The sequence below is a fragment of the Amycolatopsis jejuensis genome (assembly GCF_000717335.1).
GTDB lineage: Bacteria > Actinomycetota > Actinomycetes > Mycobacteriales > Pseudonocardiaceae > Amycolatopsis > Amycolatopsis jejuensis.
In genome coordinates, this window is the sequence record NZ_JNYZ01000007.1 from 57,356 (window position 1) to 115,026 (window position 57,671).

The window sequence follows — 57,671 nt, forward strand, 5'->3', positions numbered from 1 at the left end:
GGGCTTCTCCGCGGGCGGATCGTTCGACCTGGTCGAGAAACTGGCCGACGACTTCGACGCCCGCACCCGCACCATGCGCGAAGCCCGCGACCTCGTGTACAACGTGATCGACTGCTCGAAACCGATCGTGTCGGCCATCCACGGCCCCGCCGTCGGCGCCGGTCTCGTCGCCGGGGTGCTCGCCGACGTCTCCGTGGTCACCGCGAACGCGAAAATCATCGACGGCCACACACGCCTCGGCGTCGCGGCAGGCGACCACGCCGCCGTCTGCTGGCCGTTGCTGTGCGGGATGGCCAAAGCCAAGTACTACCTGATGACCTGCCGCCCGCTGTCCGGCGCCGAAGCGGAGCGGATCGGCCTGGTGTCCCTGTGCGTCGACGACGAGGCCGAACTCCTGCCCACCGCCCGCGAAATCGCCCACGAACTGGCGAACGGCGCCCCGAACGCGATCCGCTGGACCAAGCAAAGCCTCAACCTCTGGTACCGCCAGCTGGCCGGCGCGATCTTCGACTCCTCGCTGGCGCTGGAATTCTACGGTTTCGCGGGCCCCGAAGTCCGCGAAGGCCTTGCCTCTCACCGAGAACGCCGCAAGCCCGACTTCACCCGGACGCCCGACGCATGACGGCGCTATTGGCCGGACTCCGGGTCGTCGAACTGTCCGCGTACATCGCCACCCCTCTCTGCGGGCTGACGCTCGCGCAGCTGGGCGCCGACGTCATCCGCGTCGAGCCCGTCGGCGGCGCCCCCGACCGCACCCGCTGGCCCTTGTCCGACAACGGAACCAGCCTCTACTGGTCCGGACTGAACAAGGGCAAACGCGCCATCGAGGCCGACCTGGAATCCGGGTCCGACCGCCACCGGATAGCCACCCTGATCACCGACGGCGCCCCTTGCGTGGTCGTCACGAACACCACCCGGCACCCCGACCTCAGCTACGAAACCCTGAGTGCGCAACGCCCGGACCTCATCCACGTCCTGCTGGACGGAAAAGCCGACGGCAGCGCAGCCGTCGACTACACGGTCCAAGCAGGCACCGGATTCCCCCTGCTCACTGGCACCGGCCCGGATCCGGTAAACCACGTACTCCCCGCGTGGGACGTCTGCGCAGGTCTGTATCTGGCCGTCGGCTTATTGGCCGCCGAACGCCACCGCCAGGAAACCGGAAAAGGCCAATCAATCCGCGTCGCGCTGGAAGACGTCGCCCTGGCGACCGCCGGAAACCTCGGCTACCTCACCGAAGCCCAGCTGACGACGCACGCCCGCACCAAATCCGGCAACGACATCTACGGCACCTACGGCCACGACTTCGAAACCGCCGACGGCGAGCGAGTAATGATCGTACTGCTCACCGAACGACACTGGACCAAAATGCTCACCGCAACCGGCCTGACGGGAGCCTTTGCGGCCTTGAGCAAAACCTTGGGAATCTCTTTCACCACCGAATCCGACCGCTACCGGCACCGAGACCTCATCACGCCGCTACTGGCCCGCTGGTTCGAGCAAACCCCCTACCACGAGGTAGCAAAAACCCTGACGGCACACCGAATCCTGTGGGACCGCTACCGCAGCTTCACCGACCTGGCCCACGCACTACCCACCCACCCGCTCTTCGAAGAAATAGACCAACCAGGCGCAGGCAAACACTGGGCCCCGAAATCCCCCATCCACACCAACGGCACCCGCCTCCCCCCAACCCCCGCCCCCACCATCGGCGAACACACCACCGAACTCCTCCCCCCACCAAGTCCGTGAAGGGAACCTTCACGGAATCAGATTCCCTCATGGTTCCCTTCACAGCCCTCCGCATTCCGTGAAGGTTCCCTTCACGGCTTTCCCCACGGCACCCAGACCCGGCCCTGCACCCCGATACGAAGCCAAAACACGGTCGGGAGGGGCTTGTCAAGGCATCCTTCCCGCCTTGACAAGCCCCTCCCGACCGTTGTCACAATCCCGGCTTCGGGGTGCCCCACGCAACAATTCCCTCAACGCAGAACCTCACCCATGCGTCAACGACAAATTGAACGAATACCGTGACGCCCGATAAACATGCCACCCATATTCCACCACCCGCCCGGTTTCGTCATAAGTAGTCCGCTCCATGGTCAGCAAAGCAGCCCCGACCTCCTCCCCAAGCAGTTCCGCATCCTCCGCATCGGCCAACCGGGCACCGATACTCTGCTGCGCCGAATGCAACCGAACCCCCGCCCGCCGCAGCAACTGATACAGCCCCTGCTCCCGCAGATCGTCATCCGACGGATCAAGAATCCCGTCCGGCAGGTAATTGTTCATCACTGCCAACGGCTCCCCACCGGCAAACCGGACCCGCCGTAACCGCCGCACCCGCAAAAGCCCAGGTGCCTCCAACATCTCAGCCGCAGCAGGGTCCACCGCCTCCACCCGATTGACCAGCACCTCGGACGACGGCGCACCCCCGAGCCCGGCAAGATCGTCGAACAGGCTGCTCAACCGAAGCGGCCGAGCCACCTTCGTCCGCACCACCTGCGTCCCGACCCCCCGCTTACGCACCAGCAGCCCCTGATTCACCAACGACTGAATCGCCTGCCGCACCGTAGGCCGGGACAACCGCAGCCCCGCCGCCAAATCCAGCTCATTGGCGAGCCGGGTCCCCGCCGGAAGCCGCCCATCCTCAATCGCCGCATGCAACTGCCGCGCCACCTGGAAATACAGCGGCTCCGGACTAGCCGGGTCCACGATGATCCCGCGGACCGGGTCCCACGCCGGGCTGGTGCTCATCTCCGGAGCCTACCGGCCGGGCCTATCAGGACCGAATGTCCATATGTCTTGACAAAGTCCCCACGCAGGAGCACTGTCGAAGCAGACACCGACGCGGAGGGACTGCATGAACACCGTCGAGCGGATCGTCGCCAAGCGCGTGCACGATCCGGGGGCGATCGCCGAGGCCGCTGCCGTCCGGGTACGCGCGAAGTCACCGTTCAACGACAAGGGCCGCACCATGATCATCGCGGCCGATCACCCCGCGCGCGGCGCGAACGCGGTGGGCGGTGACCCGCTCGCCATGGCCGACCGCGGCGAGCTGCTGGAGCGGCTGTGCCTCGCGCTGGAGCGCCCCGGCGTCACCGGTGTGCTCGCGACCCCCGACGTGATCGACGACCTGCTGCTGCTCGGCGTCCTCGACGGCAAGACGGTCATCGGGTCGATGAACCGCACCGGGCTCGCCGGGTCCAGCTTCGAGATCGACGACCGGTTCGCCTGCTACGACGCCGAAACCCTCGCCCGGATGCGCTTCGACGGCGGCAAGATGCTCACCCGGATCTGCCTCACCGACCCGGCGACCCCGGCCGTACTGGAGAACACCGCGAAGGCGGTCAACGACCTGGCCGACCGGAACCTGCTCGCGATGGTCGAGCCGTTCCTTTCAGGGTGGACCGGCGGGCGGATCACCAACGACCTCTCCCCCGAGGCTGTGATCCGGTCCATCACGATCGCGTCCGGGCTCGGCCGCTCGTCCGCGTACACGTGGCTGAAGCTGCCGGTGGTGGCCGACATGCCGCGCGTACTGGCCGCGTCCACGCTGCCGGTGGTGCTGCTCGGCGGCGAGGTGCAGGATCCCGACGCCGCGTTCACCGCATGGCAGGAGGCGCTCGAGCTGCCGACAGTGCAAGGCCTGGTGGTCGGGCGATCGCTGCTGTACCCGCACGACGGCGACGTGGCCAAGGCGGTCGACACGGCGGTGGGGCTGCTGTGAAGCACTATCAGGAAGCCGGCACCAGCGCGGACGGCCCGTTCAGCCTGGTCGTCACGCCGGAATCGGCCGGGTGGGGCTACTCCGGGCTGCGCGTGCTGGAACTCGACGGGACGCAGACCGTACACACCGGCGACGCGGAGGCGCTCGTCCTGCCGTTGTCCGGAAGCTGCACCGTCTCAACAGACGGCTTGGTGTGCGAACTCGCCGGGCGTGCCGATGTCTTCGACGCAATCACCGATTTCGCTTACCTGCCAAGGGATGCCGAGGCGACGATCACCGGTCGAGGCCGCTTCGCACTGCCGTCGGCGAAGACGGAGAAGCGGCTGCCCGCCCGGTACGGCCCGGCGTCCGGTGTCCCCACCGAGCTGCGCGGCGCGGGTATCTGCAGCCGCCAGGTCAACAACTACTGCCTCCCGCACACCTTCGAAGCCGACCAGCTGCTCGTCTGCGAGGTGCTGACGCCGGGCGGGAACTGGTCGTCGTATCCGCCGCACAAGCACGACGAGGCCCGCGAAGGCGAAACCGAACTGGAGGAGATCTACTACTTCGAGGTCGCCGACGGCGGCATGGGCTACCAGCGCGTGTACGGCACCGTCGACCGGCCGATCGAGGTGCTGGCCGAAGTGCGCAGCGGGGACGTCGTGCTGATCCCGCACGGCTGGCACGGGCCGTCGATGGCCGCGCCGGGCTACGATCTGTACTACCTCAACGTGATGGCCGGTCCGGGACCCGAGCGGGCGTGGCTGATCTGCGACGACCCGGCGCACGCGTGGGTGCGCGAGACCTGGGAGGCCGAGGACATCGACCCGCGGCTGCCGTTCGGGAGGACCCCATGAGGCTCACCACCGCGCAGGCCCTGGTGCGGTTTCTCGCGAACCAGTACTCCTCGCGCGACGGCGCCGAGCAGCGGCTGATCCCCGGCGTATGGGGCATTTTCGGGCACGGCAACGTCGCCGGGCTCGGCCAGGCCCTGCTGCAGGCCGCGCGCACCGGCGCACTCCCCTACTACCTGGCGCGCAACGAGCAGGGTCAGGTCCACGCGGCGGCGGCGTTCGCGAAAATGCGCAACCGGCTGCAGACGTTCGCCTGCACCGCGTCGACCGGTCCCGGCTCCACCAACATGATCACCGGCGCCGCGCTGGCGACCACCAACCGGCTCCCGGTGCTGCTGCTCCCGAGCGACGTGTTCGCCACCCGGGTCGCGGATCCGGTGCTGCAGCAGCTGGAAGACCCGCGGTCCGGGGACGTTTCGGTGAACGACGCCTTCCGCCCGGTCTCGAAGTACTTCGACCGGATCACCCGGCCGGAGCAGCTGATTCCCGCGGCCTTGGCGGCGATGCGGGTGCTGACGGACCCGGTGGAGACCGGCGCGGTCACGCTCGCGTTGCCGCAGGACGTCCAGGCCGAGGCTTACGACTGGCCCGAGGAGTTCTTCCGCCGCCGGGTGTGGCCCGTCGACCGGCCGGTGCCGCAACCGGAATCCCTGGCGCGAGCCGTCGAACTGTTGCGCGGCGCCACCGCTCCGCTGATCGTCGCGGGCGGCGGCGTCGTCTACTCCTCGGCGGAGGATTCGCTGCGCGCATTCGCCGAGGAGACCGGAATCCCGGTCGCGGACACGCACGCGGGCAAGGGCGCGGTGCCGTGGGACCACCCGTGCGCGGTCGGTGGCCTCGGCTCCACCGGCACGTCCGCGGCCAACGCGCTCGCCGCCGAGGCCGACGTGGTACTCGGCATCGGCACCCGCTACAGCGATTTCACCACCGCGTCGCACACCGTTTTCGGCAACCCGGCGGTGCAATTCGTGAACCTTAACGTCGCCCGTTTCGACGCGGCGAAGCATTCCGCGGAAATGGTGCTGGCGGACGCTCGACGCGGCCTGGAAGCCTTACGGGAAGCACTCGCGGGCTGGCACGTCGGCGAGAAATGGCAGGCCCGCGCGCGGCTGCTGGCCGACGAATGGAACCGTACCACCGAAGAGTGCTTCCACCTCGGACACAGTCCGCTGCCCGCGCAGACCGAAATCCTCGGCGCGCTCAACAGCGAACTCGACGACCGCGACGTCGTGATCAACGCCGCCGGTTCGCTGCCCGGCGACCTGCAAATGCTGTGGCGGGCCCGGGATCCGAAGGCGTACCACGTCGAATACGCTTATTCCTGCATGGGTTACGAGGTCGCCGCCGGAGTCGGGGTGAAACTGGCCGCACCGGACCGAGAAGTGGTCGTCCTCGTCGGCGACGGTTCGTACCTGATGATGGCGCAGGAAATCGTCACGCTGATCGCGGAACGGCTCAAGGTGATCATCGTACTGGTGCAGAACCACGGATTCGCGTCGATCGGCTCGCTTTCGGAATCACTGGGCTCACAACGATTCGGTACCGCCTATCGCTATCGCGCCGATTCCGGTTTACTGGAAGGCGACGTACTGCCGGTCGACCTGGCGGCAAACGCGGCCAGCCTCGGCGCGACCGTCCTCCGTGCGTCCACAGTGGACGAGTTCCGCGCCGCACTGAAACAGGCCAAGGCAAACCCCACGACCACCGTCGTGCACATCGAAACCGACCCGCTCGCGCCCAACCCGCCCGGATCGGCGTGGTGGGACGTGCCGGTGAGTGAAGTGTCCGAACTGGACTCCACCCGGACCGCGCGCGAAAGCTACACCGACGCCAAGCGTCGGCAGCGGCATTACCTGTAGGAGCAAAGTGAACACCATCGAACACTGGATCAATGGCGCCCTGACCCCGGCCGGATCGACCCGCACCGCGCCGGTGTACAACCCGGCAACCGGCGAACAGCAAGCATCGGTGCTATTGGCCGAATCAGCCGACGTGGACACCGCGGTTTCGGCTGCCGCCAAGGCATTCACCTCCTGGGGCGATTCGTCACTCTCACAACGCACCCGCATTCTCTTCGCCTTCCGCGAGCTATTGGTAAAGCACGAGGACGAACTGGCCCGGATCATCTCCCGCGAACACGGCAAGGTGATCGACGACGCACGCGGAGAAATCGTCCGCGGCCGCGAGGTCGTCGAATACGCCTGCGGTATCGCCGACGCACTCAAAGGCAGTTTCTCCGACCAAGTCTCCCGCGGCGTCGACGTCCACGATTTCCGCCAGCCACTGGGTGTCGTCGCCGGGATCACGCCGTTCAACTTCCCGATCATGGTCCCGCTGTGGATGCACCCGGTCGCCATCGCCACCGGCAACACATTCGTGCTCAAGCCGAGCGAACGCGACCCGTCGGCGGCCAATCTGGTAGCCCGGCTGTACGCCGAGGCGGGCCTGCCGGACGGCGTCTTCAACGTGGTACACGGCGACAAGGTGGCCGTTGATGCGCTGCTGGACCACCCGGACATCTCCGCGGTGTCCTTCGTCGGCTCCACCCCGATCGCAAAGTACGTCCACGAGCGCGGCACGGCATCCGGCAAACGCGTACAAGCATTGGGAGGCGCGAAAAACCACGCCGTCGTCCTCCCCGATGCCGATCTGGAATACGCCGCAAACCACCTGACCGCAGCGGCTTTCGGCTCAGCCGGACAACGCTGTATGGCGATTTCCGTAGCTGTCGCCGTCGGCGAAGCCGGTGACCGGCTCGTCGAAATTCTGGCGCGCAAGGCGCGCGAGGTAACGGTCGGCCCAGGCTCGGATGCGTCCAGCGACATGGGCCCAGTCGTCACTTCGGCAGCACGCGCCCGGGTCATCGACGCAGTGGCGCAAAGCGGTAAGGAAGGCGCGACGGTAGTCGTCGACGGCCGAGCCCTGACCGTCCCCGGACACGAAAGCGGGTTCTTCGTCGGTCCGTCCCTTCTGGACAACGTGACCGCGAAAATGCAGGCCTACCAAGAAGAAATCTTCGGCCCGGTACTGGCCGTAATCCGCGCCGCGACAGTGGACGAAGCCATTGCCCTGATCAACGCCAACCCCTACGGCAACGGTACCGCAATCTTCACCGGCAGCGGCGAGTCCGCCCGGAGGTTCCAGCGCGAGGTCAAGGTCGGCATGATCGGCGTCAACGTCCCCATCCCGGTACCCATGTCGTACTACTCATTCGGCGGCTGGAAAGACTCCCTCATCGGCGACAGCCCCATCCACGGCCCGGCAGGCGTACGGTTCTACACCCGCGCCAAAGTCGTCACCACCCGCTGGCCGCACACCGAAAACCACTCCGCCGCCTTCACCTTCCCCACCTCCTGACGTCCGTGAAGGTGGCCTTCACGGACTTCCCCGGCCCGGCACCGAGCCACCTAGCCACCTAGCCACCGGTTCAGCGGACCACCGCCGTGATCCGATGCACCACCCACTCCAGCGGTCCCCGCCGCCGCCAATACCGCCACGCCACCGACGCGGCCAGCATCACGATGATCGTCATCACCAGGAACACGAACGAATACGGCCCCGGCACCAGCGATTTCACCACGAAATGCGCTGCATACCAGGTCAACGCCATCCCTCCGGCCGCAGCCAGCGGCCACAGCACCCGCCGCCCCATCGGACGATCCAGCACCACCAGCAACCCGCCGACCAGCACCATCGCCACCCCGATCATCAGCGCAATCCCGAGCGGGCTGGTGGCATACAACGAGCCATCAGTCGGCATCGCCAGCAGCACCTGCCACGCCATCCCGGGCGGCGGGACCGAGGCAATCGCCGCCGCACCCCCGAGCGGATATGTCGCCACCCACGAACCCACGATACTCACCGTGGACAGTACGAAACCGGTGTACAGCAACCGGATCCGGACGCCATGGGCATTCAGGTCGAGCCTTCCGATCGCCATCCCGGCAAGGATGAGCGGCAGGCCATAGGCAACCTGGAACCCTCCCCCGAACAAGACGAAGTCCCGGACCACCGCCGGCCCGGACGAGCCTTCCGACCGCATCCACGCCGAATGAGAGCTGAACACCCAGAAGGCGTAAAGCGTCACCGCCGGAACCGCAATTCCCGACAGCACGAACAACGTCCGCGCCCGCAACCTGGTCAACGGCAGCATCAGCAGGAGCAGGACGGCGTAATACGAGATCACCGAGGCGCCGAAGTGGTCGATCCCCAGGCTGATCAGGAACAACACCACCGCCCGCACCGCCAGCCGCCGTCGCGCACGCCACTGGTCAGGTCCGCGATACGGCGTCGAACCCCCGGTCATCAAGGCCGTGGACAACCCGAACAGCAGCACGAACAGGCTCATCGCGCGGGACGACGTCTGCTCGCTCAGCCAGGTCAGGAATCCCGGCGCCGCGGAAGGGGGACCGCCGTGCAGCCAGCCGGTCGCGAAGAAATGCTCGATGAACACTCCGACGATCGCGAGCGCGCGCACCGCGTCCACGCCGAGGAGCCGTCCTTCCGGTATCCGGAGCCCTCCTCGGTCCGGCGTCACCTCTGTCCTCATCGGACTCCTTTCCGGTCGCAACGAACGACGCCACGCTAGGCAGGCCGGTTCACCACCAGGCAGTGATCACGTTGCAGTGGCCGGGAGGAAATCCATCGGTTCGGTAACAGCGGTCCCCGGGAAGCGCTCCGGCCGCAAAATGCGTACTGTGCAAAGCATGCGAAGGACGGTGCTTGCGGTGGCGATATTGCTGCCGCTCACCGCGTGCTCCGATGTGGACGGTGTGCGGATCGCCGGTCCGGCCCAAACGGCGGCCCCGGCGACGGCTCCGGCAGGCAATCCGCGCACGCCTAGCGTGGACGCGGTCGCCCTGCTGCGCGCGGACCCGGCGGTGGGTGCGGGAACGAAAGCGGTCCTGCAGCCGTGCCGGAGTGGGCCGCGCACCGGCGCGTATCCGGTGGACACCGCGTACGCCGAGCTGACCGGCGACGATCGGGTCGAGGTGATGGTGAACGTATTTCCGTGCGCGGCGATCGGCACCAATGGCATCGGCAGCAGCGGGGCGACCGGAGTTCCGGTGCACGCGTATGTCGGCAGCTACGTCTACACCCTCGGTGGCAAGCAGCTCCTGAAGCTGGAGAACGCCGGCTCCATGCTGTACGTCTCCGGCGGCACGCTGCTGGCGTTCACCGTGAACGATTTCTCGAGCGACGTGGTCCGCTACCGCTGGACCGGCACCGAGTTCAGGCGGGTGTGAGCATGGCGGAAACCCACGTGCTGTTCGTCGAGGACGACGACGTGATCCGGGAGGCGACGCAGCTCGGCCTCGAACGGGCCGGATTCCGGGTTTCGGTGGCGGCCGACGGGCTCGCCGGGCTCGACCGGTTCCGCGCGCAGCCGCCCGACGTCGCGCTGCTCGACGTCATGCTGCCCGGTCTCAACGGGGTCAGCCTGTGCCGCCGGATCCGTGAGGACAGCCGGGTGCCGGTGCTGATGGTGTCCGCGCGGGGCGACGCCGTGGACGTCGTGCTGGGGCTCGAAGCAGGCGCGGACGACTACGTGACCAAGCCGTTCGACACCTCGGTCCTGATCGCGCGGATCGAGGCGGTGCTGCGGCGGACCGGATGGTCCGGGTCCGGGGAAGGCGCGCGCACCCGGTTCGGCGACCTCGAAATCGACCGCGCCGGGCTGGACGTCCGGCGGAACGGGCAGCCGGTGGACCTCACCCCGACGGAGCTCCGGTTGCTGCTGCGGTTCGCCGAATCGCCGGGCACGGTGCTGAGCCGGGACACGTTGCTGGCCGGGGTGTGGGACTACGAGTGGGGTGGCGACACGCGCGTGGTGGACGTCCACGTGCAGCGGCTGCGCGGAAAGATCGGCCAGGATCGGCTGCAGACCGTGCGGGGCTTCGGGTACAAGCTCCGCGCCGAACCGTGAAACTCTTCCCGGCCACGCTGCGGTGGCGGCTGACCACGGTGGTCACGCTGGTGTCGGCGGCCGTCGCGGTGACGCTGAGCCTGTTGGTGCACCAGCAATTCGCGCGCACGCAAGCAGAGCAGGCGCGGCGGGCGCAGGACGAATGGGTACAGCTGCTGCTGCGCAACCCGGGCGTCGACGGCCAGGTCGACGACCGCGAGCTCCCCGCTCCCCTGCGCGACGCCGTCCGCGGCGGGAACCGGGCGACCTATCTGGACCGGAGTGGCCTCGTGCTGTGGGCCGCGGCGGAAACCGGCGGGCACGTCGTGTCGGTACGCACGAGCTATGCCGCGCAAGCACAAGCACTGTCCACTCTGGACCAGGAACTCATGGCGGGATCGGCGGTGGTGACGGCCGCGGGTGCGGTACTCGGGGTCGTGCTGGGCGCCGGAATGGCGCGGCGCTTGCGGCGGGCGGCCGAGGCGGCACGGGAGGTGGCCGCCGGAGAACCGGCCCGGGTCCGCGACGCGATCGGCGCCCGTCCCCGCGACGAGACGGCCGACCTGGCACAGGCGGTCGACGCGATGGCCGACGCACTGCAGTCCCGGCTGGCAGCGGAGCAGCGGGTGACCGCGGACATCGCGCACGAGCTGCGAACACCGGTGACCGGCCTGGTGACGGCCGCGGAACTGCTGCCGCCCGGCCGTCCGGCGGAACTGGTCCGCGACCGGGTGGCGGCATTGCGATCGCTGGTGGAGGACGTGCTGGAGGTGGCCCGGCTGGACACCGCAACCGAACGCGCGGAGCGGTCGGAGGTCGACCTGGCGGAATTCGTCCAGCGGCGGGTCCCGGACGTGGTGATCCGCGCCGGCGCCCGGGTGAGCACCGACCCGCGCCGCCTCGAGCGGATCCTGGCGAACCTGCTGGCGAACGCCCGGAGACACGGCGCACCCCCGGTGACCGTCACCGTGGACGGCGCGACCATCCGCGTCCGCGACCACGGCCCGGGCTACCCGGATCTCCTGCTGCGCGAAGGCCCGGCCCGCTTCCGCACGGGCACCGCGGCGCGGGGAACGGGCCACGGCCTGGGCTTGACGATCGCCGTCGCACAGGCGCAAGTCCTGGGCGCGTCTTTGAAGTTCGGCAACCCGCCCGACGGCGGCGCACAGGCGACCCTGCACCTTCCGGATGCGGTCCGTGAAGGGAACCATGAGGGAATCTGAGTCCGTGATGGTTCCCTTCACGGACTTCTCCAGGCCGCGCGAAGCTGAGCGGCTGGCGCGGTCCGCCGACTGCATCGGCGCTGTCGGCGTCCGGCCCGCTTCGGTCCCGCCCCCCACACACACGCTCTTCCGGGATTCCCGGGATAACCGGGATTCCCGCGCCGATCTCGTCGGCTGTCGGGCGGGGCGGACCCGGCACCACCCACCGACCCAGCCCACAGTCCCAGCCCACCGACCCCTGCCCACCGACCCTGTCCACCGCCAGGTCTTCTCAAACCGTCCCCGGGATGCCAAGCTGCTCACCAGCCGGGCACCCCCTGTACCGGCTTGGCCGATGACAACGTTGTCAGTCCTTCCTGGAGGTGCGTCCATGCGGTCGCAGAGCAGACGGGTGGCCGCGGTGGCGGTCGCGGGCTTCGTGGTTTCCGGGCTAGTGTCCGGGACCGCGCACGCCGCCGGGCCGCCGGCGAGCCCGGCTGATCCGGTTTCCCTCGTCCATCCGTTCGTCGGCACGCAGAACTTCGGCAACACGTTTCCCGGCGCCAGTGCGCCCTTCGGCATGGTGCAGGTCAGCCCCGACACCGGCGGCCAGGGCGGTTACGACTACCAGCAGAACACCATCTACGGCTTCAGCCAGACCCACCTCTCCGGCGTCGGCTGCGGCGTCATGGGCGAGCTGCCGGTCATGCCGACCACCGGCGCCGTCCAGACCGACAAGGACGCCTACAAATCCGGCTACCGCCACGACGACGAGCAGGCCGAACCCGGCTATTACCGCGTCGGGCTGAAGAAGTACGGCGTCGGTGCCGAGCTCACCGCCACCGAGCGCACCGGCTGGCAGCGCTACACGTTCCCGTCCACCGGCGAGGCGAACGTCCTCTTCAACACCGGCCAGGCCAACCAGTCGGTGAAGGACTCCGAAATCCACGTCGTCGGCGACCGGACCCTCGAAGGCCGCGTGCGCGCCGGTGGGTTCTGCGCCGGGCACGACGAGCACACCGTCTACTTCACCGCCACCTTCGACCGGCCCTTCGCCTCCTTCGGCACCTGGCGCGGCGGCACCCGCACCGCGGGCAGCCGGGACGCGGGCGGCACCGGCGGCAACGGCGCCTGGGTCACTTTCGACGCGGCGAATGACCACGATGTCGTACTCAAGGTCGGCCTCTCCTACACCGGTCTTGACGGCGCCCGCAAGAACCTCGCCGCGGAAACCGGTACCGGCTACGACTTCGACGCCACCCGCGCCGCCCTGCGCCAGAAGTGGGCCGACCGGCTCGGCGCGATCAAGATCGGCGGCGGCACCCCGGACCGGCAGGCCGCCTTCTACACCGCGCTCTACCACGCGCAATTGCACCCGAACCTGGCCGGCGACGTCAGCGGTGAGTACACCGGATTCGACGGCAAGGTGCACCACGCCGACGGATACACGCCGTACCAGAACTTCTCGCTCTGGGACACCTATCGCCCGCAGAACCAGCTGCTCGAAATGCTGGAACCGCAAGTGGCGCGTGACGTCGCGTTGTCGCTGCTCGCGATCGGCCGCGACGGTGGCTGGCTGCCGCGCTGGGCGCTCGGGTCCAGCGAAACCAACATCATGACCGGCGACCCGGTGACCCCGTTCCTCGTCGAAGCCTGGTCGAAAGGCCTGCTCGCCGGGCATGAGCAAGAGGCGTACGGGCTGCTCAAGAAGAACGCGACGAGCACGCCACCGGCCGAGTCGCCGTACAACGGCCGCTCCGGCGCGAACTACTACAACGACCGTGGGTACCTTCCGAGCGGCCTCACGCTCGGCAAGGACTGTGCGGCCAAGGGCGGCGACAACGATTGCGAGCATCCGACGTCGGCGACCATGGAGTACTCCGCCGCCGACGCCGCGCTCGCCTTGATGGCCAAGGGCCTCGGCCACCAGGACGACGCGCGGATGTTCGCCGATCGCGGCCAGTGGTACCGCAACGTCTGGGACACCTCGATCAAGCAGTTCCGGCCGCGGACGACCGACGGCACCTGGCTCACGCCGTACAACCCGATCGACGCCGACCATCAGTTCCACGAAGGCGGCGCACACCAGTACCAGTGGCTCGTGCCGCAGGACCCGGCCGGGCTGACCTCGCTCATGGGCGGCAAGCAGGCGACCGAAAAGCGGCTCGACGAGTTCTTCGCCTACGGCAACCTGCTCAAGGACCCCGCCGGCACTGCCCGCAAGGACTGGATCGCCAGCCCGTACGACTACTACGCCAAAGCCACCTACAACCCCAACAACGAACCAGACCTGCTTTCGCCGTACATGTACAACTGGGTCGGCGCACCGGCGAAGACGGCAACCGTCGTCCGTGCCGCGATGACGCTCTTCACCACCGGCCCGGACGGCATGACCGGCAACGACGACCTCGGCACGATGTCGGCGTGGTACGTCTTCTCCTCGCTCGGGCTCTACCCGACGATGAGCGGCGCGAACTTCCTCGCCGTGTCCAGCCCGCAGTTCGAGTCCGCGACTGTCCGGATCGGACAGTACGGGGACAAGCAGGGTGGCACGCTCACCGTCACCGCCCCGGGCGCGAGCGACACGAACCGTTACGTGCAAAGCGTTTCGCTCAACGGCCAGGAGGTGCGCAAGACCTGGCTCGGCTGGTCGGCGGTCGCCCACGGCGGCGCGCTCGCCCACCGGCTCGGCGATAAACCGTCGCGGTGGGGAACCGGGGCGGGCGCGGAACCGCCGTCGGTGAACAAGGCGGGTGCTGATCAGCGGCGGCACGTCGACACGTCACTACGGCCGGGTTCCGTTGTGCTGCCTGCACAATCCACCGCACAGACTGTCCACTTGAACCTGGACGTGCTCGCGCAGAACCCCGGCGCACAACCGGTTCTGGTGACCGCGACGGCGCCGCGCGGCTGGCGGGTGCAGACCGAACAGTTGCAGCTGCTGTGGTCGTTCCGGCTACCGGCGCAGAAAACCGCGCCGGTCACCGTGACCGTCCCCGCCGGAACGCCGATCGGGAAGTATCCCGTGGAGCTCAAGGCATTCGGCCCGGGCGCGAACACGGTCACCCGCACCGCGAACATCGAGGTCCGGGAGCCGACGGTGTGTGCGGCGACGTCCGGAACACAGTGCGCGGTCGACCTCGGGCACGACCGCAACCACGACGGCACTGCGACCGTGGCCGCGTCCACCGAAGGCAATTTCGACGACAGCGGCTGGAGTTACGACGCTGCGCTGCTTCCGCCCGCTGGTCCGTTCGTCCATGATGGAGTGACGTACGCCGCCCCCGATCCCGCCGGGACTGCCGCGAACTTCGTCGAGGCGCGCGGGCAGTCGTTGTTGCTACCGGCCGGAAAGCACGAATCGGTGCGGCTGATCGGCGCGTCGCACAACGGTCCGGTGTCGACGGCGCTGACCGTCCACTACAGCGACGGAACGAGCGCCGACCTGCCCGCCACCTTCGGCGACTGGGCCGGTTCGACGCCCGACGGCACCACGATCGTGCTCGACATGCCGCACCGGATCAAGGCGGGCAGCGGCGTGGACGGGCCGCCGGTGCGGTTGTTCGGCATGAAGTCCACATTGGACGCGGGGAAGACCGTCCAGTCGGTCAGCCTGCCGAACGACCCGCGGGTGCAGATCTACGCCATCACGCTCACCTGAACCCGGGCCGGGTTCGCCGGATCTCCCCCGTCTCCGGCGAACCCGGCCCGCCCCGGTTCCCCCGAATCCGGCCCTCCCCCGTCTCCGGCGAACCCCACCGCCTCGTCCCCGGCGAACCGGCCCTCCCCCAGTTCCCGCGAACCCGGCCCTCCCCCGAACCCCGGCCCTCCGCAGTTCCCCCGAACTCCGCCTCCCCCAGTTCCTGGCGAACCCGGTCCTCCCCAGCTTCCCCGAACCCGGTCCTCCCCAGCTCCCCCAAACCCGGCCCGCCCATCCCCGGCAAACCCGGCCCTCCCCGGTTCCCCCGTCAGCGCGATCCCCAGACCCCAGTTCCCCCATCAGGCCTTCCCCCTGCGCCCCAGTTCCCCGTCGGCTCCGTCACGCCGCGCGGTCGACCGCCGCCGCCGGAATCCGGCCCATCGCCGTCGCGTAGTGCGCCTCAAAAGCGTCCAAAGTGGACTCCAGGGCGTGCGCCGCGATCATCTTCCCGCTCGCCGCGCCCATTCTGGACTGGGTGGCCGGGTCGGCGGTCACCGCGCGGAGGCGGTCGGCCAGTTCGGCTACGTCGCCCGGCTGGAACAGCCAGCCGTTGTATCCCGGGCGGCACAGGTGCGGCAGTGCCATCGCATCGGCGACCACCACGGGTTTCCCGGCCGCCATGGCCTCCATCGTCGCAAGGCTCTGCAGTTCCGCGACCCCGGGCATGCAGAAGAGATCCGCCGAAGCGTACGCGTCGAGCAAGTCCTCTTCGGACACGAACCCCCGGAAGCGCACCCGGTCGGCGATGCCGAGGTCGTCCGCGAGCGTTTCCCATTGCGCGCGGCACGAACCGTCACCGACGATCTCCGCACGCAACCCCGGCACGAGCGCGACCGCGCGCAGCAGCTCGTCGACGCGTTTCTCCTCGTCGAGCCGTCCGACGAACAGCACCGTCGGGTCGGCGGAATCCCGCACTGCCGTGCGCAGCCGGTAACGGTCGATGTCGATCCCGCACGACACCGCGATCGCCCGCTGCGGGAAACCGTTGCTGTGCAAGAGTTCCACTGCCCGTGGGGTCGGTGCGGTGACCACGCGGGCCGTCGAGAACACCCGGGTCAGGTCCCGCCACGCCCATCTCGACGCGGCACCGCGCAGCCATTCCGGCACGTGCAGGTGGCCGAAGAGGTTCTCCGGCATGAAGTGGTTCGTCGCCACCCCCGGTACCCCCATCGCCGCCGCGTGCCGCAGCACGTACCTGCCGACCACGAAATGCGCCTGTACATGCACCAGGTCCGGCTGGATTTCCCGCAGCAGCGACGACACATCGCTGCTCACTTCCCACGGCAGCCCGATGCGGAAGGTCCGGTGGAAGGGCGTGCGGTGTGAGCGCACGCGGTGCACCACCACGTCGCCGGTCCGTTCGGTGCGCGCCTCGCCCTCCGGGTCGACGGTGATCACGTGCACCTCGTGGCCCCGTCCGGCGAGGCCGGTGGCCAGCCGGTGGGCGAAGTGCGCCGCGCCGTTCACGTCCGGCGGGTAGGTTTCGGCGGCGACCACGATGCGCAAAGCCCGGTCGTCGTTCACTGGTTGCTCCGATCTGCTGGATTGGACAGGAGAAGAACTGCTGCGGCTCAGCGCCACCACGCCGCCGACCGCCACTGCGGCCGCGGCCAGCGCGACCGCGGTTGCCCACCCGGCAGGCTGGGCCGCCTCGCCGAGCACCCCGGCGCCGAGACCGACCGCGACCAGCGGGTCCACCACCGTCAGGCACGCCACGGCCAGATGCGGCGGACCGCACCGGTAAGCCAGTTGCACCAGCCAGCCGCCGACGAGCAGCGCCACCACCATCGCGGCCGCGGACACCGCCGTCTCGAATCCGATGGTGCCTTCCCGGACCTCGAGGGAAACCGCTCGCATCAACACGGAAACGAAGCCGTACGCAGCACCTCCGGCCGCGCCGAAACACATTCCGCGAATGGCCGGTCGACTGGAAATCGCGCCGATCAGCGTGAGTGCGGCGACGATTCCCAGCACGATGAAGGCGGCACGCAATTGGGCGTTCGCCCCTACCGCGGTACTCGTGGTGCTGTCCGCGGCGACCATCACGAAAGTGCCGACGCCGAGGGTCGTCACCGCGACCGCAGGCAGATCCCGGCGGCGCCGGTCGAGCACCGCGGTGATAGCCACCGCGAGCACCCCGACCGGCTGCACGACCGTCAGCGGCGCCATGCCCAGTGCCACCGCGTGCACCCCCGCGCCACCGCCGAGCAGCAGAAGCCCGCCGAGCCACCGCGGCGTGCGGACGAGGTCCGTGATCCGGGGACTGCCCGGCATTCCGGCGACCACCCCGTGCTGCAGCAGCGCCCCCACCGCGAAGAAGACCGCGCCGAGAATCGCGAGAAGAATGGCGATGATCGTCACGGAATCACCTCGGCAGGTTCCCGGCGCAGGACCAGGGCAATGGCGAAAAGCTGGGCATAGAGCAAGGCGAACAGGACGCGTTCGAACAACCCCAGAAACGCGGGTACGGATTGCTCCAGAAGCGGTGCATGCGCGAGCAGAAAGGCGAACGACGCCGCTCCGGACGCCGCGGAAAGGTGCCGGACCGCGGTCGCGGCCGGATACCGGCGCCCGAGCAACCAGCCCGCGAGCGGCAGGCACACGAACATCGCCAGGCCCGCATAGCGGTGCACCGCGCCGGAGAAGCTGGTCGGGATGCCGGTCGGGTCGGTGGGAAAGAACGTCGCGACCACCAGACCCGCCGCCCACAGGGTGAGCAGTACCGCCTCGGGGCCGCGTTTCGGCAGGCCACGGGCGACGAGCCCGGACCGCAGCACCAGCGACGCGCCGGCCAGGCCGAGCGAACTGAACGCGAGCAGCGCAACGCCGCCGGGAGCGAACACGTAGTCGCTGATGACGTCCCGGACCGGGCTCACCGCGCCCGCCGCCACGAGGTGCAGCACCGCGATCGGCAGCAGCGAAAGGACCAGGCCCGCTCCGGCGAGTGCCGGTGCCGTCGCCAGGTCCTTCCGCGGGATGAGGGTCACGACAGCCAGCATGCTGACCACCGGGACCGATGACATCCGGGAACACCCTGAGATGGACCCGGGTATCGGTCCCGGGGATGGCCCGTGATCAGGGACAACGCTCTTCGCGCTTGCTCCCGGAGAGAACGCCCGAGCGGCGCCGAATAGGCCGTTATACACCGACCGGCATCCTTCAAGTGTCCACTATGGACAGACAGGGTCCCTCACCCGGGTGGATGTCGGCGCACTCTGCCCGGGTCCCGGATCGGCGGCCGCCCTGCTGGGGTGCGGAACCGGGCGCGGGGTACCGGACCTCGCGTGGGTGAGGCGAGTTTGCCCGGCCCGGACCGGCGTGTTCCGATCCCGGGGCGGGACCCAGCCGAAGGAGCGTGATTTTCATGCACAGGACATTCGTCCCGGCGGTTGCCGGGGCTGCGGTCGTCGCCGCGCTGGTCAGCGCGTGCGGGTCGGGCGATTCGGGCGGCCAGGGCGGGTCCGGTACCGCGTCCGGGCAGAACCCACCGCCCGCAGCGGCAGCCGCCCAGCAGGTCACCACGGCCATTCAGCAGGCGACACAGCAGTCACCGATCACGTTCGAAGCGGAGAAGGCGGAACTTCCCGGCCAGGCAAAGGAAACGCTCTCGGTGGTCGCGAAAGCGTTGCAGGGTAACGATGTCAAGCTGTAGGTCGCCACCCACGCCGGATATCCCGATGCGGCCAAGGCGAAATCCCTCTCCGAGCAGCGCGCACAGGCGATCACGACCGCGCTCGAGGCGGACGGTGTCACCAAGGACCGCGTGCAACCCGAGGCGACCGGCAACGAGCAGGCGCAAGGCGCACCGGCACTGGATACGCAGCTCAGCGTCGCTTCGTGACCGAAGCGGCAACAACTGACTACTTCACACAAGGCACCCCATCGCCGGAAAGTTCCTCCGCAGCAATCGGCGGCGCGACCGGCACCACCGGGTCCTTTTCGGACAGTTCCCGAAAATCCCCGCCCAGCACCAGTTTCAACTCACCCGCACCGAGAGAACCGTCGTAGGCCACCGAATACCCGCCGCCGAGCGCTGCGACGAGTTTGGCCGCCGATGCGGAATCTCCTCGCCCGTAATGCACCACGGTGTGGTGCACGCGACGCCCGCTGGACACCCGCCCAGCGCGGTAACCCCGTGACGGCAGCACTTTCCCCACCCGGGCAGCCAAACCTTCCCGGCCGCTCCCGTTCACCACGTCCACTTCCGGACCCGCGGTCGGTGGCGGCGTAGCCCGGCCCAGCAGTCGCGCAGCGGCCGCGCGGATCTTCACCGGGTCGACGATATTGATGTCCTCGCCGCGGGAATCCTTTCCGAACCGTTCGACCGGCAAGGTCGCCAACGTCAGCTCGAACGAAGCCGCCTGCTGCACGAGCGCCCGCAGGTCCAAACCGGAATCGACGGCAATGCGGCCCTGTGCCACCGGAATCAGCTTGCCGACCAGGCCGGGTGTTTCCTTCAGCTGATGCACCAGGGAAAGGATGAAAGCCTGCTGCCGCCGTTCCCGGTCCAGGTCAGTGAATTCGCGCTGCGGATCGCGTCGCTGCCCTACGAAGGCAACCGCCTGCTCGGCCGAAATCTGCTGTTGCCCGCGATGGAAGTCCGCGCCCGAGTAGCTGTCGTGGGTGTCGTCAGTCAAGCACACCGTGATCGGCTGCACGACCTCGGCGATCTCGACGAACGCAGCCAGCGTCACCTCCACGAAGTGGTCCACCGTCACTCCGCCGAGAAACTGCTGCACCGTCGCGATTTCGGCAGCCCGGCCTGCGTCGCGCGCAGCACTCGCGGTGAGACGTTTCGACGCGGCAGCGAACGCAAAACTGTAAGCCTGCTTGATCTTCCCCCGGCACACCCCGCCGGGACAGCCGGCGAGGTCGGTGTAGTCGTCGCGCGGGATCGAGATGACTGTCGGGTGGTTGCCGTCCGCCGGGACGTGCAGCAGCATCAGCACGTCCGCGTCGTAGCTGTGCGGCGCGTCGAGGCCCATCAGGAGGATGTTCGTGTCGCCGCCGGGGCGCGGACGGCCGTCGAGCGCGGACGGCGTGGTCACCCCGGACAGCAGCGTGCGCAGCTCCACCCACCCGTAGGCGGCCCCGGCCAGCACCACCGCGACCAGCGCGACCACGCCGATCCGCTCGGCCCAGTGACCCTTCGCGCGCTCCAGCACTCAGCGCTCCCTCCGGCGACCCCGGTCTTACTCCGGCGTCGCTGTGAGAGCGATGAGAACCGAGGTCAGCGGTGCCGTTCGCGGAGATCGCCCGGCCGGACGCCGGCGAGCAGCACCACCACGGCCAGCAGGATGATCCCCGCGCTGATCTGCAGGCCCAGCGACAGGCTCCCGGTCGACGATTGGATGAACCCGAGCAGCGAGGGCGACGCCGCCGCGGCGAACGAGCCCATCGACGTCACCAGCGCGATCCCGGTGGCCGCCGCACGGTCGGTGAGGTAGATCGACGGGATCGAGTAGAACACCGTCAGCCCCGAATAATGCGCGGCCGCCATCACCGCGAGCAGGAGGATGATCACCACGACGTTGCCGCCGGACACCGAGATCGCCAGCATCGCGAACGCGGCGACGATCCAGCTCGTGGCCGCGTGCCAGCGCCGTTCGAGCGTGCGGTCGGAATGGCGGCCCACCAGCAGCATCACCACGATGCCGAGCAGCGGCGGGAGCGCCGAGAACAGCCCGAGGTTCAGCACGTTGCCGACCCCCGCGTCGGCGATGATCCGCGGGGTCCAGTACGACACGGCATTCGCCAGCGTGTACGCGCCACACGCGCAAAGCCCGAGCACCCAGACCTTCGGGTCGCGCAAGGCCAGCAGGAGCCCGCCGTGCTGTTTACCCTCCGGCGAACCCTTGCCGCGGCGGTCCGCTTCGAGGTCGGCGCGCACGGCGGCCTTCTGCTCCGCGGTGAGCCATTTCGCCTGTTCGGGCCCGTCGGTGACGAAGAACAGCACCAGCACGGCCAGCAGCACCGGCGGGATCCCCTCGATCAGGAACAGCCACTGCCAGTCCGCGAGACCGGCCACGCCGCCGAGCGAATGCATGATCCAGCCCGAAACGATCGACCCGAACACCCCGGACACCGGGATGCCGATGAAGAACACCGCCGTCATCCGGGTCCGCCGCGACGACGGGAACCACAGCGAGAGCAGGTACAGCGCGCCGGGGAAGAATCCGGCTTCGGCAACGCCCAGCAGGAACCGGGCGACGTAGAAGGTGATCTCGTTGTGCACGAACAGGGTCACCATGGTCACGACGCCCCAGCTGGCCATGATCCGGGCGAGCGTCTTGCGGGCGCCGATCCGGGCCAGCAACGCGTTGCTGGGGATCTCGAAAAGGATGAACCCGACAAAGAAGAGCGTGACCCCGAGCCCGTACACCGCGGGCCCGAAGGCGAGATCGCGTTTCAGGCCCTGCTGGGCGATGCCGATGTTGGTGCGGTCGATATAGCTGACGACGTAGCAGACCACCAGCAACGGCATCACGCGCCGGGCGATGGTGCGGTAGGTCGCCTTGCGGTCGACAGTGGTTGCGGGCGTGCCGGTGACGGCGGACGGTTCGGCCACGGCTCGGCTCCTTCGGCGGGGATCGGGCGGCTTGCAGTGTCCGCATCCAGTGTTGAGTTTGTCAACACCCGAGGCCGAACGGCTACGATGTCCGGCCATGGCGGAACGCGCAGACGGCCACGAGCCGGTCCCCATCTCCGGACTGCTGTCCTACCGGCTTTCGCGCACGTCGTCGGCGATGTCGCGCAGCGCCGCGGTGCGCTACCGGCGGGACTTCGACGTGAGCCTCGGCGAATGGCGCGCGATCGCGCTGATCGCGGCCGACCCGACGCTCACCCTCAACCGGCTCGCCCGCCGCGCCGGGCTCGACAAAGCGCAGATGAGCCGCGTGGTGAGCCGGCTGACCGAGCGCGGCCTGGTGAACCGCACCGCGGGGTCCGGCCGTACGTCGCAGCTCGCGCTCACCGCCGAGGGCACGCGCGTGTACCGCGGCCTGATCACCGCCGCCAACGAGCGCGACGCGGACTTCCTCGCCGCCCTCACCGCCGAGGAGGCCAGGGTACTGGACCGCGCACTGGACAAGCTCGCCGAGCGCGCGCTGGCCGTCGAGGAGGGTGAGCGCGCTCACTAGTGTTGACTTTGTCAACACCCTGGCGTACTTCTGGAACCACCGACGAGGAGGTGGCCCCAGGATGCCCGACGCCGTCACGATCTGCGAGTGCTTCGCCCGCGACGGGCTGCAGCACGAGCCGGAACCCGTGCCGACCGCGACGAAGGTCGCGCTGCTGGACTCGTTCGTCCGCACCGGTTTCCGGCGGATCGAAGCGACCAGCTACAGCCATCCGGCCCGGGTACCCGGTTTCGCCGACGCGTCCGAGGTGCTCGCCGCGATCCCCCGCCGTCCCGATGTCGCGTTCAAAGCGACCTGCCCGAACCCACGCGCGGTCGAACGGGCGCTCGCCGACCTCGACGCCGGGTACGGCGCCGAGGAGCTGAGCCTGCTGGTGTCTGCCACCGAGGCGCACACCGAGCGCAATCTGCGCACCACGCGGGCCGGGCAATGGGAGCGGGTGACCGAGATGGTCCGGCTCGCCGACGGTAGGTTCCGCCTGGTCGGAGTGGTGTCGGTGGCGTTCGGCTGTCCGTTCGAGGGCAAGGTCGACCCAGGCCGGGTCGCCGAGGACGTCGCCCGGTTCGCCGACCTCGGGGCCGCACTGGTCACCCTCGGCGACACCACCGGCGTCGCGACCCCGGGTTCGATGCGGGCGCTGTACACGCGGTTGTCGCGCGAGCATCCGGACCTGCCGCTGGTCGCGCACCTGCACAACACGCGCGGCACCGGGATCGCGAACGCGGTCGCCGCGCTCGACGCCGGATGCCGCCATTTCGACTCCGCGATGGGCGGCGTGGGCGGGCATCCGGCAAAGATCGGCTACGGCGCCGGGCTCACCGGCAACGTCTGCACCGAGGACCTGGTGAGCCTGTTCGACGCGATGGGCGTCGAGACCGGGCTCGACCTCGACCGGCTCGCCGCCGCGTCCGCCGCCTGCGAGGAAGCGCTCGGCAGGCCACTGCACAGCATGGTCGCCCGCACCCTGTCCGCCTGATTTCCCGGGGAGAATCCTTGCTGCACATCGAAAATCACGACGCCGTGCGCGTCCTCACGCTCAACCGGCCGGACAAGCTCAACGCGCTCGACACCGCGCTCACCCGCTCTCTCGACACCGCGCTCGACGAAGCCGGTCGTGACCCGGAGGTACGCGCGGTCGTGCTGACCGGAGCGGGCCGGGGGTTCTGCGCGGGGGCCGACCTGAGTGAGTTTTCTTCGTTGACGCCGGATCAGCCCGGCGCGGTTCTCGAACGCGCAGCGCTCACCGCCCGGCTGCAGACGCGGATGCAGCAGCTGCCGGTCCCGGTGGTCACCGCGGTGCGCGGGGCGGCGGTCGGCGGTGGCGCGGGGCTCGCGATCGGTGCGGACATGGTGGTTGCCGGGTCGGACCTGAAGTTCGGTTACCCGGAGCTGAAGCATTCGATCGTGCCTGCGCTGGTGATGACCGGGCTGGTCCGGCACCTCGGCCGCAAACTGGCCTTCGAGCTGGTCAGCACGGGCCGACTGCTCACCGCAACGGAAGCCGCTTCGTACGGTTTGGTGAACGAGGTCGTCGAACCGGACGAAATCGTGGCCGCCGCGCTCGCGATCGCGCAGCGCTGGTCGGTTGTCGAGCCCCGCGCGATAGCCGCGGCGAAGGACCTTTTCTACCGCGTCGCCGACCTGCCGACGGACGCCGCGATGCGCGCCGGGCAGGACGTCAACGCCCTGATGCGCGGGTTCCGCCGATGACCGGCCCGCTCGCCGGTACGACGGTGCTCGATCTGTCCCGGGTCCTCGCCGCGCCGCTGGCCACGCAGATCCTCGCGGAGCTGGGCGCGACGGTGATCAAGGTCGAACGGCCCGGGTCCGGTGACGAGACCCGCTCCTTCGAACCCCGGCTCCCGCACGGTGAAAGTGCGTACTTCTTCGCTTTCAACCGCGGCAAACAGTCGGTGACGCTGGATTTGAAGGACCCACGCGGCAGGGAGATCGCGCGGAAGCTCGCCGCGCGCGCCGACGTCGTGGTGGAGAACTTCCTGCCCGGCACGCTGGAGCGGCTCGGTCTCGGTTACGCCGAGCTGTCCGCGGCGAATCCCGGACTGGTGCTGGTGTCGGCGACCGGATTCGGCCAGACCGGCCCGGACGCGCACCGCAAGGGGTACGACACGGTTTTCCAGGCGCTGTCCGGCGTGATGGCGATGACCGGCGACCCGGCCGGGCCACCCGCGAAGACCGGGGTGCCGGTGGCGGACCTGACGTCCGGGCTGTGGGTGGTGATCGCCGTGCTCAGCGGCCTTGCCGGACGAGCGGCGGACGGCCGCGGGCGGCATCTGGATGTCGCGATGATGGACGTCCAGCTCAGCCTGCATGCGCTCAATGCCGCGCGGCTGTTCGCCCTCGGCGAGGACCCGGTCCGGACCGGGACCGAGCATCCGGGGCGCGTGCCGTCGGCGGCATTCCAGGCCGGGGACGGCGAATGGCTGCACATCAGCGGCAGCGACCAGCATTGGGCGCCGCTCTGCGCGGTACTGGGGCTGGCCGCGCTGGGCGCTGACCCGGTGCTGCAAGAGAACGCGGGCCGGGTCGAGCATCGGGACCGGGTGATGAAGGCGTTGCGCGGCGCGATCGCCCAGCACGACCGGGATCAGCTGGTGAAAGAGCTGCAGGCGGCCGATGTTCCGGCTGGCGCGGTGCGTTCGGTACGCGAAGCGCTGGCTGATCCGCACGCCGTCGCGCGCGGGGTGGTCGGCGAGTTCGAGCACCCGGTCGAGGGCCGGTTTCCGGCGTTGCGGACGCCGTTGCGCGAGACTGCCCGGGACGCTCCGGCGCCGGGCGTGCCTCCGGTGCTCGGCGCGGACACCGACGACGTGTTGCGTGACCTGGCTGGGCTGTCCGACGGCGAGATCGAGGGCCTGCGGGCCGCGGGCGTGATCTGATGAGCGAACGCGTGAAGCTCGACGTGCGCGATGGGATCGCGCACGTTTCGCTCTCCCGGCCGGAGGCACGAAACGCGCTCGACCTGCCGATGTGTCGTGAGCTGCGGGAGGCTTTCGAGACGATCGACAGTTCCGACGTCCGGGTGGTGCTGCTCAGCGGCGCCGGTCCGGTGTTCTGTGCGGGCGCGGACCTCAAGGAACGGACCGGCAAGGACGCGGCGTGGGTACGACGGCGCCGGGTCGCGTCGTTCGCGGCGTACGCGGCGATCGAGGCGTGCCGGTGTCCGGTGGTGGCGTTGGTGCACGGTGCGGTGGTCGGGTCGGGCGGGGAAATCACGCTCGCGGCCGACTTCGCGCTTGCTGCCGAAGGCACGGTTTTCCGTTTCCCGGAACCACATTGGGGTACCGTCGGGGCGACCCAGCGGTTGCAGCGGGCGATCGGGAAACGGCGGGCGAAGGAGTTGTTGTTCACCAACCGGCCGTTACCTGCGGCCGAAGCTGCGGCGCTGGGGCTGGTCACGCGGGTCGTACCGGATCTCGCCGCGGCAGGCTCCGAAACTGCGGCCGCGATCGCCGCGGCGCCGCCCGGAGCGATCGCGCTGACCAAACGTGCCGTCGACCTCGGCGCGGAGACCGACCTCGACCGCGGCATCCGGATCGAAATGGCGGCGATCGAGCAGAACCTGTCCGACGGCGGCTGGCGGGACGGCATCGCCCGGTTCGCGACTGGAGAATCCCGATGACCGACCTGCGCACCGCCTGCCCGCTGACCATCCACGAGGCACTCGCCCGGGCGGCGCTGCTGGCGCCGGACGTCGAGGCCGTGGTCACTGCCGAATCCCGGATCACCTACGGGGAGCTCGCTCGCGCGGTCTCCCAGGTGCGGAATGCGTTGGCAGCAGCCGGGATCGGGCGCGGCGACCGCGTCGGACTGTGCTTGGGCAACACGCCGGAGTGGGTGACGCTGTTCCTCGCGCTCGGATCGGTCGGCGCGGTGGTGGTGCCGATCAACACCCGGTACACCGCCGACGAGGTCCGTTACCCGCTCACGCACGCGCGGGTACGGACGCTGTTCACCGCACATCGCGTGCTCAGCAACGATTTCACCACCATGTTCGAGGGCGCGGGTATCCGGCCCGGATTCGCCGATCTCGAGCGGATCCTGGTGGTGGGCAGCCCGGAATGGACGGAGTTCCTCGCCGCAGGAATTCCGGCCGCGCCGGTGGCAGTGGCTGATGATGTGCTGCTCGTACAGTACACCTCGGGTACGACATCCCGGCCGAAAGGCGTCCTGCTCACCCACCGCAACATGTGCGCGGACGCCTTCTTTTCCGGCGCCCGCATGGGTTTGCGGCCCGGCGACCGGTTCCATTCGGCGCGGCCGTTCTTCCACGTGGCAGGCAGCACGCTGTCGGTACTGTCGTCTCTCCAGCACGCGACGACGCTGGTCACCATGCCGAAGTTCGAACCGGCCGAAGCGTTGCGGCTGCTGGAAACCGAACGCTGTACGCACTTCTCCGGCAATGACACGATCGCGCTGTTGCTGCTGAACCATCCCGGCCTTCCCCGGTTTTCGCTTTCCCTGCGTGGCGCCTGGGTGGCCGCTTCGCCGACCGTGATCCGCCGGGTGATCGACGAGCTCGGCGCGCGGGAATGCGTTGCGGGATATGGCCTTTCGGAAGCTTCACCGAACGTTGCACAGTCGGCGTGGTGGGAGCCGGAGGAAATCCGCGCGTCCGGGGCGATGGCCGTGGAACCCGGCGTCGAAGTGCGGATCCGCGCCCTGGACGACAGCCGCGACTGCGCGCCGGGCGAACCGGGATCGGTGCTCGTGCGCGGCTGGAACGTGATGCAGGGGTACCTCGACGACCCGGCGCGCACCACCGAAGTCCTGGACGCCGACGGCTGGCTGTCGACCGGCGACGTCGGCCTGCTCGACGACTCGGGCCGGTTCCATTTCACCGGGCGCACCAAGGACATCATCCGCGTGGGCGGCGAGAACGTCGCGCCCGCGGAGGTCGAGGACGTCCTGCACCGGCACCCGCAGATCCGGCAGGCGGCGGTGGTCGGGGTCCCGGACGAGCGGCTGATCGAGGTCCCGTTCGCGTTCGTCGTGCTGACCGGCCCCGGCCCGTCCGAGGCCGACCTGCTCGCGTGGGTACGAGACCGGATGGCGGGCTTCAAGGTGCCGCGGCACCTGCGGATCGTCGAGGGCTTCGAGACGATCGGCATGACGGCCAGCTCGAAAGTCCAGAAGAACCGCCTGGCCGAACACGCCCGATCCCTCCTGGAGGCAGGCTCGTGACCCGCCTGCGCACCCCGATCACCGACCTGCTCGGGATCGACTACCCGATCCTGCAAGCCGGAATGTCCTGGGCATCGTCATGCTCGGCGCTACCACTCGCCGTGAGCAACGCAGGCGGGCTCGGCGTGGTCGCCGCAGGTCCCATGCGGCTGCCGGATCTCGCCCGCACATTGGAGGAAATGGCCGCAGGCACCACCCGGCCGTGGGCAGTCAACCTGCCGCTGTACCGGGCAGGCGCGGACGACGTGATCGACCTGCTGCTCCAGCACCGCCCGCCGGTGCTCATCGCTTCCCAGGGCGGCCCGCGACGTTACCTGGATCGCTTCCACCAAGCAGGGACGCGCTGCCTGCACGTCGTCGCCGGGGTTTCGCACGCCCTTAAGGCCGCTGCCGCCGGAGTCGATGCGCTGGTGGTGGTCGGTGCCGAGGCGGGTGGCCATCCCCCGCCCGGGATGGTCACCACGCAAGTCCTGGTCCGTGCCGTGGTGACCGCTGTGCCGGACGTCCCGGTGATCGCTTCCGGCGGCGTCGCGGACGGCGCCGGTCTCGCCGCGATGCTGTCGCTGGGAGCAGGCGCCGCGCAGTTCGGCACGCGGTTCCTGGCGAGCACCGAGGCGACCGTCCATCCGGCGTACCAGGCCGCGGTGCTGGCGGCGGGCGTCGGCGACACCCGGACGGTCGGCCACGGCCTCGGCGTGATCCGGGCGCTGGCCAACGACTTCACCGCCCGGATGCAGGACCTGGAAACCTCCGGTGCGGAGGAAGAGTTGCGGCGCAAGACTTTCCAGGCTTCGTCGTTGAAGGACGCCGCGCTCGGCGGGGATGTCCACAGTGGAAAGGTCGAGGCCGGGCAGTCGGCGGGGTTGGTCACCGAAGTCCTTCCCGCCGCGGAGATCGTGGCCCGGATCGTCGCGGAGTACTCGGAAACGGTGACCCGGCTGCCCCACCTGCACTGAACCCTCCCCGCGCTAGTGCAGGGGCACCAGCGGTTCGGCGTCGGCTGCCTCGTCCTGGCTGGGCGCCACCGGACGGCGGATGAACAAGGCGAGCACCACGGCGACGAGGGAGATGAAGCCCCCGCACAGGAATGCCGAATGCACGCCGTCGGCCATCGCCGATTCCTGACCGGCCGACGGCGAGCTTTGCTGCGTCATCACGGTGACGAAGAGCGCGGACCCGGCGGCGGACGCCAGCTGCTGGACGGTGCTCACGATGGCGCTGCCGTGCGAGTACAGGTCTCGCCGCACGGACCCGAGCGCCGTGGTCATCATCGGGGTGAGCATGACCCCGACCCCGGCCATGAGCAGGGTCTGGACGAAGACGATGTACCCGAACGAGGTGTGCTCGTCGAAGGTGGCGGTCATGATCCAGAACGTGGCGCTGACCAGCAGCGCACCCGGAATGACCAGCGGCCGCGGACCGTAGCGGTCGAACAGCCGCCCGACGAGCGGTCCCATCGCCGCCATCACCAGCCCGCCGGGAAGGGTGGCCATCCCGACGGTCAGCGTGCCGAGGTGAAGCACGTTCTGCAGGTAGAGCGGCAGCACGATGATGGTGCCGAACAGCGCCATCATGACCGCGGCGATCGTCACGAACGGCACCACGAACGCGGAGCTGCCCAGCGGACGCAGGTCCAGCAACGCCCGGTCGCCGCGCTGCAGCGCGCGCTGGCGCAGGATGAAGACCGCCAGCGCGGCCAGGCCGATCCCGAGCGCGAGCCACGGCGAGATCAGCGCGCCCCCATGGGACTCGCCGATGCTGGAGAGCCCGTAGACGAGCCCGCCGAACGACAGCGCGGACAGCACCACCGAGAGCAGGTCGATCTTCACCTTGCTGGGCGAGGTGAAGTTGCGCATGCGAGCGGTCCCGACGACGGTGCAGAGCACGGCGAAGGGCAGCACGAGCCAGAACAGCCAGCGCCAGCTCAGCGTCTGGAGAATGAGACCGGACACCGTGGGGCCGATCGCCGGAGCCGCGGCGATCACGATGGAAGCCGAGCCCATGATCCGGCCCCGGCGCTCCGCCGGCACGAGGTTCATCACCGCGGTCAGTCCCAGCGGCAGCATCACGGCCGTGCCGCCTGCCTGCAGGATGCGCCCCACGAGCAGCAAGGGGAATCCGGAGGCCAGTGCCCCGGCCAGCGTGCCGAGGATGAACGCGCCCATCGCCGCCACGAAGATCGACCGCAGCGGGAAGCGTTTGAACAGGAACCCGGTCGTGGGGATCAGGATCGCCATCACGAGCAGGTAGCCGGTCGTGAGCCACTGGCCGGTGGTCGCGCTCAGCCCGAGGTCTTTCATCAATGTCGGGAGCGCGACGCTCATCAGCGTCTCGTTCAGCGTCATCACGAAAGTCGCCGAGAGCAGCATCACGATCAAGCCCGTGGCTCCGGCGGGCGCCTTGGGCTCGGATTGTCTCGTTGTCGTTGTCACCTGTGCTCCTGACCTGGGAGGTGGACTCAGGTGACACTGTACGCCTGCTTGGCAGTGACTGCCACTTAGGCGGTCGATGTATCCTTGGCAGCAAGGAGGCAGCAATGGACAACGATGTTCCCGGGCGGCGGCGTTCGGACCTGCTGACCAGGCGGCGGCGGGAGACCGAATGGGAGATCGCCGAGGCGGCACTCGAGCTGTTCGAGCGTCAGGGAGTGGCGCACACCACGGTCGAGCAGATCGCCGAGCGGGCCGGGGTCTCGCCGAGGACCTTCTTCCGGTACTCGCCGAGCAAAGAGGGCGCGGTCATGCTCTACCAGGGAGGGATCGACGAGGAGGTGTTCGCGGCACTCGAGCCGGAGCGGGCGGGCGATGACCCGATCCGCGCCCTTGAGGAGGGCTTCGTCCGCGCGGTGGCGGAACTCGACAACGAAGCGACCGCGAAGGCCCGCCGGGTGCTGCGCGTCCGTCAGCTCGCCGCCGCCGAACCGTCGGTGGCCCAGGCGATGATGCACGCCGACACAGAACGTAACGAGCGGACGGTCGCGAAGCTGGCCGCCGCGCTCGGCACTTCCCCGGACAGCCTCGAACCCCGCGCAATCGTCGCCGTGCTGGACGCCACGATGCAGATCATGTTCGAGGACTGGGTCCGCCGGGCGGAGGCGGGCGAGCATCCCAAGGTCAGCGAGCTGTACGCGCGGGCCCGGAAGCTCATCGCGGCCGCGGCGCAGTACGGAGACCGACGGGCGCTGTCTTGAGCCTTACCCGGCCCAGCTGTCCGGCTGCCGCCCGTCGAGATCGGTGACGCCGTACTCCCGCGCAAGCTCCGCCGACGTCACCGACCGCTGGTTCCACCGCACCCGCTCCGGATCCGCCGCCAGCGCCGCAATCCCCCGCCCCACATACCGCGGCGACTCCGACTCGGCGAACCCCGGCGGTGCCGCTGCCGAGCGCCAGTTCTCTTCCGTGACCCCGTAGTTGTCCAGCATCATCTCCGACCGCAGCCAGCCCGGCGTCACCGCAACCGCCGTCGCCCCGTGCGGCGCCAATTCGTGCCCCTGCGAAAAGGCGAGCCGGTTCACCGCGGCTTTCGCGAGGTCGTAGAAGACCGAAATGCGGTAGCGCGAAGCGTTGTACGCCGCGGTCCCGTCGGTCACCTCGACCAGCAGGCCGCCGGGTTCCGAAATCAGCAGTGGCAGCAGGAAATGCGACGTGATCAGATGCGTTTCGACGCCCAGCCGCAGAATCCGCAGGCCCGCGTCGAGATCGTGCTGCCACACCGGGGTATTCCAGTCCGCCGGGCCGCCCTTGAGCCGCTCGGCGCCCCAGATGTCGTTGACCAGTACGTGAATCCGGCCGTAATCGTCGCGGACGCGCCGAGCGAGCCGCCGTACCTCGTCGTGGTCGAGATGGTCGGTGACGACCGGAACCCCAGTGCCACCGAGGCTTGTCACCAGCTCGGCAGTTTCCTCGATGGTCTCGGGCCGGTCGTAGTCGGACCGCCCGCGCCCGGTGACGCTGCTCCGTCCGGTGCAGACCACGGTCGCCCCGGCCTCGCCGAGCGCGGCGGCAATCCCCCGCCCGGCACCGCGGGTCGCGCCCGCCACGAGTGCGACCCGGCCACGCAGATCCGATGCCATCGGCCCAGTGTGGCACCGGGCACGGGCGGCCGCAGGGCTCAGCCGGCGCCGGTCGCGCTCAACTCCCTGCTCCGCAAGGCAAACCGCTGGATCTTTCCGCTCGGCGTCTTCGGCAGCTCCCCCACGAAATGGATCCGCCGCGGATACACGTGCGCGGCAAGACGGGACTTCACCGTCTGCTGCAGCTCCGCCACCAGCCCGTCGGACGCATCGGTACCCGGGTTCAGCACCACGTACGCCACCACCAGCTCGCCGCGCAGCTCGTCCGGCGCGCCGATCACCGCGGCTTCCGCGACGGCTTCGTGCTGGGCCAGCGCGCTTTCCACCTCGAACGGGCCGATCCGGTAGCCCGCCATGAGGATCACGTCGTCGTCGCGGGAGCCGAAGGTGAGATAGCCGTCGCGGTCGCGGGCGGCGATGTCGCCGGTGTAGTACCAGCGGCCGTCGGCGCTGAAGCGCTCCGCGGTGCGGCCGGGGGCGTCACGGTAGCCGGAGAACGGCATCAGCGGGCTGGCCGGCACGTCGATCGCGACGCGGCCGGTCTCGCCGACGTCGGCGACCACGTCGGCACCCGCCTTCAGCACCTCGACCGCAAACCCGGGCAGCGGCCGTCCCATCGACCCGGTCTTGACCGGCGCGATCAGGTGCGGATGCCACGCATTGCCGACGACCATGCCGGTTTCGGTCTGGCCGTAGTGGTCGCGCACCGGGCAGCCGAGCGCCTCCTCGGCCCAGGTCACGACGTCCGGCGTCAGCGGCTCCCCCGCCGACGAGCAGTGCCGCAACCGCAGCCCGGCCGGCACCGGCAGACCCGAGCTGCGCAGCGCGCGGTACACCGTCGGCCCGGCGGTGAAGTTGGTGACGCCGAAGCGTTCGAGCACCTGCCAGGTCAGCTCCGGGCTGAACCCGGCGTGCAGCAGCAGACTCCGCCGCCCGGTGACGAGCGGGCCGAGCAGCGCGAAGTACAGCCCATAAGCCCAGCCCGGGTCGGCGGCGTTCCAGAACACGTCCTCGTCGGTCTGGTCGAGGCCGAACTGCTGGTAGGAATGGATTCCGGCGAGCCCGCGCAACGGCACCGGCACCGCCTTCGGAGTACCCGTGGTGCCGGACGTGAAGATCTCGACGAGCGTCCCGTCGCCGCCCACCGCGACCGGCTCGGCCAGCGGATGTGGCTCGTCGAGAAGGGCTTCGAAGGACAGGTCGGCGCCGGTCGCGTCGCCGGTCGTCACGATGATCCGGTCAGGGTCTTCGGGCAGGTCCTCGCCGGGTTCCAGTTTCGCGCGCTGACCGGCGTCGACCACCACCACGCGCGTCCCGTTACCCACGATCCGCTGCGCAATCGCCGACGGCGCGAACGCAGTGAACAACGGCACATGCACCGCCCCGAGCCGCCAGATCGCCAGCAGCGCGGTGACCAGTTCGGCGGACTTGCCCATCAGCGTCGCGACCCGGTCGCCCGGCCGGACCCCGTGCGCGGTGAGGGCGGCGGCGAACCGCGCCGAGGTGGCTTCGAGCTGGGCGTAGGTGAGGTCGCGACTGGCGAGGTCCGCCTCGACGAGCGTGAACGCGACGGCGTCCGCCGGGTGGCGCCCGCACAGGAGGTGGGTCGCGTCCGCATCCGGGGCGGAGTAGGTCTGCAACAGGTCGAGGGTGGTCCGCTCAGGGCTCACGGCATGCTCCACGGTCGTCGTCGGCCGGTGTCGGCGGTACTATCTCTGCACGTCAGCAGGCCCACTACCCCCGAAAAGGGGTGCCGCCCCATGCCCGCCCCCTTGCCCGATCGCTTGCCCGATCCCCTGCCCGATCCCGGGGACGACACCGCCGAAGTCCGCCGCGCCCTGGTCCGCCTGCGCGGGGCAGCCGGGGTACCCCTGTCGTTCGGCGGCGTCGTCGCGGACGGCCGGCACCTGCGAATGAGCGAACTGGTCGGCAACGCGACGACGTCGCTGCTCGGCCTCGTGGTGGCCGAGGGCAAGGGCCTGGGCGGCCGGGCGATCGGCCTGCGGAAGCCGGTCGTGCTGCCGGACTATTACGCCAGCGACGCCATCAGCCACCACTTCGACCGCGCAGTGCAGGCGGAGGGGGTCCGGTCGGTGATGGCGGTACCGGTGATCGTGCGGCGCACTGTGCGAGCGGTGCTGTACGGGGCGGTGCGGGAGAACGTCAGTTTCGGAGACCGCCCGGTGACGGCAATGGTCGAGGTAGCCCGGGATTTGGAGCAGGAACTGGCAATCCGCGCCGAGGTCCAGCGTCGGCTGCAGCTGCTCACGCCCGCTCCGGAAGCCTTGGCCGGCGACCCGGCCGACCGCGAGACGGTCCGGGAAAGCCACGCCGAACTCCGCCGGATCGCCGCGTTGATCGACGACCCAGGGCTGCGGGCCCGGGTTGACGCGGTCTGCACGAGCCTGGCTGGTGGCCCCCCGACCGGCGCGGCGACACTGTCGGCCCGGGAGCTGGACGTCCTGACGGGTGCTGCTGCGGGGCAGACCAACGGTGACATCGCCGATTCTCTGGGCCTGGGAACAGAAACGGTGAAGAGCTACCTCCGCAATGCCATGCGGAAGCTGGACGCCCGGACGCGTCTGCAGGCTGTCAATGCCGCTCGCCGAGCCAACCTTCTTCCGTGAAGGTGCCCTGGCTTGGAACGTTGCGGTGGGGCACCCCGAAGCCGGAAGTGTGACTGCGGTCGGGAGGGGCTTGTCAAGGCGGGAAAGATGCCTTGACAAGCCCCTCCCGACCGTGTTTTTGGCTTCGTATCGGGGTGCAGGGCCGAGTCTGGGTGCCGGGGTCCGGGCGGGTGCGTCGGCTGCGGTTGAGTGGTGGGTTTTGAGGCTGTGAAGGGAACCTTCACAGAATGCGGCGGGCCGTGAAGGGAACCTTCACGGAATGCGGAGGGCTGTGATGGTTCCCTTCACGGAATGTAGAGGGCTGTGAAGGGAACCATGAGGGAATCTGATTCCGTGAAGGTTCCCTTCACGGACGCCGATGGCGCACCGCCAGGGCGAGAGTCTCCAGCAGCGGTACCGTTCTCTCCCACCCCAAGCAGGCATCCGTCCGGCTCAACGTCCGATCCGCAGGCACCACCTCCTCACCCTGCCGCCCATCCGCCAGATACGACTCCACCATCACCCCCATCACCCCCACCACCCCGGCACCGCCCGCCGCCACCTGCCGCGCCACCTCCGCGACCACCCCCGGCTGCCGGTGGTGGTCCTTCCCGCTGTTCCCGTGCGAAGCATCCACCACCACCCGCCCCGGCAACCCAGCGGCAGTCAACAGATCGACCGCCCCGGCCACCGAGGCCGCGTCGTAGTTCGGCACCGGACCGCCCCGCAGGACCAGATGCGCGTCCGGATTCCCCATACTGCGCACCACTTTCACCCGCCCGTCCGGCCCAACCCCCGGAAACACCTGTCCCGCCCCCGCCGCCCGGATCGCATCCACTGCCGGTCCGAGCCGCCCGGACACGCAGTTCTTCATCCCCACCGGCATCGGCAGCCACGACGCCAGGTGCCGATGCGGCTGGCTGGCCACCGTCCGCGCACCAATCGCACCCCAGCTCACCGTGTCCGCCACGTACGGCGCCAGCATCGGATCCACGAACTCGTACGCCAACGGCAACCCGGTCGCCACCGCGTCGAGCAGAAACGCCCGCCCGAGCCGTACCCCGGTCGCGAGGTCGCCCTTGCCGTCGAGCCCGGGGTCCGGCAGGAACCCCGTCCACCCGGTCACCGAACGCGGCTTCTCCAGATACGCACGCAGAACCACCACCAGATCGTCGGCATACCGCGCGGCCGCACCCGCGAGCAGCCCGGCGTACTCCAGCGCAGCCTCCGGATCGTGCACCGAACACGGTCCGGCGATCACCAGCAGCCGCGGATCCCGCCCGGCCAGCACTGCCGAAACCGTCTCGCGATGCGGTCCCACGTCCGGCACCGGGCCCGCGGTCACCTCGGCCGGACTGGGCAACGTGTCGTGCATCTACCCCTCCTTCGGCAGTTTCACCGCACCAGCCACCGCCACCACGACCAGGCCCAGCACCCACCAGAACGTGTCCGCGAAAGCCGCAGCGACGTCCGGCCCCCGAACCGCCAGCCGGGACTGCAACACCAACGCGAGGACCGCCGTCCCCACCGACCCACCCAGCGTGTTCAGCAGCGTGAGCGCTCCGGCCGCCCGCGGCAGATGAACCGGGTCGAGGCTGCGATAGACGAGCGTAAGCACCGGCGCGCTGATCATCGCCGCACCGAAACCACGTAGCAGCAACGAAAGAACGAGCACCGCATCCGGCAATCCCGGACCGAGCCGGGTGAACGCGACCGTGCCGAGGGCGACCAGCCCGATCCCCCACAGCACGAGCGTGCGCGGCGCTACCCGGTCCACGATCCGGTTCACCAATAGCGACCCGGCCGCGGCCCCAATTCCCTGTGGCACCAACAGCAATCCGGTGTCCCAGGCGTCCAGGCCGGCCCCGCGGCGCAGGTACAGCGGAAGCAGGAACATGGTCCCGAACACCGATGCGCCGAGCACGACCAGCGCCAGCGCGGCGGCACCGAACGGCGGCCGGGCGAACAACCGCGGGTCCAGCAGCGGTGCCCGCGCGCGCAAGCCGTGCCGGACGAACGCGGCGAGCATGACTGCCCCGACCACGATGGCCAACACTGGGAGCAACCGCCCGGGCCCTTCGGAGAATCCGGTGAGCCCGAAGACGATCGCCGCCAAGCCCGGCGAAAGCAGGGCAGCGCCGCGGAAATCGAACGGTTCCCGCGGACCGGCAGGTGCGTCCGCCGGGACGTGCCGCAGCCCGAGCAGCACCGCGACGACACCGACCGGCAGGTTGACGTAGAACAGCCACGGCCAGTCGGCGACCCCGAGAATCGCGCCGCTCACCAGCGGTCCCAGCACCGGCGACAGCAACGGCACCACCCCGGCGACGCTGATCACCCGCCCGATCCGCTCCGGCCCGGCGGCCCGCGCGAGCAGTGCCTGCCCGGTCGGCGGCAGCAGGCCACCGGCGAGCCCCTGCAGCACCCGGCACGCCACCAGCACCGGCAGCGACGGGGCCAGCCCGCACAGCAGCGACGCGAGCACGAACACCACGACCGCGGTGAGCCAGGTCCGGCGGCCCCCGAACCGCGCCGCCAGCCAGCCGGACGCGGGCACCGCAGTGACCACCGCCAGCAGGTACGCCGTCGTGACCCACTGGACATCAGTCACCGACGCGGAAAACCGCTGCGCCAACGTGTCCACGCCGACCGAGACGATCGTGCTGTCCAGCGACGCCATGAAGGTACCCAGTACGAGCACGAAAGCGGTACGCCACACCTGCACCCCGGCCGGACGGCTCATCGCAGCTCGCTCGCCGGACTGTCCAAATGCGACGGAAGGGTGGCGAGTAACCGCAGCAAGTCCGCCACCAGCGCACGGGCTTCGGCCGCACTCAGCATCCCGGCCTGGTAACCGAACACCCCCGACCAGCCGCCGGAGAGTTCGGGTACCACAGTCACCGTCACCGGGTGGTGGGTCCGCTCGCGGAACCTCGTGCCGGTGATTGTCAACCCTGGTGCGGGTTCCCGCAGCCGCGCCGGGTCCACCGGGTAGTTCTCGAACACGACGAGACTGTCCGGCCACCATTCCTTTCCGGCCACAGTGGACAGTTCAGCCAGGCTCAGATGGTGATGGGCTACCAGGTCCTGCTGCCGTTCCTGCGTCCGCACCAGCATTTCCCTCACCGTACCGGTGAACCGGACCCGAACCGGGACGGTATTGGCGAGCAGTCCGATGATGTCCTCGACACCGTCCACTTCGGACGTCCGGCCGGAAACCATGGCGGCAAAGGTGATGTCGGACAGTCCGGACCGCTCCGCGAGCACCGCAGCCCACGCGCCTTGCAGCAAGGTCCCCGCGGTGATCCCGTGCGCGGTCCCGGCCCGGGTCAGCTCGGCGACCAGCGCAGCGTCCACAGTGAACAGTACCGGATCAGCGACGCCGGACTGTCCACTCAGGAGCTTCCGCGCGGGCACCCCGGCCAGCTCCTGCCGCCACGCGTGCCCGCTGACCGCGTGGTCCCGCGCGGCCAACCAGCGCGTGTACCGGGAAATCGGCACCGGATCAGGCAGCGGAGCCCCGGAGTACGCCGAGAACAGCTCGCCCAGGATGCGCGGGGCCGACCAGCCGTCGGAGAGCAGGTGATGGCTGGTGAGCACGAGTTCGTGCCGCTCGGGGCCATGGCGGAGCACGGTGACCCGCAGCAGCGGCCCGGCGGCGAGGTCGAACGGTTCGGCGAGATCGTCGTCGAGCGCCACCTCATCAGCCGCCCGCACCCGAAAGCCCACGTGTGGTTGGGACGGCAGAACCTGCACCTCGTGCCCCGGCGGGAAAACGGCACCGAGATTCGGATGCCGTCGCACCAGAGTCTGCGCCGCCTCCTCCAGGGCGGTCACGTCCAGCGCGCCGGTCAACGAGAACGCCGCCTGGACCGGGTACGGGTCCACCACGGCGGCCCGTGACTCGCGCAGGATCAGCTCCTGCAACGGCGTCAAGGGCAGCAGCTCACCGGCAGGTACGGGCAACGCAGCCAGTTCGTGCCGGAAAGCAGCGCCCAGCTCGGCGATCCCGTCCGCGGTGAATACTCCGTCGGGCCAGGTGAACCGCACCGCCAGCTGATCGTCGCGCACCATCGCGTTGACCATCAGCGCGTGCGTGAGCGGTCCGCCGCCGGAACCGAGTGGTTCCGCATCCGGCGGCCGCTGCCACGGCGTCTCCGCGTCCGGCGCGGCCTCGAACCGGCCGAGGTAGTTCCAGGTGACCTCCGCCCCGCTCGCCGTGCCGCCGAGAATGCCGTACCCGAGGCCGTCCCCGGCGGCGCGGAGCTGGTCGCGGACGGTGGCGATCGCCGTCGGCCCGTCCGGCGGGGTGATCCGCGCCGGATACACCGCGGTGAACCAGCCGACCGTACGGGAAAGGTCCACCGGACCGGCGAAGTCCGGCGTGTGGTCCGGACGGCCGTGGCTCTCCAGCGCGACGAGCACGTCCGCCGAAGTTCCCCGCCAGGCACCGAAAGCCCGCGCGAATGCGGTGAGCAGCACGGTGTCCGGACCGGTGCGGTATGCGGCAGGCAACGCCGTCAGCACCGTCTGCGTGGTGTCCGCGGATACGTCGATCTCGTGGTGCCGCAACGGACCGTCCAGCGTCGACGGCTTACCCGAGAACTGCTGCCAGTGCGGTATTTCCGTCTGCCGAGCCGGCCCTGCCGCAGCCAATGCCCTTGCCCAGCCGAGGAAGGAAACACCTCGTCCGGGCAGTGCTTGCCCGGCGTAGGCCTGTTCGATGTCGTCGAGCAGAATGCGCCACGACACGGCGTCCACCACGAGGTGGTGCGCCACGAGCAGGAGCCGTCCGGGGCGGGACGGTCCGGCATCCACCCAGACCGCACGCAGCAATGGTCCGGTCCGCGGGTTCATCCGGGCGCGGATCGCCGTGATCCGGCCGTCGAGCAGCACCCGCAGGTTCGCGTCTTCGCCTGCGGGGACGACATCGAGCACCTCCGCCCCGGTCACCGCGCCGGGTTCCGGAATGCGCAGGACGTCGCCGGAGAGATGCGCACGGAGGACGTCGTGCCGGTCGAGGATGACGTCGAGCACCGCTCGCCACTGCGAAACGTCTCCTCCGGCAGGCACGCAGATCTCGACCCACTGGCAGAAGCCGTCCGCGACACCTCGCATGACGGGTGTCAGCGGCGCTTCCCCGACCGCGGGGACGAGATCGGGCGACACGACCACACTCGTGTCCCCGCACCGCGCCGCGATCCTGGCGATCGTGCCGCCCTCGAACACATCACGCGCGGTCAGATGCAACCCGGCCCGCCGAGCGCGCGCGACCAGCCGCAGCGACGCGATGCTGTCGCCACCGGAGTCGAGGAAGCCGTCGTCCACCATGACCTCGGGGCCGAGCAGCTCGCGAACCACCTGCAGCAGCACGGTTTCCGCCTCGGTCGCCGGTTCCCGCCCCGAGCCGCTCGCCCGCGGTCCCGGCGCTGGCAGGGCCGCGCGGTCGAGCTTGCCGCTGGGGCCGAGCGGCAGCCGTTCCAGCAGGACCACCGCAGACGGCACCAGATGCGCGGGGAGCTCGACGGCGAGATCGTCGCGCAGGACATCCGGCTGCGGGTCTGCATCGTCCACTGGCACCACGTACGCCACCAGCCGACGGTCCCCCGGCCGGTCCTCGCGCACCAGCACGGCCGCGGCCCGCACTTCGGGCAGCCGCATCAACGCGGTCTCGATCTCGCCCGGTTCGATCCGGAACCCGCGGAGTTTCACCTGGTGGTCGGCGCGGCCGAGGAACACCAGCTGCCCGTCCGGCCGCCAGCGCACGAGGTCGCCGGTGCGGTACATCCGCTCGCCGGGCGGGCCGAACGGGTCGGCCACGAACCGCTCCGCGGTCAGCCCCGGCCGGTTCACGTAGCCGCGCGCAACCTTCGGCCCGGCGAGATACAGCTCCCCGGTAACCCCGGTTCCCGCCGGGCGCAGGCCCGCGTCCAGCACATACGCGCGTACCTGCGGGTCCGGCCGCCCGATCGGCAACGGCCCGGGATCATCGGCGGAATACTGCCAGGTGACGGAGTTGATCGTGACCTCAGTCGGGCCGTAGGCGTTGAACAGCGCCCGCCGGTTTCCCCACCGGTGCGCCAGCTCCGGGTCGAGCCGCTCCGCGCCGACGACGAAGAACACATCGGCGTCCACCGTCGCGTCGTCCGGCATCGCGGACAGGAACGACGGCAGCAGATTCAGCCCGGTGACCCGGTGTTCGACGGCGTAGGCAAGCAGGTCGTCGCCGGACCCGCGCACCTCCTCCGGCGCGATCACCGACGTGCCGCCGGACAGCAGCGGCAGGAAGAACTGCCAGTACGCAACGTCGAAGCTCGTGGACGCGAAATGCAGGTACCGCTCACCGGGGCGGATCCCGACGATGTCCTCCTGCAGCGCGACCAGGCTCGGAATGCCGCGGTGGGTGACCGCGACCCCCTTGGGTTTCCCGGTGGTGCCGGACGTGTAGATCACATACGCGAGATCGTCCGGATGGGTTCTGGTGTCCGCAGTGGACTGTCCATTACGGACACCAGGAGGTACCACCGGAATGCCGAAGCCGGGGTCCGAAGTGGACACGACGGCGGCCGGGGCACTGTCGGAAACCAGATGCGCCAGCCGTTCCGCGGGATACCCCGGGTCCATCGGGACGTGCACCGCACCGGCCTTCAGCACCCCGAACAGCGCGACCACCAGCTCGACGTCCCGCTCCAGCAGCACCGCGACCGGATCCTGCGGCCGGACTCCGTTCTCCCGCAAGGCATGCGCGAGCTGGTTCGCCTTCCGGTCCAGCTCGGCGTAGGTCAGGCGGCGGTCTCGGCAGACGACGGCCTCGGCGTCGGGAGTCTCCCGGACCCAGCGGGCGAATTCCTCCAGGCAGGTTCCGGCTTCCCGGCTCGGCACCGGACCGATTCCCTGCTGCAACAAGGCTTTTTCTTCGGCCTCTCCGAGTGACCTGATCCGCGCGACCGGCCGTCCCGGGTCGGCCACGATCTCGTGCAGCAGATTTTTCAGCCACCGGCCATAAGCCTGCACAGTCGCCTCGTCGAACGCCTGCGGCTGGTAGCCGAAGCCGAGAGTGATCTCGTTGCCGGGCAACACAATCACCGTGAGCGGATAGTGCGTTGCGTCGGTGATGTCGACACCGGCCAGGTCGAGACCCGGGGCGAGCGGCGTGCGTTCCCGGCTGGACAGCGGGAAGTTCTCCATCACCAGCATGGTGTCGAACAGTGCGCCGGTCTCACGCTGGATGTCCGGCAGGCCGAGGTGGTGGTGTTCAGTGAGCCGGGCGCTCTCGTCCTGCACCCGCGTCAGCACTGCGGCCACCGGCTCGGCGGGATCGAACGACACCCGCACCGGGATCGTGGTCCCGAGCTGCCCGATCATCGCCTCCACACCGGGAACGTCGGCCGGGCGGCCGGAAACCGGGCAGCCGAACACCACGTCACGGCGTCCGGTGAGCCGCCCGAGCAGCACTCCCCACGCGGTCTGGAACACCGCTGCTGTCGTCATTCCCCGTTCGCGCGCAAAGGAACGCACCTGCTCACTGAACTCCGCGCCCAACCTCACGGTGATCCGCTGTGGACGGTCCACTGTGGACTTGGGCGCGAGCACGGTCCCTTCGTCGAGCCCGGCCAGCGCGGTCCGCCAGGCCTCGATGGCGGCAGTCCGGTCCCGTCCGGCGAGCACCCGGTGGTACTCGGCGAGCGGCGGGGCGACCGGAGCAGCCGGTCCTCCACCCAGTTCGGCGTACGTGGCCAGCAGCGCCCGTCCGGTCAACGGCATCGACCATCCGTCGAGCAGGGCGTGGTGGTTCGTCAGGACCAGCCGGTGCTCGGCCGGGCCCAGCGTGAGCAGCAGGAACCGGATGAGCGGCGGCACTGCCGGGTCGAACGGCCGGGCCAGCTCAGTCGCGCATTCGGCAGCGGCCTGCTCAGGACAGCCGGTGAGGTCGGCGTGCCGCCAGTCGAGCCGGACGTCGGCAGGCACCACCTGTACGACCTCGCCAGCGGCCGTCGTGTGCAAATGGACGCGCAACGCCGGGTGCCGGTGCAGCAGTTCCGCGGCGGCGGCGCGCATCCGGTCCGGGTCGAGCCGTCCTTCGAGGTGCGTTACCGCCTGCACGGTGTAGACGTCCGGGTCCGCTCCACCGCGGGTCAGCGTGTGGAACGACAGCCCGGCCTGCAACGGCGTCGCGGGCAGCACGTCGGCGACCGGACCCTGCGCTTCGAGGGCGTCGATCTCGCCCTGCCCGAGCGTCACCAGCGGAAGGTCCGACGGCGAGAGCCCGCCCCGGGTACGCCGAGCGTGCGCCGCCAGCGCGGACAATGCCTCGGCCCAAGCGTCTTGAAGGCGTTCGACCGCTTCCGGCGCCAGGACCCGGCTCGCTGCCGTCCACTCGACGGCGATCCGTGGTTGCTCTTCCTCGCGGACGAAACAGTTGAGCGCCAGGACCTGCTCCAACGCCTTCGCCGGAGGTTCGAGGACGCCGAACGGATCTTCTTCGGGCAGCTGCCATCCGCCGGGCAACGACGGGAAGCGGCCGAGATAGTTCAGCAGGACGTCCGGCATCGCAGCCGCCGCGAACTCGGCGCGGGTCTCCGGGTCGAGGTACCGCAGGACGCCGTATCCGAGGCCACCGTCCGACACCGCCCGCCGGGCCTCCTTGACCGCCCGCAGCAGCCGATCCAGGTCGGTCACCGCAGGCAGGCGCACCGGAAACTCGGCGGTGAACCAGCCGACCGTACGGGCGAGATCCAGCCCCTCGCGGCCGTGACCTTCCACCCGGACCACCGCCGAGTCGTCTCGCAACGTGAGTGCAAGAGCGGTGAGCAGCACTTCCTCGACACTCGCCCGGTAAGCGCCGGGAAGCACGGTCAGCGCTGCGGCGCTTTCCTCGGCACTGGCGACGGTGACCGAACGATGCGCGGTTGCGACGGTGCCGGGCGGCTGCCCTGGCTTCAGCGCCGACCGCCAATGGTCCGCCTCCCCACGCCGCGCACCGCTCGTACCCTGTTCCGCGAGCGCCAAGGCATGCTGCCGCCACGACGTCCGTACCGGCTCGAGAATCCCGCCTTCGCAGGCCGTTTGGAGGTCCGGCAGCAAGATCCGCCAAGACACGCCGTCGATCGCCAGATGGTGTACGACCACGACAAGCCGGTCTCCCACCATGGCGATCCGGATCATCGCCCCGGCCCGCGGATCCAGTTCGGCCGCAAGCCGTTGTGCCACCTCGGCGGGTGGTCCGGCCGCCTCGCTGACCACCTCCGCCGCCTTGACGGTCCCTTGTGGACGAACCAGCAGGCCATCGGGATTCAGCTGAAGCCGCAACACATCGTGGTGATCAAGGATCGCTTGCACGCCTTCACGCAAGCGCGGTACCGGACCTGTGCGGAGCACTGTCCACTGTGCATAGCCGACGATCGCCTCGAGGTCCGGATTCAGGTCCAGCAGCGTTTGCACGATCGGCGGCGCCGGTACCTCGCCGATCGGCTCGTCCGGCTGACTGTCCGGTTCGGACAGGACACCGCTCGCCGCGGCCAGTGCGGCGAAACTGCGCCGGGCCAGCAGATCGCGGGGCCGGAGGTCGATTCCGTGTGCCCGCAAGCGGCCGCTCACCCCGATCGCGGTGATGCTGTCACCGCCGAGGGCGAAGAAATCGTCGTCGGCCGCGACCCGGTCCACACCGATCACCTCGGCCACCGCCGCGCACACCAGCCGTTCCCGTTCCGTCTCGGGTTCCCGCCCACCCTCCGCCGCGGCCGGAGCAGGCAACGCGGACCGGTCGAGTTTCCCGTTGGTGGTCACCGGAAGTTCGCCCAGCACGACGATCGCCGCCGGGACGAAAGCCTCGGGCAGCCGTCGCGCGACCGCCACGCGGACCTCCTCGGCCACGAGCCCGGCACCCACCACGTACCCGATCAGCCGCCGTCCGCGCACCGCAGCGGCCGCGGCCCGCACCCCGGAAACCGCCCCGAGCGCGCCCTCGACCTCCCCCAGTTCCACGCGGTGGCCCCGGACCTTCACCTGACCGTCGCGGCGGCCGAGGTAGTCCAGGCCCCGCCCGGGCACCCACCGCACGACGTCGCCGGTGCGGTACATCCGCTCCCCCGGCGGCCCGAACGGGTCGGCCACGAACCGCTCCGCCGTCCCGCCCGGACGGCCGAGATAGCCGCGGGCGAGATGCGGTCCGGCGAGGTAGAGCTCGCCACGGCTGCCGACGGGAACCGGGCGCAGGGCGGAATCGAGCACGTACGCACGAGTGCCGGGTACGGCGAACCCGATCACCGGCCGGTCCCCGGCAATCAGCGCACCGGCACCGTCCACAGTGGTCTCGGTCGGGCCGTACAGGTTACGCGCGCGGACCCCGGACGCGGCGACCCGCTGCCACAGCGCCGGAGGCGTTGCTTCCCCGCCCAGCACGAGCAGTTCCGGCCGATGGTCCCCGTCGAGGAGGCCCGCGTCCAGCAACGGCGCGGCCATCGACGGGGTGGTGTCGACGACGTCGATCCGGTCCCGTGCGAACGCCGCCTGCAACGCGTCCACATCACGGGCGGTTTCCGTGTCGTAGACATGTAATTCATGCCCGCACAACATCCACAGCAGCTGCTCGATCGCCGAATCGAAAGCGAACGAATAGGTGTGCGCGACGCGGAGCCGCCTGCCCGCCGCGGCATCGGCGACCGTGGTCGCGCGATGGTTGCGCAGCAAGGTCTCCAGCCCGCCGACCCGCACGAGCACGCCCTTCGGCCGCCCGGTGGAGCCGGACGTGAAGATCACGTACGCGAGGTGGTCCGGGTGCCGGTCCACATCGGACAGTTCGGCCGGGGACTGCGCGGCGATTTCCGCCTGCGTCACCGGATCGTCGAGCCGCAGGTGTGGTACCCCGGCCAGAGCCCCGTCGGCCGAGATGGCCAGCACCGGTTCCGCCTCGGCCACCAGCTCGCGCAACCGCTCCGGCGGATGGGCCAGGTCCAGCGGCAGGAACGCCGCGCCCGCGTCGAGAACGGCGAGCAACGCCACCACCAGATCCACCGACCGCGGCAGCGCAAGCGCCACCACGTCGTCCGGCCCGACCCCGCGCGCCCGCAGCACCCGCGCCAGCCGATGCACCCGCTCCGCCACCTCCGCCCCGGTCAGCCGCTCCTCCCCGCACACGAGCGCCGGATGTCCGTGAAGGGAACCATCACGGAATCTAATTCCGTGATGGTTCCCTTCACGGACTTCAGGTGTGCTCCAGGCGGACAGCAGGGCGCGGCGGACGCGGGCCGGTACCAGGTCAGCGCGGCCGACGATGGGCGCGGCCGGACCGGTGAAGGCTGTGATGAGCGAACGCAAGGCGGTGAGCTGGGCGGTCACCCCGGCCTGATCGTGCGTACGCGCGTCGACCTCGAAGCCCAGCAACAGCCCGCCACCGGTGGTCGGCAGCACGCTGAGCCCCATATCCTCCGGCGGCCCGCCCGCGACGTTCCGCATCGTTCCCCGCGCATCGCCGAACGCGAGCTCCAGGTCGAACGCCTTGAGGTTGATCCCGCGCCCGTGCAGCAGCGCACCCGCGCCCGGCAGGTCCTGCGGCAGGTTTTCCCCGCGATACCGCTGATGCGCACGCATCTCCCGCAACGCCTCCGCGACCCGCGCGGTCAGCGCCTCCGGCCGGTCACCCGGCTCCACCCGCACCCGCAGCGGCAGCACGTTCACGGCCATCGCAGGCGTACGCAACGCGATCCCCGTTCGGCACATCAACGGCAAAGCGAACACGACGTCAGCCGTCCCGAGCACGCGGTGCAAGAACGCCGCGTAACACGCGATCAGCGCGTCGCCCCAGGTCGTCCCCGCGCGTTCCCCCAGCGCCCGCAGCCCGGCGACCTCGTCCGGAGTGAGCACCGCACGCGCGGTGACAGTCTCCTCCGGCGGCCCGTCCGCGCCCGCGTCTTCCGCCAGCTCCGGCAACGGCGTGAGCCGCTCACCCCAATACGCACGATCGCGCTGGAATCGCTCGCTCGTCCGGTACTCGCGATCGGCGTCCACGAGATCGGCGAACCGGCCGAAGGTCGACGGTGGTGGTTCCTCGCCGCGGATCGCCGCGGTGTACCGGGCCGCAATGCGACGGGCCAGCATCGCCGCGGTGTAGCCGTCGAAGACGAGGTGATGCCCGAGCTGCGTGAACCAGACCTCGGTGTCCGAAAGCCGTAGCAGCTGATACGCGAACAACGGCCGGTCCAGCATCCCTTGGCACGCCTCAGCCATCCGCTGGCGTTCGGCCGCCACCCGCGCGTGCGCCGTGTCCGGTTCCGCGCGGAGGTCGACGATCCCGGGCAGCGGCACCGGTTCGTCCGACACGAGCTGCCGCGGCCCGTCCGGAGTGTCGAGCACGCGCAGCCGCAGGCTTTCCGCCTCCTCAGTGGTCGCGCGGATCGCCTCTGCCAGCGCTCCGATGTCGACCGGATCACTGCCGGAGATCTCGATGACATCGCCGACGACGTAGTACGGCGAGTCCGGTTCCAGCCGCTGCGCATTCCAGATGCCCAGCTGGGCGCCGGTCAGCTCGAAACTTCCGGTCGGGCGGGTCATCTCCGCCGCACCTCCTTGGTGAGCAGCCAGATCAGGTAACAGCCGCCGATCGCCGTGCTGACCACGCCGACCGGCAACGACACCGGGGCGAGCAGCATCTGCGCGACCAGGTCGGCGCCGGTGAGCAGCACCGCACCGCACAAAGCGGCCGGCAGCAACGGAATCCCCGGCGCGCGGGCGAGCCGCTTGCCGATCTGCGGGGCGGCGAGCGCGACGAACGCGATCGGCCCGGCCACCGCGGTCACCGTCGCCGTGCAGCCGACGCCGATCACCACCAGCTGCAGCCGCAGCGATTCGTGCCGGACCCCCGTCGTCACCGCGAGCTCCGTGCCCAGCGCGGCCTGGTGCAGTGCCGGAGCACGGGTCGCCAGTACCGCGAACAACACCGCCAGCACCGCGAACGGCACCGCGACGCGGCTCCAGCCGACCCCGTTCAGCGAACCCGCGTTCCAGCCGACCGCGGCGATCGCCACCTCCAGCTCCGCCCGCAGCACGATCCACGAGTTCAGCGCGGTCAGCATCGCGTTCACCGCGATCCCGATCACGATCAGCCGCAACCCGGACCGGCTGCCCCCGAGGGAAAGCAGGTAGACCGCGGCCGCCGTGAGCAGGCCGCCGGCCACGGACGCGACCGTCAGCTCCGCCGCCGTGCCCCCCAGTACCGTGAGCGCGACCAGCGCCCCGGTGTACGCGCCGGAATCGAGCCCGATCACGTCCGGGCTGCCGAGCGGATTCCGGGTCACGTTCTGGAAAATCGCCCCGGCCAGCCCGAGCGCGGCACCGAACACGAGCCCGGCGGCCACGCGCGGCAGCCGCCACTCGCGGATCACCACCCCCGGCCCGCCGCCGGACCCGCCCAGCGCGGCGAACACCCGTGCCGGGCTCGCCCACGCCGCGCCGTAACACAGGCCCAGCAAGGCAAGCCCGGCCAGCACGACGACGAGCACCGCGGCGAGCACGACCGTCCGGCGGTCCACCCGCACCGAAAACCGCCCGCGGCGGAGCACGATCCCGCTCACAGCGCCGCCGTCCCGTACCGCCGGACCGCCCAGATCAGCACCGGGCCACCGACGAATGCGGTCACGATCGCGACCGGCACCTCCCCGGTCGGCAGCAGCACGCGCGCGCCGACATCCGACACGAGCATCAGGATCGGACCGAGCACCGTCGCGTACGCGGTCAGCCACGGCACCGAAGCACCCGCCGCGCGCCGCGCGAGATGCGGCACGATCAGCCCGACGAACAAGATCGGCCCGGCCACCGCAGTCGCCGCTCCGGCCAGCACAGTGATCAACAACAACGTCAGCGCGCGAATCCGCGCAACGCGAGCGCCCAAAGCGTGCGCGACGGAATCGCCGAGCGCGAGCGCGTTCAGCTGGCGGCTCAGCAGAAACGCGGCCACGACTCCCACTGCGATCACGATCAGCGGCACCGCGAGCGGAGCCTGTTCCCGCCCCGCGAGCGAGCCGACGGACCAGAACCGGTAACGGTCGAACGTGTCCGGCAGCAGCAGCCGTAACCCGAGCGACACGCCGCTGAGCACGAACGTCAGCGCGACCCCGGTGAGCACCATCCGCAGCGGCGAACGGCGGCCCACGGCGTACACGAGCGTCGTCGCCAGAATCGCGCCCAGCACGGCGAATCCCAGCTCCCCCGACTCCGACGCGGCAATGCCGAGCGCCGAACCGATGGTGATCGCGAACCCGGCACCGGCCGTCACGCCGAGCACGCCCGGTTCGGCCAGCGGGTTTCGCGACAGCACCTGCACGAGCACGCCCGAGACGGCCAGCGCGGCACCCACTCCCACGGCCAGGAGCGCACGCGGGGCCCGAATCTCCCGCACCACCGCCTGGTCCGCCGGATCGCCGTACCCGAAGATCGCCCGCAGCACCTCGGCCGGCGCGATGCCGTGCGCCCCGACGCCCACGCTGAGCACGGCCACCGCCGCCAGCAGGACGACGGCGGTGACCAGCAGCGCGGTGCGGCCGCGGGCGGTCACTTCTTCAGCAACGGCGCGAAGGCCTGGTCCACCGCGTCGAGTGTCTTCAGCGCCGCCCGGTAGGTCGCTGCTTCGGTGTACCGGAAGGGGTAGGTCTTTCCGGCCTTTACCGCGGGAAGTTGCTTCCACAGCGGCGAATCGAGCACGTATTGCACCGAGGGCGGCACCGAACCGTCCGGCTTGACGGAGTACGTGATAGCGTCGGCATCCGCGAACGCCGACGTCAGCTCCTCGATCGACGGGTACTCGCTGACGTCCTTCGAGCCGCCGCCCTTGACCTTCACCTGGCCGTAGTAGTGCGCGCCGAGATCCTGCGCGATGTTGGTACCCCAGGAATCGGTGAACTCCCGCTGGAAATTGCCCTTCGCGACCTCGCCGTACGCGCCGACGTGCCCCAGTTTCAGCTGCGGCAGCACGGTTTTGTACTTCTCCGTGAGCTCCTTCGCCTTCACCCCGTACTCCTGGCGGGCAGCGTCGAACCCGGCGAGCGCACCCGCCGCGTCGGACTGCTTGCGCGAGAGCTCCCGCCACGCCGACGGCACCGACGGCCCGATCGCCACCACCGGCGCGACCTCCTGCAGCCGCTTCAGGTCGATGTCCGCGAGCACCGGTTTGGGTACCCCGATCACGATCAGGTCCGGATCGGCCTGCGCGATGGCCTCGTAGTTCGTCTCCGCGGCCTGCTCACCGGCGACTTTCGGCAGCTGGTCGTACTTCGCGCGGTCCTCGGCGGTCATCATCGGCAGGCCGCGCTTCCAGGTGGAGATGCCGACCAGCGGTGCTTTGGCCTCCAGCAGGGCCGGGACGGCGTACCCGGTCGCGATCACGCGTTTCGGCGTCGCGGGGATCTTCACCTGCCCGTTGTCGGCGGTGAAGACGCGGGTCGGGACGTTGCTGCCGCTCTGCGCGTCGCCGGTACCGCAGCCGGTGGCCACGACAAGGGCGGCCACGAGCGCGGCCGCGAGACGGGTCGTTCTGCTGATCATGCTTCTCGGTCCTCGGTTTTCGGTGGTTCCCTGGGTGTTCAGTGCTCGTGTTCGTCGTGCTCGTCGTCGAAGTCCGCGACGCCGCGTTTCCAGTAGCCGGTCACGTCGTGGTCCTCCTTGGCGAGCCCGAGTTCGGCACGCAACCAGCGACGCAGCGGCTTGATCACGCCCGCCTCGCCCGCCACCCACGCGTACAGCCGTTCACCCGCAGGCACGCGGATCTCGCGCACCGCACGGACAAGCAGGTCGGAGCTGCCGGGCGCGGCGGTGCCGCGGTGCAGCCAGTGCACTTCGACGCCATCCGGAGCGTCGAGGCCGATTTCCTCGCTCGCATCGGCGACCTCGGCGAACGCCCAGCCGACAGCGGTCCGCGGCAGTTCCTCGAGCCACCGGGCCAGCGCAGGCAGCGCGGTGAGATCACCGGCGAGCAGGTAGCGGTCGTAGCTGTGCGGGACGATGAGCCCGCCCGGCGGACCCGCGACGTGCACGGTTTCGCCCGGCCGCACCGCCCGCGCCCAGTCCGCGCCGAGGCCACCGTCGTGCAGGGCGACGTCGAGGTCCAGCTCGCCGGAATCCGGGTCGTACCGGCGGACGGTGTACTCCCGCGACGTCGGCGCCGGCTTCGGCCAGCGCAGCAGGTCGCCGTCCGGTTCGGGGAGCCGGAGCTCGCCACCGGCATCGGGGAAGAGGAGTTTCACGTGCTCGTCCGGCGAATGCGCCTCGAACCCCGCGGTACCCGGCCCGCCGAGGGTGACCCGCACCAGCCCGGCCCCGACCGGTGCGGTCCGCACGACCTCGGCCCGCCGGATCCGGATGGGGTACGGCACTTTCTCGGCCCGGCGGCCCGCGCGGACCTCGGCGATCCGCGCGGTGTGCCGGTGCCGGTGCGCGTCCCGGCTCACCGGGCACCGCCGGTGAGCAGCTTCGTCCAGGACCCGAGCCGCGGATCCTCGGCGAGGTCGGGGAATTCCAGCTGGGGGTACGCGGTCCGCCACTTCTCGACCAGGCCCATGATGCGCATCGAGTCGAGCCCGAGGTCGGTCAGGTCGGTGTCCGGGGTCAGCTCGCCGGGGCCGCAGCCGAGCAGGTCGGCGACGTCGGCGTGGACCTGCTCCGTGGTCAGTCCGGTCATCGTGGTGCTCCGGCGGGAACCGGCAGCGTGGACAGCACCTCGGCTGTCGTGGTGACGACGCCGCAGCGCTGCGCGACGTACTCGCACGCCTGGTAGTGCCGCGGCCAGTCGAAGTCCGCGACCGCGTCGCCGACGAGGAACGGCCGGACGTCCCGCATGAACGCCTCGACGGCCGTCGCCTGACAGCCGATGTGCGCGTAGACGCCGGTGATCAGCAGCTGGTCCCGACTGCCGAGCTGTTCGCGGAAAGTGCTGCGCTGGAACGCGCTGTACCGCCATTTGGCGAGCACGGTGTCGCCCGGCTGCGGAGCCAGCTCGTCGACGATGTCGGCGGCACGCGGGTCGGCGTCGATCACCGCGCCGATGCCGTCGCCCCAGAATTCGGTGAGCAGCCCACGGTCCGCCGCCGGCTGCCGTCCGGGCTGCGCGGTGTAGAACACCGGAATCCCGTTCTGGCGGGCCGTCTCGGTGAGGCGCGCGATGTTCGCGACCATCTGCGGAATCGGCGCACCTTCATACGGGGCAAGGAAATACCGCTGGACGTCGTGCACGAGCAGGGCGGCGCGCGCCGGGTCGGGCCGCCAGTCCACCCGCCCCGCAGGCAGGTCCGCCGCGCTCGGCAGCGGGTACGGCCGGATCTTCGGCAGGGACACGTCTCACCTCTCCTTCGCGAGGGCGGCCAGCGCCACCCGCAGTTCGCGTTTGCTGGTCTTGCCGACCCCGGTGACCGGGAACTGCCCGACCACCTCCACCAGGTCGGGCACCTTGAATGCGGCGACCCCGCGCCCGCGCACGAACCGGCGCAGCTCGGCGGCCGTCAGCTCGGCCCCGTCGGCCGGAACGACGTACGCGCAGGTCCGCTCACCCAGGTACGCGTCGGGCACGGCGACCACGGCGGCGTCCAGCACATCCGGGTGCGCCATCAGGTGGTTCTCGACCTCTTCCGCGGCGACCTTCTCGCCACCGCGGTTGATCTGCTCCTTCGCCCGCCCGACGACCTCGAGGTGCCCGGATTCCCGTTGTCGCACCAGGTCGCCGGTACGGTAAAAGCCGTCCTCAGTGAACGCCGTCCGGTTGTGCTCGGCGGCGTCGTAGTAGCCGCGGATCGTGTACGGCCCGCGCGTGAGCAAGGCCCCGACCTCACCCGGCGCGACGACATCGTCCGACACGGCCAGCGGATCGTCCGGATTCACCACCCGCACCTCGTCGTCCGGAGAAATCGGCCTGCCCTGCGTACCGAGGACGAGCTCGTCCGGATCATCGAGGCGCGTGTAGCAGACGAGGCCCTCGGCCATGCCGAACACCTGCTGCAGCCGGCAACCGAGCGCCGGCCCGATCCGCTCGGCGAGCTCCCGCCCGCATTTCGCGCCGCCGACGAGCAGAACGTCCAAAGAGGACAGATCACGGGTAGTCCGCGCAGCAGCCTGCACCCAGGCCGCAGCCAGCGGCGGTACCACCCCGCTGATCGTGACGCGCTCGGCCTCGATCAGCCGGAACACGGTGTCCGGGTCGGGGCTCGGCGCCATCACGGTGGCCGCACCGGCGTGCAGCGCACCGAGCAGCCCGGGCGAACTGAGCGGAAAGTTGTGCGCCACCGGCAACGCGGCGAGGTACACGCTGCCCGGACGAAGACCACAGATCCGCACACTTTCGCGGACACTGTAGAGATAATCGTCGTGCGTACGCGGGATCAGCTTCGGCAATCCCGTACTACCACCGGACAACTGGAGAAACGCCACCCCGCCCGGGTCGGGGTCAGGCAGCCGCTGGTTCGGCTTGTCCTCCAACTCGCCCGGCACGTACATCGGCGACTTGTCTTGCTTTCGCGACTCTCCCAGCCCGTACACCGGCGGCTTGTCTGGCTCTTGCGACTCGCCCCGCACGCACACCGACGACTTGTCTGGCTCTTGCGACTCGCCCCGCACGCACACCGACGACTTGTCTGGCTTTCGCGATTCGCCCAACACATACACGGGCCGCCCGCGACCGACCGCCGCCCGCGCCGTCTTCGCGTAGTCGTGCCCGCCATACTCGCCGACCGTGACGATCGCCGCCGCACCACTCTGCTCGGCGAAATACCGCAACTCACTTTCCCGATGCGCAGGCAACGCAAACACCGGCACCGCCCCGGACCGCCACAACCCGAACACGACGGGCACGAACGCCGGAATATTCGGCAACTGCACGACAACCCGCGCCCCGTCCCCGATCCCGGCCCCGGCAAACCACCCCGCAAACCGCCACGCCCGCTCGTCCACCTCGGCGAACGTCCACCGCTGGCTCCCGCCGACCACCGCGATCCGGTCACCGTGGGCTTCCTTGAGGGAGGTGAGGAGCGACCCGAAGGTCTGCCCCCGCCAGTACCCACTGGCCCGATACCGCGCTGCAATGTCGTCCGGCCAAGGCACCCACGTCATGCGACACCCTCCGCACCCAGCGCCCACCTCATGCGACGCCCTCCACGCCCAGCGCCCACCTCACGCGAGCCCTCCGCACCCACTTCATGCGACACCCTCCGCCCCCAGCGCCCGCAACAACGTCCGGAACTTCGCGCTCGTCTCGGCCACCTCAGCCTCCGGCTCGGACCCGGCGACAATGCCCGCCCCCGCGAACAACCGCGCGGTCCGGTCGGACACCTCCGCACACCGGATCGTGACGACCCACTCGCCGTCCCCATCGAGACCGGTCCAGCCGACAAGCCCCGCGTAATAGCCCCGATCCTCCGGTTCCAGCCGGGCGATCGTGTCCCGAGCCCGGTCGAGCGGCACACCACACACCGCAGGCGTCGGATGCAAGGCTTCGGCCAGCTCCAGCGAAGACGGCCCGTCCTCCCCGACCCGCCCGCTGATCCTCGTGGACAAATGCCACATCGTGGGCGTACCGACGACCTCAGGTTCCGCCGGCACGTCCAGCCCGGAGCAGTACCGCCCAAGCACCCCAGCCACCTGCGCGACAACGAGCGCATGCTCACTCCGGTCCTTTTCGGACGCGAGCAACTCGGCCACGACCCGGCCATCCCGCACCGGATCCCCGGCCCGCGGCCGAGACCCGGCAAGCGGATTCGCCGTAACCACCGCACCCCGCCGAGACACCAGCAACTCCGGACTGGCCCCGACCAACGACCGCAGCGCCGGATCACCAGGCGCGCTGACGTCCACCGCGAACACGTGCGCAGCGGGGTCACCACCGGCGAGCCGCTTGAGCAGCAGAGGAACGGAAATCCCTTGCGGATGAGTCAACTCGACCGCCCGCGCGAGAACGACCTTGGCCAATTCCCCGTCGCCAATGAGGTCAACGGCCTGACGAACGCTGTCGGCATAGACGGCAGGTTCGGGGAGCGCAACGACGGACCAGTCAGCCGTTCCGTCCGACGACACCACAGGCCGACCACCCGATGGCAACATCCCCTTCGCGGTCGTCCCCTTCCCGGTCATGCCCCGCGCGCTCGTCCCCAGCGCACTCGTCCCCGACGCACCGTTCCCTGTTGCACCGGACTCCCACCGGTCACCACCGCCCGGCACCCCAGCCCGCCGCGCATCACCCAACGAACCGGTCCCAGCGGCATCCGCTCCCCGCGCAGCACCCCGCAAGCCGACCCGACCGGGCCGGTCACCCCCTCGTTGATCACCCAGCCGACCATTCCCGACCTCCGGCAGGTCCCCACTGCCCGATACCGCATCCCGCTCCTGATCACCGGTCCGGGCGGCATCCGCACCTGGCACCCCAGCCCTCGGCGCATCACCCGGCAGACCGGTCCCAGCACCCGCTTCCGGCAATCCTGGCCCCACAGCCCGCCGCTCTTCACCCCGGAGGCCGTTCCCGGCAGCACCATCGCCCACCTGGCCGCCTCGAAGGTCATCAGGCTCCCCCGTCACACCGCCCGGCGCAGCCGCCCGCCGAACCACCGCCGGCACGATCAGGCTGCTCCCCGAATCCGGCCTGAACCCGATCGCCCCCACCACGACCGGATCCTCGATCCCCGCCAGCCGGGCTGCTTCGAGTGCCTCAGCCGCCGCGGACGCACGGCTTCCGGCCGTGGCGCGGACCCGCGCGTGCACACCGTCGGCGAGCAGCACCCCGCTGGCCGACGAGTAGTAGAACGATCCCGGCAGGTACGCGGCCAGGAGGTCCGCCGCCCGGTGGACCGGCTGCGGTCGGGCCGGAGCAGGTGAAGACACGAGGTGAATTCCCTTTCGCACACGCTCAGGCGGACGAACCACCCGGTCCGGTTGCACGGGCCCGGACCCACCCCTGGCAGCCGGATACAGCCGCCACCCAGTTATTCGGTTAGCCTAACCTAACTGACCCTAGCGGATCGGGACGAAAAGGAAAAGCCGCCCAGCGCGTCGGAGAGATCACGCGCGCAAGGTGGCTCCACCGTCGACATAGAGGTTCTGCATCGTGATGTGCCGCGCCCGATCGGATGCGAGAAACAACACCGCGTCCGCGACGTCCGCAGGGTCGGCGATGCGCCCGAGTGGAATGCCGACCCGGAATTCCTCCGGATTTCCCGCAATCACCTGCGCTGCACCGTTCTCGTCTGTCCACAAGAGACGTTGCATGCCAGTGTCGGTCGACCCCGGCGACACGATGTTGCACCGGATTCCCGAACCGGCCAGTTCCAGCCCAAGGCAACGAGTAAGCATGGTCGCCGCGGCTTTCGACGCGGCGTAGGCCGCCATCCCGGCCCGCGGCACCCCGGCAGCATTAGAGCCGACCGTGACGAGCGCCCCGCTCCCCCGCACCCGCATCCGCCGCGCAATCTCGCGCAGGACGGTAAACACACCAGTGGCATTGACAGCGAACGTCGACGCCCAGTCCTCGTCACTGGTGTCGCACACGGAACCAGGCCGCAACACCCCCGCAACGGAAACCCCGATCCCGATCGGCCCCAATTCCCGCTCGACGTCCTCGACCACGCGCGCCACCGCCGCGGCATCCGAAACGTCCGCTACAAACGGCACCACTCGCCCAGCCGCAGGACACTGCTTTCGCCCAGCCGCATGGCGCTGCTCCCGCCCCGCCGAGTCGACCGCCCGTCCAGCCACCTCGCCAACCGCAACCTCGGACACCGTCAGCCCGACTGCGCCCGGCCCGACCGTTCCCCTTTCCGCAACCCCCGTCCCGACCGCGCCCCGCGCAGCAACCGCTGGCCTGCCAGGCACACCATCAACGGCCCTCAGCCCCGCAGTCCCCGACCGGTCCACCGCAGCATCGACCGCCACCGACGCAGCCGACCCTGCGCCCGAACCCGACCCGGCGATCGCACGCAGCCCCGCCTCGTCGACATCGACCGCAGCCACCACCGCTCCGGCCCGGACGAGCGCCTCCACGACCGCCGCCCCGATCCCCCGTGCACCCCCGGTGACCAGCGAGATCCGTCCCTCGATCCCGGGCTCCGCCTCCCCTGCCGTCACAGACCCCACCCTTCACTCGCTCAGTTAGGTGAACCTAACCTAACCAAACGGGTGACGGCCAGCGTGATCTCGGCCACCCTCGCACTCAGCTGCCCGGCGAGAAGTTCCGCAGCCGCAAGCTGTTGGACACCACCAGCACCGACGACAACGACATCGCCGCCCCGGCGATCAGCGGGTTCAGCAGCCCGAGCGCCGCGAGCGGCAGCGCGGCGACGTTATATCCGAACGCCCAAGCCAGGTTGCTCCGGATGGTCCTGAACGTCCGTTGCGCCAAGCGGATCGCATCCGGCAGCACCGCCAGGTCGTCGCGGACCAGGATGATGTCGGCCGATCGCAGGGCCAGGTCGGTCCCCTCGGCAATGGCCAGCCCGAGGTCCGCGGTCGCCAGCGCAGGCGCGTCGTTCACCCCGTCGCCGACCATCGCGACCCGATGTCCCTTGCGCTGCAACGCAGACACTGCCTCAGCCTTCTCACTGGGCAGAACCCCGGCGAGCACTTCCGGGATCCCGACCTCTGCGGCCACAGCCTGAGCGGTCGCCTCGTTGTCGCCGGTGAGCAAAACCGTGCGCAACCCCAGCCGATGCAACTGCGCAACTGCCGCGCGCGCCGACGGTTTCACCTCGTCCCGCACCACGAGCATTCCCGCCATTGCCCCGGCACACGACACCAGCACGACGGTCGCCCCCGTGTCTTCGGCATCCACCACCGCCGCCGCGACCTCCGAGCCGACCGGAATCCCTTCCTCAGTAAGGAATCGTGGCCGACCGACCAGCACGGACTGTCCATCGACGACGCCCCGCGCACCCAACCCCGGCAATGCCTGAAACTCGGCGGCGTCCGGAAGTTCCTCCGCGTAGCCGGCAACGATCGCCGCCGCAATCGGGTGTTCCGACGAATCCTCGACGGCAGCAGCGAGCCGCAGCACCTCCGCCGCCGAGAGTGACCCGAACGACCTGGTCTCGGCAAGCGACATCCGACCTCGGGTGACCGTGCCGGTCTTGTCCAGCACCACCGTGTCGACCGAACGACTCGCCTCGAGCGCATCCGGCCCCTTCACCAGAATGCCAAGCTGAGCACCCCGGCCGACGCCGACCATCAGCGCCGTCGGAGTCGCAAGACCGAGCGCGCACGGGCACGCGATGATCAGCACCGACACCGCAGCACCGAACGCCGCCCGCCCCGGTTCCCCGGCGAGCAGCCAT

42 protein-coding genes and 1 pseudogene (2 of these 43 running past the window's edge) are annotated in these 57,671 nt (G+C 69.9%); 21 read left to right on the top strand and 22 right to left on the bottom strand.

Features of this window, described 5'->3' with window-relative positions; all coding sequences use genetic code 11:
• A protein-coding gene (locus tag OO71_RS10330; protein ID WP_033289475.1) for an enoyl-CoA hydratase/isomerase family protein crosses the window boundary here: on the top strand, positions 1-622 show its 3' portion. The gene continues 191 nt to the left of window position 1, outside the view; the window shows 622 of its 813 coding nt (coding positions 192-813); its start codon lies off the left edge, out of view; the stop codon is at positions 620-622.
• A complete protein-coding gene (locus OO71_RS10335; RefSeq protein WP_033289476.1) occupies positions 619-1,752 on the top strand; it encodes a CoA transferase in 1,134 nt (377 codons plus the stop codon). The genes OO71_RS10330 and OO71_RS10335 overlap by 4 nt, the downstream gene beginning before the upstream one ends.
• A 243-nt stretch (positions 1,753-1,995) precedes the next feature.
• Here the strand turns inward: OO71_RS10335 and OO71_RS10340 are convergent, their stop codons facing one another.
• Positions 1,996-2,754 carry a GntR family transcriptional regulator gene (locus OO71_RS10340; protein ID WP_033289477.1) on the bottom strand — a complete coding sequence of 253 codons (759 nt, stop codon included), beginning with the start codon at positions 2,752-2,754 and terminating at the stop codon, positions 1,996-1,998.
• A 106-nt stretch (positions 2,755-2,860) separates the two neighbouring features.
• Between OO71_RS10340 and OO71_RS50015 the strand changes: the two genes are divergently transcribed.
• From OO71_RS50015 to OO71_RS10360, 4 genes are read left to right on the top strand one after another with little or no spacing between them, the layout of a single operon-like run.
• The gene (locus tag OO71_RS50015) at positions 2,861-3,727 is read left to right on the top strand and encodes a Cgl0159 family (beta/alpha)8-fold protein (RefSeq protein WP_033289478.1); all 867 of its coding nucleotides are present in this window, start codon (positions 2,861-2,863) and stop codon (positions 3,725-3,727) included.
• On the top strand, positions 3,724-4,563 hold the full coding sequence (gene iolB, locus OO71_RS10350; protein WP_033289479.1) for a 5-deoxy-glucuronate isomerase: 840 nt from the start codon (positions 3,724-3,726) through the stop codon (positions 4,561-4,563). Before OO71_RS50015 ends, iolB begins: the two co-directional genes overlap by 4 nt.
• Entirely contained in the window at positions 4,560-6,419 is a 1,860-nt protein-coding gene (iolD, locus tag OO71_RS10355; RefSeq protein ID WP_033289480.1) for a 3D-(3,5/4)-trihydroxycyclohexane-1,2-dione acylhydrolase (decyclizing), read from the top strand. Before iolB ends, iolD begins: the two co-directional genes overlap by 4 nt.
• Before the next feature lie 7 nt (positions 6,420-6,426).
• The gene (locus OO71_RS10360) at positions 6,427-7,917 is read left to right on the top strand and encodes a CoA-acylating methylmalonate-semialdehyde dehydrogenase (protein ID WP_033289481.1); all 1,491 of its coding nucleotides are present in this window, start codon (positions 6,427-6,429) and stop codon (positions 7,915-7,917) included.
• 70 nt (positions 7,918-7,987) lie between these two features.
• Here OO71_RS10360 and OO71_RS10365 read toward each other — a convergent pair whose 3' ends face one another.
• The gene (locus OO71_RS10365) at positions 7,988-9,109 is read right to left on the bottom strand and encodes a DUF418 domain-containing protein (protein ID WP_084144850.1); all 1,122 of its coding nucleotides are present in this window, start codon (positions 9,107-9,109) and stop codon (positions 7,988-7,990) included.
• A 157-nt stretch (positions 9,110-9,266) separates the two neighbouring features.
• Between OO71_RS10365 and OO71_RS47250 the strand changes: the two genes are divergently transcribed.
• The 4 genes from OO71_RS47250 to OO71_RS10385 all read left to right on the top strand — a co-directional run bounded on the left by OO71_RS47250 (position 9,267) and on the right by OO71_RS10385 (position 15,328).
• Positions 9,267-9,806: a hypothetical protein gene (locus OO71_RS47250; RefSeq protein WP_156096245.1), complete on the top strand. Its 540-nt coding sequence runs from the start codon at positions 9,267-9,269 to the stop codon at positions 9,804-9,806.
• A gap of 2 nt (positions 9,807-9,808) precedes the next feature.
• Positions 9,809-10,486, top strand: a complete 678-nt coding sequence (cseB, locus tag OO71_RS10375; protein ID WP_033289483.1) for a two-component system response regulator CseB — start codon at positions 9,809-9,811, stop codon at positions 10,484-10,486.
• Positions 10,483-11,688, top strand: a complete 1,206-nt coding sequence (locus OO71_RS10380; RefSeq protein WP_033289484.1) for a sensor histidine kinase — start codon at positions 10,483-10,485, stop codon at positions 11,686-11,688. The genes cseB and OO71_RS10380 overlap by 4 nt, the downstream gene beginning before the upstream one ends.
• A 370-nt stretch (positions 11,689-12,058) precedes the next feature.
• Positions 12,059-15,328 (top strand): GH92 family glycosyl hydrolase, encoded by a 3,270-nt coding sequence (locus OO71_RS10385; RefSeq protein ID WP_033289485.1) that lies wholly within the window; start codon positions 12,059-12,061, stop codon positions 15,326-15,328.
• Positions 15,329-15,706: 378 nt separating this feature from the next.
• Here OO71_RS10385 and OO71_RS10395 read toward each other — a convergent pair whose 3' ends face one another.
• Together OO71_RS10395 and OO71_RS10400 are read right to left on the bottom strand one after the other, a co-directional pair.
• Entirely contained in the window at positions 15,707-17,728 is a 2,022-nt protein-coding gene (locus tag OO71_RS10395; RefSeq protein WP_033289487.1) for a glycosyltransferase, read from the bottom strand.
• Positions 17,725-18,390: a DUF998 domain-containing protein gene (locus OO71_RS10400; protein WP_084144851.1), complete on the bottom strand. Its 666-nt coding sequence runs from the start codon at positions 18,388-18,390 to the stop codon at positions 17,725-17,727. Before OO71_RS10400 ends, OO71_RS10395 begins: the two co-directional genes overlap by 4 nt.
• A gap of 341 nt (positions 18,391-18,731) precedes the next feature.
• On the opposite strand from OO71_RS10400, the gene OO71_RS52100 reads away from it, so the two are divergent.
• Positions 18,732-19,019 carry a hypothetical protein gene (locus tag OO71_RS52100; RefSeq protein WP_245633623.1) on the top strand — a complete coding sequence of 96 codons (288 nt, stop codon included), beginning with the start codon at positions 18,732-18,734 and terminating at the stop codon, positions 19,017-19,019.
• A gap of 30 nt (positions 19,020-19,049) precedes the next feature.
• A pseudogene (locus OO71_RS52105) lies at positions 19,050-19,208 on the top strand (OmpA family protein); the annotation flags it as partial.
• A gap of 19 nt (positions 19,209-19,227) precedes the next feature.
• Here the strand turns inward: OO71_RS52105 and OO71_RS10410 are convergent.
• Both OO71_RS10410 and OO71_RS10415 read right to left on the bottom strand, forming a co-directional pair.
• Complete coding sequence (locus tag OO71_RS10410; protein WP_033289488.1) at positions 19,228-20,532, bottom strand: LCP family protein; 1,305 nt, start codon at positions 20,530-20,532, stop codon at positions 19,228-19,230.
• 65 nt (positions 20,533-20,597) lie between these two features.
• Positions 20,598-21,935, bottom strand: a complete 1,338-nt coding sequence (locus OO71_RS10415; RefSeq protein WP_033289489.1) for an MFS transporter — start codon at positions 21,933-21,935, stop codon at positions 20,598-20,600.
• Between the two features lie 97 nt (positions 21,936-22,032).
• Between OO71_RS10415 and OO71_RS10420 the strand changes: the two genes are divergently transcribed.
• From OO71_RS10420 to OO71_RS10450, 7 genes are all read left to right on the top strand, one after another.
• A complete protein-coding gene (locus OO71_RS10420; RefSeq protein ID WP_033289490.1) occupies positions 22,033-22,506 on the top strand; it encodes a MarR family winged helix-turn-helix transcriptional regulator in 474 nt (157 codons plus the stop codon).
• Positions 22,507-22,567: 61 nt separating this feature from the next.
• A complete protein-coding gene (locus OO71_RS10425) occupies positions 22,568-23,482 on the top strand; it encodes a hydroxymethylglutaryl-CoA lyase (protein WP_033289491.1) in 915 nt (304 codons plus the stop codon).
• A gap of 17 nt (positions 23,483-23,499) precedes the next feature.
• On the top strand, positions 23,500-24,216 hold the full coding sequence (locus OO71_RS10430) for an enoyl-CoA hydratase/isomerase family protein (protein WP_245633624.1): 717 nt from the start codon (positions 23,500-23,502) through the stop codon (positions 24,214-24,216).
• Positions 24,213-25,403: a CaiB/BaiF CoA transferase family protein gene (locus OO71_RS10435; RefSeq protein WP_033289492.1), complete on the top strand. Its 1,191-nt coding sequence runs from the start codon at positions 24,213-24,215 to the stop codon at positions 25,401-25,403. Before OO71_RS10430 ends, OO71_RS10435 begins: the two co-directional genes overlap by 4 nt.
• A complete protein-coding gene (locus OO71_RS10440) occupies positions 25,403-26,146 on the top strand; it encodes an enoyl-CoA hydratase/isomerase family protein (protein ID WP_033289493.1) in 744 nt (247 codons plus the stop codon). Before OO71_RS10435 ends, OO71_RS10440 begins: the two co-directional genes overlap by 1 nt.
• Entirely contained in the window at positions 26,143-27,708 is a 1,566-nt protein-coding gene (locus OO71_RS10445) for an AMP-binding protein (protein WP_033289494.1), read from the top strand. The genes OO71_RS10440 and OO71_RS10445 overlap by 4 nt, the downstream gene beginning before the upstream one ends.
• A complete protein-coding gene (locus OO71_RS10450; RefSeq protein WP_033289495.1) occupies positions 27,705-28,664 on the top strand; it encodes an NAD(P)H-dependent flavin oxidoreductase in 960 nt (319 codons plus the stop codon). The genes OO71_RS10445 and OO71_RS10450 overlap by 4 nt, the downstream gene beginning before the upstream one ends.
• 12 nt (positions 28,665-28,676) lie before the next feature.
• On the opposite strand, the gene OO71_RS10455 is transcribed toward OO71_RS10450, so the two are convergent.
• Positions 28,677-30,140 carry an MDR family MFS transporter gene (locus tag OO71_RS10455; protein ID WP_245633625.1) on the bottom strand — a complete coding sequence of 488 codons (1,464 nt, stop codon included), beginning with the start codon at positions 30,138-30,140 and terminating at the stop codon, positions 28,677-28,679.
• A gap of 104 nt (positions 30,141-30,244) precedes the next feature.
• Here OO71_RS10455 and OO71_RS47255 point away from each other — a divergent pair, with 104 nt between their 5' ends.
• Complete coding sequence (locus OO71_RS47255; protein WP_051791419.1) at positions 30,245-30,898, top strand: TetR family transcriptional regulator; 654 nt, start codon at positions 30,245-30,247, stop codon at positions 30,896-30,898.
• A 3-nt stretch (positions 30,899-30,901) separates the two neighbouring features.
• Here OO71_RS47255 and OO71_RS10465 read toward each other — a convergent pair whose 3' ends face one another.
• Together OO71_RS10465 and OO71_RS10470 are read right to left on the bottom strand one after the other, a co-directional pair.
• On the bottom strand, positions 30,902-31,780 hold the full coding sequence (locus OO71_RS10465; RefSeq protein ID WP_033289496.1) for an SDR family oxidoreductase: 879 nt from the start codon (positions 31,778-31,780) through the stop codon (positions 30,902-30,904).
• Between the two features lie 38 nt (positions 31,781-31,818).
• Positions 31,819-33,450 carry an AMP-binding protein gene (locus OO71_RS10470; RefSeq protein ID WP_033289497.1) on the bottom strand — a complete coding sequence of 544 codons (1,632 nt, stop codon included), beginning with the start codon at positions 33,448-33,450 and terminating at the stop codon, positions 31,819-31,821.
• A 90-nt stretch (positions 33,451-33,540) separates the two neighbouring features.
• Here OO71_RS10470 and OO71_RS10475 point away from each other — a divergent pair, with 90 nt between their 5' ends.
• The gene (locus OO71_RS10475) at positions 33,541-34,407 is read left to right on the top strand and encodes a LuxR C-terminal-related transcriptional regulator (RefSeq protein WP_245633626.1); all 867 of its coding nucleotides are present in this window, start codon (positions 33,541-33,543) and stop codon (positions 34,405-34,407) included.
• A gap of 346 nt (positions 34,408-34,753) precedes the next feature.
• On the opposite strand, the gene OO71_RS10480 is transcribed toward OO71_RS10475, so the two are convergent.
• The 13 genes from OO71_RS10480 to OO71_RS10540 form a co-directional block, all read right to left on the bottom strand.
• Entirely contained in the window at positions 34,754-35,761 is a 1,008-nt protein-coding gene (locus OO71_RS10480) for a 3-deoxy-7-phosphoheptulonate synthase (protein ID WP_033289498.1), read from the bottom strand.
• Positions 35,762-37,129: a DHA2 family efflux MFS transporter permease subunit gene (locus OO71_RS10485; RefSeq protein WP_033289499.1), complete on the bottom strand. Its 1,368-nt coding sequence runs from the start codon at positions 37,127-37,129 to the stop codon at positions 35,762-35,764.
• Positions 37,126-46,935, bottom strand: a complete 9,810-nt coding sequence (locus OO71_RS10490) for a non-ribosomal peptide synthetase (protein WP_033289500.1) — start codon at positions 46,933-46,935, stop codon at positions 37,126-37,128. Before OO71_RS10490 ends, OO71_RS10485 begins: the two co-directional genes overlap by 4 nt.
• On the bottom strand, positions 46,932-47,954 hold the full coding sequence (locus OO71_RS10495) for a FecCD family ABC transporter permease (RefSeq protein ID WP_211260487.1): 1,023 nt from the start codon (positions 47,952-47,954) through the stop codon (positions 46,932-46,934). The genes OO71_RS10490 and OO71_RS10495 overlap by 4 nt, the downstream gene beginning before the upstream one ends.
• Complete coding sequence (locus OO71_RS10500; RefSeq protein WP_033289501.1) at positions 47,951-48,934, bottom strand: FecCD family ABC transporter permease; 984 nt, start codon at positions 48,932-48,934, stop codon at positions 47,951-47,953. Before OO71_RS10500 ends, OO71_RS10495 begins: the two co-directional genes overlap by 4 nt.
• Complete coding sequence (locus tag OO71_RS10505; RefSeq protein ID WP_033289502.1) at positions 48,931-49,920, bottom strand: ABC transporter substrate-binding protein; 990 nt, start codon at positions 49,918-49,920, stop codon at positions 48,931-48,933. The genes OO71_RS10500 and OO71_RS10505 overlap by 4 nt, the downstream gene beginning before the upstream one ends.
• Positions 49,921-49,958: 38 nt before the next feature.
• Positions 49,959-50,822: a siderophore-interacting protein gene (locus OO71_RS10510; protein WP_033289503.1), complete on the bottom strand. Its 864-nt coding sequence runs from the start codon at positions 50,820-50,822 to the stop codon at positions 49,959-49,961.
• Positions 50,819-51,052: a phosphopantetheine-binding protein gene (locus OO71_RS10515; RefSeq protein ID WP_033289504.1), complete on the bottom strand. Its 234-nt coding sequence runs from the start codon at positions 51,050-51,052 to the stop codon at positions 50,819-50,821. Before OO71_RS10515 ends, OO71_RS10510 begins: the two co-directional genes overlap by 4 nt.
• Positions 51,049-51,705, bottom strand: coding sequence for an isochorismatase family protein (locus tag OO71_RS10520; RefSeq protein ID WP_033289505.1), 657 nt, complete (start codon positions 51,703-51,705; stop codon positions 51,049-51,051). The genes OO71_RS10515 and OO71_RS10520 overlap by 4 nt, the downstream gene beginning before the upstream one ends.
• Before the next feature lie 3 nt (positions 51,706-51,708).
• Complete coding sequence (locus tag OO71_RS10525; protein ID WP_033289506.1) at positions 51,709-53,469, bottom strand: (2,3-dihydroxybenzoyl)adenylate synthase; 1,761 nt, start codon at positions 53,467-53,469, stop codon at positions 51,709-51,711.
• A gap of 84 nt (positions 53,470-53,553) precedes the next feature.
• Positions 53,554-54,486 (bottom strand): isochorismate synthase, encoded by a 933-nt coding sequence (locus OO71_RS10530; protein ID WP_084144864.1) that lies wholly within the window; start codon positions 54,484-54,486, stop codon positions 53,554-53,556.
• A gap of 921 nt (positions 54,487-55,407) precedes the next feature.
• Complete coding sequence (locus tag OO71_RS10535; RefSeq protein WP_033289683.1) at positions 55,408-56,235, bottom strand: 2,3-dihydro-2,3-dihydroxybenzoate dehydrogenase; 828 nt, start codon at positions 56,233-56,235, stop codon at positions 55,408-55,410.
• 319 nt (positions 56,236-56,554) lie between these two features.
• Positions 56,555-57,671: the 3' end of a heavy metal translocating P-type ATPase gene (locus OO71_RS10540; RefSeq protein WP_033289507.1), read on the bottom strand. It continues 1,121 nt past the right edge of the window; the window shows 1,117 of its 2,238 coding nt (coding positions 1,122-2,238); its start codon lies beyond the right edge, outside the window; it ends in the stop codon at positions 56,555-56,557.

What these genes read in the sequence shown, in the direction of transcription:
- OO71_RS10485 (WP_033289499.1), bottom strand. Translation starts at nt 37,129, where the DNA reads ATGAGCCGTCCGGCCGGGGTGCAGGTGTGGCGTACCGCTTTCGTGCTC.
- OO71_RS10340 (WP_033289477.1), bottom strand. Translation starts at nt 2,754, where the DNA reads ATGAGCACCAGCCCGGCGTGGGACCCGGTCCGCGGGATCATCGTGGAC.
- OO71_RS10475 (WP_245633626.1), top strand. Translation starts at nt 33,541, where the DNA reads ATGCCCGCCCCCTTGCCCGATCGCTTGCCCGATCCCCTGCCCGATCCC.
- iolD (WP_033289480.1), top strand. Translation starts at nt 4,560, where the DNA reads ATGAGGCTCACCACCGCGCAGGCCCTGGTGCGGTTTCTCGCGAACCAG.
- OO71_RS47250 (WP_156096245.1), top strand. Translation starts at nt 9,267, where the DNA reads ATGCGAAGGACGGTGCTTGCGGTGGCGATATTGCTGCCGCTCACCGCG.
- OO71_RS10420 (WP_033289490.1), top strand. Translation starts at nt 22,033, where the DNA reads ATGGCGGAACGCGCAGACGGCCACGAGCCGGTCCCCATCTCCGGACTG.
- OO71_RS10445 (WP_033289494.1), top strand. Translation starts at nt 26,143, where the DNA reads ATGACCGACCTGCGCACCGCCTGCCCGCTGACCATCCACGAGGCACTC.
- OO71_RS52100 (WP_245633623.1), top strand. Translation starts at nt 18,732, where the DNA reads ATGCACAGGACATTCGTCCCGGCGGTTGCCGGGGCTGCGGTCGTCGCC.
- OO71_RS10505 (WP_033289502.1), bottom strand. Translation starts at nt 49,920, where the DNA reads ATGATCAGCAGAACGACCCGTCTCGCGGCCGCGCTCGTGGCCGCCCTT.
- OO71_RS47255 (WP_051791419.1), top strand. Translation starts at nt 30,245, where the DNA reads ATGGACAACGATGTTCCCGGGCGGCGGCGTTCGGACCTGCTGACCAGG.
- OO71_RS10365 (WP_084144850.1), bottom strand. Translation starts at nt 9,109, where the DNA reads ATGAGGACAGAGGTGACGCCGGACCGAGGAGGGCTCCGGATACCGGAA.
- OO71_RS10465 (WP_033289496.1), bottom strand. Translation starts at nt 31,780, where the DNA reads ATGGCATCGGATCTGCGTGGCCGGGTCGCACTCGTGGCGGGCGCGACC.
- OO71_RS10335 (WP_033289476.1), top strand. Translation starts at nt 619, where the DNA reads ATGACGGCGCTATTGGCCGGACTCCGGGTCGTCGAACTGTCCGCGTAC.
- OO71_RS10435 (WP_033289492.1), top strand. Translation starts at nt 24,213, where the DNA reads ATGACCGGCCCGCTCGCCGGTACGACGGTGCTCGATCTGTCCCGGGTC.
- OO71_RS10515 (WP_033289504.1), bottom strand. Translation starts at nt 51,052, where the DNA reads ATGACCGGACTGACCACGGAGCAGGTCCACGCCGACGTCGCCGACCTG.
- cseB (WP_033289483.1), top strand. Translation starts at nt 9,809, where the DNA reads ATGGCGGAAACCCACGTGCTGTTCGTCGAGGACGACGACGTGATCCGG.
- OO71_RS10480 (WP_033289498.1), bottom strand. Translation starts at nt 35,761, where the DNA reads ATGCACGACACGTTGCCCAGTCCGGCCGAGGTGACCGCGGGCCCGGTG.
- OO71_RS10385 (WP_033289485.1), top strand. Translation starts at nt 12,059, where the DNA reads ATGCGGTCGCAGAGCAGACGGGTGGCCGCGGTGGCGGTCGCGGGCTTC.
- OO71_RS10440 (WP_033289493.1), top strand. Translation starts at nt 25,403, where the DNA reads ATGAGCGAACGCGTGAAGCTCGACGTGCGCGATGGGATCGCGCACGTT.
- OO71_RS10525 (WP_033289506.1), bottom strand. Translation starts at nt 53,469, where the DNA reads ATGACGTGGGTGCCTTGGCCGGACGACATTGCAGCGCGGTATCGGGCC.
- OO71_RS10530 (WP_084144864.1), bottom strand. Translation starts at nt 54,486, where the DNA reads ATGACCGGGAAGGGGACGACCGCGAAGGGGATGTTGCCATCGGGTGGT.
- OO71_RS10490 (WP_033289500.1), bottom strand. Translation starts at nt 46,935, where the DNA reads ATGACCCGCCCGACCGGAAGTTTCGAGCTGACCGGCGCCCAGCTGGGC.
- OO71_RS10425 (WP_033289491.1), top strand. Translation starts at nt 22,568, where the DNA reads ATGCCCGACGCCGTCACGATCTGCGAGTGCTTCGCCCGCGACGGGCTG.
- OO71_RS10400 (WP_084144851.1), bottom strand. Translation starts at nt 18,390, where the DNA reads ATGTCATCGGTCCCGGTGGTCAGCATGCTGGCTGTCGTGACCCTCATC.
- OO71_RS50015 (WP_033289478.1), top strand. Translation starts at nt 2,861, where the DNA reads ATGAACACCGTCGAGCGGATCGTCGCCAAGCGCGTGCACGATCCGGGG.